This is a genomic window from Companilactobacillus kedongensis, assembly GCF_003946625.1.
Classification (GTDB): Bacteria; Bacillota; Bacilli; order Lactobacillales; family Lactobacillaceae; genus Companilactobacillus; species Companilactobacillus kedongensis.
The window spans coordinates 57,672-114,772 of the sequence record NZ_RHOR01000005.1; the positions used below are offsets into that span (position 1 = coordinate 57,672).

68 protein-coding genes and 1 other RNA gene (2 of these 69 cut by a window edge) are annotated in these 57,101 nt (G+C 35.7%); 20 read left to right on the plus strand and 49 right to left on the minus strand.

The window, feature by feature from the left end:
* Together EKM60_RS04640 and EKM60_RS04645 are read left to right on the plus strand one after the other, a co-directional pair.
* On the plus strand, positions 1-85 hold the end of the coding sequence (locus tag EKM60_RS04640) for a TetR/AcrR family transcriptional regulator (RefSeq protein ID WP_125712928.1). It extends 494 nt beyond the left edge of the window; 85 of the gene's 579 nt are visible here — the last part of the coding sequence; its start codon lies beyond the left edge, outside the window; its stop codon occupies positions 83-85.
* A 62-nt stretch (positions 86-147) separates the two neighbouring features.
* Complete coding sequence (locus tag EKM60_RS04645) at positions 148-504, plus strand: bacteriocin immunity protein (protein ID WP_125712930.1); 357 nt, start codon at positions 148-150, stop codon at positions 502-504.
* A 111-nt stretch (positions 505-615) separates the two neighbouring features.
* Here EKM60_RS04645 and EKM60_RS04650 read toward each other — a convergent pair whose 3' ends face one another.
* The 9 genes from EKM60_RS04650 to EKM60_RS04690 form a co-directional block, all read right to left on the minus strand.
* Positions 616-804 carry a PspC domain-containing protein gene (locus EKM60_RS04650; RefSeq protein ID WP_125712936.1) on the minus strand — a complete coding sequence of 63 codons (189 nt, stop codon included), beginning with the start codon at positions 802-804 and terminating at the stop codon, positions 616-618.
* Between the two features lie 9 nt (positions 805-813).
* Entirely contained in the window at positions 814-999 is a 186-nt protein-coding gene (locus tag EKM60_RS04655) for a PspC domain-containing protein (protein WP_125712938.1), read from the minus strand.
* Positions 1,000-1,402: 403 nt separating this feature from the next.
* Complete coding sequence (locus EKM60_RS04660; protein WP_125712940.1) at positions 1,403-2,092, minus strand: methionine ABC transporter permease; 690 nt, start codon at positions 2,090-2,092, stop codon at positions 1,403-1,405.
* Between the two features lie 2 nt (positions 2,093-2,094).
* Positions 2,095-3,156, minus strand: a complete 1,062-nt coding sequence (locus EKM60_RS04665; RefSeq protein ID WP_125712942.1) for a methionine ABC transporter ATP-binding protein — start codon at positions 3,154-3,156, stop codon at positions 2,095-2,097.
* 34 nt (positions 3,157-3,190) lie between these two features.
* Positions 3,191-4,024 carry a MetQ/NlpA family ABC transporter substrate-binding protein gene (locus tag EKM60_RS04670; protein ID WP_125712944.1) on the minus strand — a complete coding sequence of 278 codons (834 nt, stop codon included), beginning with the start codon at positions 4,022-4,024 and terminating at the stop codon, positions 3,191-3,193.
* 12 nt (positions 4,025-4,036) lie between these two features.
* Complete coding sequence (locus tag EKM60_RS04675; RefSeq protein WP_125712946.1) at positions 4,037-4,852, minus strand: MetQ/NlpA family ABC transporter substrate-binding protein; 816 nt, start codon at positions 4,850-4,852, stop codon at positions 4,037-4,039.
* Positions 4,853-5,415: 563 nt separating this feature from the next.
* A complete protein-coding gene (locus tag EKM60_RS04680) occupies positions 5,416-5,934 on the minus strand; it encodes a hypothetical protein (RefSeq protein WP_164508317.1) in 519 nt (172 codons plus the stop codon).
* A 15-nt stretch (positions 5,935-5,949) separates the two neighbouring features.
* Positions 5,950-6,420, minus strand: a complete 471-nt coding sequence (locus tag EKM60_RS04685; RefSeq protein WP_125712950.1) for a hypothetical protein — start codon at positions 6,418-6,420, stop codon at positions 5,950-5,952.
* Positions 6,421-6,489: 69 nt separating this feature from the next.
* Positions 6,490-7,269: a hypothetical protein gene (locus tag EKM60_RS04690; protein ID WP_125712952.1), complete on the minus strand. Its 780-nt coding sequence runs from the start codon at positions 7,267-7,269 to the stop codon at positions 6,490-6,492.
* Between the two features lie 161 nt (positions 7,270-7,430).
* Here EKM60_RS04690 and EKM60_RS04695 point away from each other — a divergent pair, with 161 nt between their 5' ends.
* Positions 7,431-7,772, plus strand: a complete 342-nt coding sequence (locus EKM60_RS04695; RefSeq protein ID WP_225426998.1) for a helix-turn-helix domain-containing protein — start codon at positions 7,431-7,433, stop codon at positions 7,770-7,772.
* 26 nt (positions 7,773-7,798) lie between these two features.
* On the opposite strand, the gene EKM60_RS04700 is transcribed toward EKM60_RS04695, so the two are convergent.
* Together EKM60_RS04700 and EKM60_RS04705 are read right to left on the minus strand one after the other, a co-directional pair.
* Entirely contained in the window at positions 7,799-8,722 is a 924-nt protein-coding gene (locus EKM60_RS04700; protein ID WP_125712954.1) for a hypothetical protein, read from the minus strand.
* Between the two features lie 165 nt (positions 8,723-8,887).
* Positions 8,888-9,547, minus strand: a complete 660-nt coding sequence (locus EKM60_RS04705) for a LysM peptidoglycan-binding domain-containing protein (RefSeq protein ID WP_125712956.1) — start codon at positions 9,545-9,547, stop codon at positions 8,888-8,890.
* Positions 9,548-9,806: 259 nt separating this feature from the next.
* Between EKM60_RS04705 and EKM60_RS04710 the strand changes: the two genes are divergently transcribed.
* The gene (locus EKM60_RS04710) at positions 9,807-10,367 is read left to right on the plus strand and encodes a YitT family protein (RefSeq protein ID WP_164508318.1); all 561 of its coding nucleotides are present in this window, start codon (positions 9,807-9,809) and stop codon (positions 10,365-10,367) included.
* A gap of 52 nt (positions 10,368-10,419) precedes the next feature.
* Here the strand turns inward: EKM60_RS04710 and EKM60_RS04715 are convergent, their stop codons facing one another.
* Positions 10,420-11,364, minus strand: a complete 945-nt coding sequence (locus EKM60_RS04715) for a zinc-binding dehydrogenase (RefSeq protein ID WP_125712960.1) — start codon at positions 11,362-11,364, stop codon at positions 10,420-10,422.
* Positions 11,365-11,459: 95 nt separating this feature from the next.
* On the opposite strand from EKM60_RS04715, the gene EKM60_RS04720 reads away from it, so the two are divergent.
* Complete coding sequence (locus tag EKM60_RS04720) at positions 11,460-12,269, plus strand: MerR family transcriptional regulator (RefSeq protein ID WP_125712962.1); 810 nt, start codon at positions 11,460-11,462, stop codon at positions 12,267-12,269.
* A gap of 128 nt (positions 12,270-12,397) precedes the next feature.
* Here the strand turns inward: EKM60_RS04720 and EKM60_RS04725 are convergent, their stop codons facing one another.
* The 16 genes from EKM60_RS04725 to EKM60_RS04800 all read right to left on the minus strand — a co-directional run bounded on the left by EKM60_RS04725 (position 12,398) and on the right by EKM60_RS04800 (position 24,966).
* On the minus strand, positions 12,398-12,709 hold the full coding sequence (locus EKM60_RS04725; RefSeq protein ID WP_125712964.1) for a rhodanese-like domain-containing protein: 312 nt from the start codon (positions 12,707-12,709) through the stop codon (positions 12,398-12,400).
* 1 nt (position 12,710) lies between these two features.
* Positions 12,711-13,130: a hypothetical protein gene (locus EKM60_RS04730; RefSeq protein ID WP_125712966.1), complete on the minus strand. Its 420-nt coding sequence runs from the start codon at positions 13,128-13,130 to the stop codon at positions 12,711-12,713.
* Positions 13,131-13,139: 9 nt separating this feature from the next.
* Complete coding sequence (locus EKM60_RS04735) at positions 13,140-14,003, minus strand: nucleoside hydrolase (RefSeq protein WP_125712968.1); 864 nt, start codon at positions 14,001-14,003, stop codon at positions 13,140-13,142.
* Positions 14,003-14,632 (minus strand): TIGR04282 family arsenosugar biosynthesis glycosyltransferase, encoded by a 630-nt coding sequence (locus tag EKM60_RS04740; RefSeq protein ID WP_164508319.1) that lies wholly within the window; start codon positions 14,630-14,632, stop codon positions 14,003-14,005. The genes EKM60_RS04735 and EKM60_RS04740 overlap by 1 nt, the downstream gene beginning before the upstream one ends.
* Positions 14,629-15,630, minus strand: coding sequence for an aminoglycoside phosphotransferase family protein (locus EKM60_RS04745; RefSeq protein WP_125712972.1), 1,002 nt, complete (start codon positions 15,628-15,630; stop codon positions 14,629-14,631). The genes EKM60_RS04740 and EKM60_RS04745 overlap by 4 nt, the downstream gene beginning before the upstream one ends.
* Before the next feature lies 1 nt (position 15,631).
* Entirely contained in the window at positions 15,632-16,303 is a 672-nt protein-coding gene (locus EKM60_RS04750; protein WP_125712974.1) for a TIGR04283 family arsenosugar biosynthesis glycosyltransferase, read from the minus strand.
* Positions 16,304-17,290, minus strand: a complete 987-nt coding sequence (locus EKM60_RS04755) for an ABC transporter ATP-binding protein (RefSeq protein ID WP_125712976.1) — start codon at positions 17,288-17,290, stop codon at positions 16,304-16,306.
* Positions 17,290-18,084, minus strand: coding sequence for an ABC transporter permease (locus EKM60_RS04760; protein WP_125712978.1), 795 nt, complete (start codon positions 18,082-18,084; stop codon positions 17,290-17,292). Before EKM60_RS04760 ends, EKM60_RS04755 begins: the two co-directional genes overlap by 1 nt.
* Positions 18,074-18,949 (minus strand): ABC transporter permease, encoded by an 876-nt coding sequence (locus EKM60_RS04765; RefSeq protein ID WP_164508320.1) that lies wholly within the window; start codon positions 18,947-18,949, stop codon positions 18,074-18,076. The genes EKM60_RS04760 and EKM60_RS04765 overlap by 11 nt, the downstream gene beginning before the upstream one ends.
* Positions 18,939-20,183, minus strand: coding sequence for an ABC transporter substrate-binding protein (locus tag EKM60_RS04770; RefSeq protein WP_125712980.1), 1,245 nt, complete (start codon positions 20,181-20,183; stop codon positions 18,939-18,941). The genes EKM60_RS04765 and EKM60_RS04770 overlap by 11 nt, the downstream gene beginning before the upstream one ends.
* A gap of 12 nt (positions 20,184-20,195) precedes the next feature.
* Complete coding sequence (locus EKM60_RS04775) at positions 20,196-20,849, minus strand: TVP38/TMEM64 family protein (protein WP_125712982.1); 654 nt, start codon at positions 20,847-20,849, stop codon at positions 20,196-20,198.
* A gap of 33 nt (positions 20,850-20,882) precedes the next feature.
* Positions 20,883-22,022 carry a TVP38/TMEM64 family protein gene (locus EKM60_RS04780; protein ID WP_225426999.1) on the minus strand — a complete coding sequence of 380 codons (1,140 nt, stop codon included), beginning with the start codon at positions 22,020-22,022 and terminating at the stop codon, positions 20,883-20,885.
* Positions 22,023-22,037: 15 nt separating this feature from the next.
* Entirely contained in the window at positions 22,038-22,670 is a 633-nt protein-coding gene (locus EKM60_RS04785; RefSeq protein ID WP_125712984.1) for a YdjY domain-containing protein, read from the minus strand.
* A 24-nt stretch (positions 22,671-22,694) separates the two neighbouring features.
* A complete protein-coding gene (locus EKM60_RS04790) occupies positions 22,695-23,735 on the minus strand; it encodes a sulfurtransferase (protein ID WP_125712986.1) in 1,041 nt (346 codons plus the stop codon).
* Positions 23,736-24,107: 372 nt separating this feature from the next.
* Positions 24,108-24,617: a hypothetical protein gene (locus EKM60_RS04795; RefSeq protein ID WP_125712988.1), complete on the minus strand. Its 510-nt coding sequence runs from the start codon at positions 24,615-24,617 to the stop codon at positions 24,108-24,110.
* Entirely contained in the window at positions 24,607-24,966 is a 360-nt protein-coding gene (locus tag EKM60_RS04800) for an ArsR/SmtB family transcription factor (RefSeq protein WP_125712990.1), read from the minus strand. Before EKM60_RS04800 ends, EKM60_RS04795 begins: the two co-directional genes overlap by 11 nt.
* A 44-nt stretch (positions 24,967-25,010) precedes the next feature.
* Between EKM60_RS04800 and EKM60_RS04805 the strand changes: the two genes are divergently transcribed.
* The 3 genes from EKM60_RS04805 to EKM60_RS11365 all read left to right on the plus strand — a co-directional run bounded on the left by EKM60_RS04805 (position 25,011) and on the right by EKM60_RS11365 (position 26,959).
* Positions 25,011-25,619: a cadmium resistance transporter gene (locus EKM60_RS04805; protein ID WP_125712992.1), complete on the plus strand. Its 609-nt coding sequence runs from the start codon at positions 25,011-25,013 to the stop codon at positions 25,617-25,619.
* Between the two features lie 59 nt (positions 25,620-25,678).
* Positions 25,679-26,046: a transfer-messenger RNA gene (gene ssrA / locus EKM60_RS04810) on the plus strand.
* A gap of 829 nt (positions 26,047-26,875) precedes the next feature.
* Complete coding sequence (locus EKM60_RS11365; RefSeq protein ID WP_225427002.1) at positions 26,876-26,959, plus strand: putative holin-like toxin; 84 nt, start codon at positions 26,876-26,878, stop codon at positions 26,957-26,959.
* Positions 26,960-27,121: 162 nt separating this feature from the next.
* On the opposite strand, the gene EKM60_RS04815 is transcribed toward EKM60_RS11365, so the two are convergent.
* The 11 genes from EKM60_RS04815 to EKM60_RS04865 all read right to left on the minus strand — a co-directional run bounded on the left by EKM60_RS04815 (position 27,122) and on the right by EKM60_RS04865 (position 31,895).
* Entirely contained in the window at positions 27,122-27,541 is a 420-nt protein-coding gene (locus EKM60_RS04815) for an ArpU family phage packaging/lysis transcriptional regulator (RefSeq protein ID WP_164508321.1), read from the minus strand.
* Between the two features lie 67 nt (positions 27,542-27,608).
* Positions 27,609-28,037 carry an ArpU family phage packaging/lysis transcriptional regulator gene (locus EKM60_RS04820; RefSeq protein ID WP_225427003.1) on the minus strand — a complete coding sequence of 143 codons (429 nt, stop codon included), beginning with the start codon at positions 28,035-28,037 and terminating at the stop codon, positions 27,609-27,611.
* 97 nt (positions 28,038-28,134) lie between these two features.
* A complete protein-coding gene (locus EKM60_RS04825; RefSeq protein ID WP_125712998.1) occupies positions 28,135-28,887 on the minus strand; it encodes an ATP-binding protein in 753 nt (250 codons plus the stop codon).
* A gap of 13 nt (positions 28,888-28,900) precedes the next feature.
* Positions 28,901-29,758, minus strand: a complete 858-nt coding sequence (locus EKM60_RS04830) for a DnaD domain-containing protein (RefSeq protein WP_125713000.1) — start codon at positions 29,756-29,758, stop codon at positions 28,901-28,903.
* Between the two features lie 11 nt (positions 29,759-29,769).
* Positions 29,770-30,090: a hypothetical protein gene (locus tag EKM60_RS04835; protein ID WP_125713002.1), complete on the minus strand. Its 321-nt coding sequence runs from the start codon at positions 30,088-30,090 to the stop codon at positions 29,770-29,772.
* On the minus strand, positions 30,090-30,338 hold the full coding sequence (locus tag EKM60_RS04840; protein ID WP_125713004.1) for a hypothetical protein: 249 nt from the start codon (positions 30,336-30,338) through the stop codon (positions 30,090-30,092). The genes EKM60_RS04835 and EKM60_RS04840 overlap by 1 nt, the downstream gene beginning before the upstream one ends.
* On the minus strand, positions 30,331-30,672 hold the full coding sequence (locus EKM60_RS04845) for a hypothetical protein (protein WP_125713006.1): 342 nt from the start codon (positions 30,670-30,672) through the stop codon (positions 30,331-30,333). Before EKM60_RS04845 ends, EKM60_RS04840 begins: the two co-directional genes overlap by 8 nt.
* Positions 30,673-30,680: 8 nt before the next feature.
* Positions 30,681-30,881, minus strand: coding sequence for a hypothetical protein (locus EKM60_RS04850; protein ID WP_125713008.1), 201 nt, complete (start codon positions 30,879-30,881; stop codon positions 30,681-30,683).
* A gap of 6 nt (positions 30,882-30,887) precedes the next feature.
* Positions 30,888-31,217 carry a hypothetical protein gene (locus EKM60_RS04855; protein WP_125713010.1) on the minus strand — a complete coding sequence of 110 codons (330 nt, stop codon included), beginning with the start codon at positions 31,215-31,217 and terminating at the stop codon, positions 30,888-30,890.
* A gap of 189 nt (positions 31,218-31,406) precedes the next feature.
* A complete protein-coding gene (locus EKM60_RS04860; protein WP_125713012.1) occupies positions 31,407-31,673 on the minus strand; it encodes a hypothetical protein in 267 nt (88 codons plus the stop codon).
* 18 nt (positions 31,674-31,691) lie between these two features.
* Positions 31,692-31,895 (minus strand): helix-turn-helix domain-containing protein, encoded by a 204-nt coding sequence (locus EKM60_RS04865; protein ID WP_125713014.1) that lies wholly within the window; start codon positions 31,893-31,895, stop codon positions 31,692-31,694.
* A gap of 148 nt (positions 31,896-32,043) precedes the next feature.
* Here EKM60_RS04865 and EKM60_RS04870 point away from each other — a divergent pair, with 148 nt between their 5' ends.
* Entirely contained in the window at positions 32,044-32,700 is a 657-nt protein-coding gene (locus EKM60_RS04870) for a helix-turn-helix domain-containing protein (protein ID WP_164508322.1), read from the plus strand.
* 38 nt (positions 32,701-32,738) lie between these two features.
* Positions 32,739-33,905, plus strand: a complete 1,167-nt coding sequence (locus EKM60_RS04875; RefSeq protein WP_125713018.1) for a site-specific integrase — start codon at positions 32,739-32,741, stop codon at positions 33,903-33,905.
* A gap of 270 nt (positions 33,906-34,175) precedes the next feature.
* Here the strand turns inward: EKM60_RS04875 and EKM60_RS04880 are convergent, their stop codons facing one another.
* Complete coding sequence (locus tag EKM60_RS04880; protein WP_125713020.1) at positions 34,176-34,532, minus strand: HIT family protein; 357 nt, start codon at positions 34,530-34,532, stop codon at positions 34,176-34,178.
* Between the two features lie 234 nt (positions 34,533-34,766).
* Here EKM60_RS04880 and EKM60_RS04885 point away from each other — a divergent pair, with 234 nt between their 5' ends.
* Positions 34,767-35,954 (plus strand): MFS transporter, encoded by a 1,188-nt coding sequence (locus tag EKM60_RS04885; protein ID WP_125713022.1) that lies wholly within the window; start codon positions 34,767-34,769, stop codon positions 35,952-35,954.
* Positions 35,955-36,047: 93 nt separating this feature from the next.
* Positions 36,048-37,028, plus strand: coding sequence for a cation diffusion facilitator family transporter (locus tag EKM60_RS04890; RefSeq protein WP_125713023.1), 981 nt, complete (start codon positions 36,048-36,050; stop codon positions 37,026-37,028).
* A gap of 215 nt (positions 37,029-37,243) precedes the next feature.
* Here EKM60_RS04890 and EKM60_RS04895 read toward each other — a convergent pair whose 3' ends face one another.
* Entirely contained in the window at positions 37,244-38,374 is a 1,131-nt protein-coding gene (locus EKM60_RS04895; RefSeq protein WP_125713025.1) for a glycerate kinase family protein, read from the minus strand.
* 113 nt (positions 38,375-38,487) lie between these two features.
* Here EKM60_RS04895 and EKM60_RS04900 point away from each other — a divergent pair, with 113 nt between their 5' ends.
* From EKM60_RS04900 to EKM60_RS04910, 3 genes are all read left to right on the plus strand, one after another.
* The gene (locus EKM60_RS04900) at positions 38,488-39,333 is read left to right on the plus strand and encodes an aldo/keto reductase (RefSeq protein WP_125713027.1); all 846 of its coding nucleotides are present in this window, start codon (positions 38,488-38,490) and stop codon (positions 39,331-39,333) included.
* 129 nt (positions 39,334-39,462) lie between these two features.
* Positions 39,463-39,783 (plus strand): DMT family transporter, encoded by a 321-nt coding sequence (locus EKM60_RS04905; protein ID WP_125713029.1) that lies wholly within the window; start codon positions 39,463-39,465, stop codon positions 39,781-39,783.
* A 43-nt stretch (positions 39,784-39,826) separates the two neighbouring features.
* A complete protein-coding gene (locus EKM60_RS04910; RefSeq protein ID WP_125713031.1) occupies positions 39,827-40,678 on the plus strand; it encodes a glycerophosphodiester phosphodiesterase in 852 nt (283 codons plus the stop codon).
* 67 nt (positions 40,679-40,745) lie between these two features.
* On the opposite strand, the gene EKM60_RS04915 is transcribed toward EKM60_RS04910, so the two are convergent.
* Positions 40,746-42,083: an NCS2 family permease gene (locus tag EKM60_RS04915; RefSeq protein ID WP_318530685.1), complete on the minus strand. Its 1,338-nt coding sequence runs from the start codon at positions 42,081-42,083 to the stop codon at positions 40,746-40,748.
* Positions 42,084-42,284: 201 nt separating this feature from the next.
* Here EKM60_RS04915 and add point away from each other — a divergent pair, with 201 nt between their 5' ends.
* Positions 42,285-43,313 carry an adenosine deaminase gene (gene add / locus EKM60_RS04920; protein ID WP_164508323.1) on the plus strand — a complete coding sequence of 343 codons (1,029 nt, stop codon included), beginning with the start codon at positions 42,285-42,287 and terminating at the stop codon, positions 43,311-43,313.
* Between the two features lie 44 nt (positions 43,314-43,357).
* Here the strand turns inward: add and mmuM are convergent, their stop codons facing one another.
* Entirely contained in the window at positions 43,358-44,269 is a 912-nt protein-coding gene (gene mmuM, locus EKM60_RS04925) for a homocysteine S-methyltransferase (protein ID WP_125713033.1), read from the minus strand.
* A gap of 154 nt (positions 44,270-44,423) precedes the next feature.
* Between mmuM and EKM60_RS04930 the strand changes: the two genes are divergently transcribed.
* The 3 genes from EKM60_RS04930 to EKM60_RS04940 all read left to right on the plus strand — a co-directional run bounded on the left by EKM60_RS04930 (position 44,424) and on the right by EKM60_RS04940 (position 47,077).
* Positions 44,424-45,776 (plus strand): amino acid permease, encoded by a 1,353-nt coding sequence (locus EKM60_RS04930; protein WP_125713078.1) that lies wholly within the window; start codon positions 44,424-44,426, stop codon positions 45,774-45,776.
* A gap of 153 nt (positions 45,777-45,929) precedes the next feature.
* Entirely contained in the window at positions 45,930-46,235 is a 306-nt protein-coding gene (locus EKM60_RS04935) for a transposase (RefSeq protein ID WP_164508324.1), read from the plus strand.
* Positions 46,236-46,252: 17 nt separating this feature from the next.
* Positions 46,253-47,077: an IS3 family transposase gene (locus EKM60_RS04940; protein ID WP_164508325.1), complete on the plus strand. Its 825-nt coding sequence runs from the start codon at positions 46,253-46,255 to the stop codon at positions 47,075-47,077.
* Positions 47,078-47,165: 88 nt separating this feature from the next.
* On the opposite strand, the gene EKM60_RS04945 is transcribed toward EKM60_RS04940, so the two are convergent.
* From EKM60_RS04945 to EKM60_RS04970, 6 genes are all read right to left on the minus strand, one after another.
* A complete protein-coding gene (locus tag EKM60_RS04945) occupies positions 47,166-49,100 on the minus strand; it encodes an elongation factor G (protein ID WP_125713039.1) in 1,935 nt (644 codons plus the stop codon).
* 11 nt (positions 49,101-49,111) lie between these two features.
* The gene (locus EKM60_RS04950) at positions 49,112-50,692 is read right to left on the minus strand and encodes a cation:proton antiporter (protein WP_125713041.1); all 1,581 of its coding nucleotides are present in this window, start codon (positions 50,690-50,692) and stop codon (positions 49,112-49,114) included.
* A 655-nt stretch (positions 50,693-51,347) separates the two neighbouring features.
* A complete protein-coding gene (locus EKM60_RS04955) occupies positions 51,348-52,499 on the minus strand; it encodes a mannitol-1-phosphate 5-dehydrogenase (protein ID WP_125713043.1) in 1,152 nt (383 codons plus the stop codon).
* Between the two features lies 1 nt (position 52,500).
* Positions 52,501-52,944 carry a PTS sugar transporter subunit IIA gene (locus EKM60_RS04960; RefSeq protein ID WP_125713045.1) on the minus strand — a complete coding sequence of 148 codons (444 nt, stop codon included), beginning with the start codon at positions 52,942-52,944 and terminating at the stop codon, positions 52,501-52,503.
* Between the two features lie 4 nt (positions 52,945-52,948).
* Positions 52,949-55,027 (minus strand): BglG family transcription antiterminator, encoded by a 2,079-nt coding sequence (locus EKM60_RS04965; RefSeq protein ID WP_125713047.1) that lies wholly within the window; start codon positions 55,025-55,027, stop codon positions 52,949-52,951.
* A gap of 20 nt (positions 55,028-55,047) precedes the next feature.
* Positions 55,048-56,883 carry a PTS mannitol transporter subunit IICB gene (locus EKM60_RS04970; RefSeq protein ID WP_125713049.1) on the minus strand — a complete coding sequence of 612 codons (1,836 nt, stop codon included), beginning with the start codon at positions 56,881-56,883 and terminating at the stop codon, positions 55,048-55,050.
* A 214-nt stretch (positions 56,884-57,097) separates the two neighbouring features.
* Between EKM60_RS04970 and EKM60_RS04975 the strand changes: the two genes are divergently transcribed.
* Positions 57,098-57,101: the 5' portion of a glucosamine-6-phosphate deaminase gene (locus EKM60_RS04975; protein ID WP_125713051.1), read on the plus strand. Its footprint extends 728 nt past the window's final position; the window shows 4 of its 732 coding nt (coding positions 1-4); the start codon lies at positions 57,098-57,100; the stop codon falls past the right edge of the window.

The window sequence follows — 57,101 nt, forward strand, 5'->3', positions numbered from 1 at the left end:
ATGGTCCTTGTTTGAACAACCTGATATTAATGTTAAGACCGCTGACAAATATCTCGCCTCGCTGTTAAATGGCGACTTTAAGTAAATTGATTGGTCACAAATTTTGTAATAAAATAAACTTGAGAATAATTATGGGGGAAAGTAATTATGTCAACATTATCAACAAACTCTGAAGTAAAAGCTGCAATTGGGGAGCTCATTAAGGAATTAACAAACTATGATAATCAATCACCAGAATTATTAGATATTATCGATGTTTTGGGACAAGTCGAAAAGAAGATAGATAAAAAAAAGCATCCTGAAACATTGGTTATTAGAATGGTAAATTACATTCGTAGCACGGCTATGAAGGGTCAAATTCATTTTCTAAAACCTGAAGAAAGTATCATTATTGATCTTGGTGTCTTTGGTCAAAAAGCTGGTCTTAATGGTCAGTATATGGCTGATTTTTCGGACAAGTCACAATTTTATAGCTTTACAGAACAAATGCCACGTCATAATTAGGTTTTAGGAGTTGTCTCCAGGGCTGAAAATATTAATGTACAGAAAAAAGAGTCGTATCACGTTTAAATTCAGCGTGACACGACTCTTTTTTATCAATTTTTAACTTTAATTTTAGTATGGCTTTTCCATCAACATCCATAGCAACAGGTAAACAATAACACCAGGGAAAACCGGAGTTAATGTCAATAACACATATAGGACACGTCCAATTGCTGGGTCCCAGTCATAATGTTCACACAGACCGGCGATGACGCCGCCAAAAATTTGATTAGTTCTCGATCTTTTGATTGGAATATGCATTATTATCTCCTATTCTGGACTTTCCATTAACATCCATAGAACTAGATACGCAATAATTCCTGGAAGTGGAGTTAAAGCAATGATGACCCATAGTACACGAGCAATTGCGGCATTCCAGCCATAATGTTCTGCGATACCACCGACTACCCCCGCAATAATTTTGTTATTTCTTGATCTCTTAATTGGAATATGCATAAATAATTCCCCCTTTTCTTTATTAATAATATAATAGATTTCGCGCCCTAAGTACATTCATGACGCTTACAAACACCTTACAATTTTGTAAGATGAATTTTTGTTTGCCGTCTCCAGGGATAAGAATATTCAACCATAATAAAAACCCCTTAATTTGAATTTAAAAATCAAATTAGGAGGCTTATTTTGTGTAATTATTTTAAATACCAATCAAGTCGTAAGGACTGAGGATATTTACCAGCTATGACAACGCCGTTATGGCTTTAGCCATTACGGCATCGGGTGAGTTTGGAGACTTGCGAATCTTGCAAGGCTTAAAACCAAGGTGCGAGACCGTGGCTCGGACCGTCCCGCATAGCAGGTGAATATCCTCAGTCCTGGAGACGGCAAACCTAAAACCAAGTTAATGTTCCAACTTACGAACTAGCAAATCACCAATTCCTTGAATAACGAAAACCAATATCAAAATGAAAATCATTGAGACAATAGTTACATCATTTTCAAATCGTTGATAACCAACAGCGATGGCCATATTACCTAAACCACCACCACCAACGGCACCAGCCATGGCAGTTAATCCGATCAAACTAATAGTCGTGAAAGTTCCTGAACGGATCAATTCTGGAAGTCCCTCTTTTAGATAAACTCTAAAGATGATCTTCATTGGTGATAATCCCATTGCTTCTGCAGCTTCGATCACACCATGATCAACTTCAACTAAAGCTAATTGAACTTGTCTAGCGAAGAATGGTGCTGTACCAATGATCAACGGTACTAATGCACCTTTTGGTCCAATCGTTTGACCAACGACTAACTTTGTAAAAGGTCCGATTACGGCTAACAAAATAACGAAAGGAATCGAACGGAACAGGTTAACTAACTTGTCCAAAATATTGTAGAAAGTCTTGTGCGGAGTAATTCCGTCATCAGTTGTTACTACTAGCAAAATACCTAGGATGATACCAAAGATACCAGCGAATATGGCACTGACAAAAGTCATATATAATGTTTGCCAAATGGCAACTACGAAACCATTGTCACCTTCCCAGTTTGCTACAACATTGGGGAGATATGTATTAATAAAATTGGTCACGGTTAAGCCTCCTTACTTTCTGTAATATCGATTTCTTTAACATTAACATTCAAACTGTTCAAATATTTGATTGCTTCACTAACTTTATCATCGTCTCCAGTTAAGGCAAACAACATGATACCAACGGTAGTTCCTTGCAATCTTTCAATATTACTGAAAAGTATATTAGCTTCAACGTCAAACTTCTTATACAAACCAACAACTAATGGTTCATTAGTTACATTACCAATATAGTTCAATTCAACTAAACGACCGGAAATAGAACCGGCAATACCGCTTTCCTTGATCTCATCAAGAACAGAACTGATTTGAGTTGACGTATCGACAAAGTCTTTAGTTAGTTTCTTCTTAGGACTACCAAAGATCGTCAACAAGTCGCCTTCCTCGATCAAAGCCCCATCTTCCATGACAGCTACTCGATTACAAATTTGTTTGATAGCGTCCATTTCGTGGGTAATGATAACGATCGTAATGCCTAATTCTTTATTCAAACGACCCAATAATTTTAGTATTTCAGTTGTTGTCTTAGGATCTAAGGCACTTGTAGCCTCATCAGAAATCAAAATTTCAGGATCACTTGCTAAGGCACGGGCGATCGCAACACGTTGTTTTTGACCACCAGATAATTGTGAAGGGTAATTGTTAGCACGATCATCCAAACCAACCAGCTTCAATAATTTATCCACTTTTTCCTTACGTTCTTGTTTCGATAACTTAGAATCACGCAATGGAAAATCTACATTACCAAAAACAGTCAGCGAACGCATCAAGTTGAAATGCTGGAAGATCATACCAATATTCTTACGTTCTTTACGTAAATCTTTGACACTGAGTTTAGTCAAACTTTTATCGTTAACAATAACTTCACCAGACGTGGGTTTTTGTAACAAGTTGATGACACGTACTAAAGTACTTTTTCCTGCGCCGGAATAACCAATAACACCAAAGATGTCGCCTTTATTTACGTTAATGGATACATTCTTAACAGCTTCGATCGTTTTTCCTTCATTATGGAAAGTAACGTCAATATTTTTAAGCTGTATTATTCCGCCTTTTTCTACCATTAAATTACTCCTCACTTAAATTCTAAGAATTGTGTTAGAACTTGTAGTTCCATGCAGCATACGTTGATCCATTATAAACTTCTTTGATCTTCTTAGCAGTAGCTTCTGTTTGGTAAGCCTTTACAACTTTCTTATATGTCTTGTTGTCTTTGTTTTTCTTTGTTGTAGCAACAATATTTACGTAAGGTTTTGATTCTTTAGTAATCTTTTCCTTATAGATAGCTGAACTTGGTTTCAACTTAGCATCTTGAGCCACATCGTTATTAACAACGGCAATTGCTACATCAGTCAATGAATGTGCTGTTTGTGCTGCGTCTAAAGGTGTGATATCCAAATGTTTAGGATTTTCAGTTACATCCTTAGTAGTAAGAAGTTTTGATGATGAATCCTTAAGTTTGATAAGTCCGGCTTGTTGAAGAACTCTTAATCCACGATCCTCATTAGTTGAATCACTTGGAATGGCAACTTTAGCACCGTCTTTTAATTCACTGATACTTTTCAATGACTTAGAATAAACTCTCAATGGTGCGATGTATGTATCACCGATTGAAACGATATCACCTTTATTAGCTTTGTTCCAATCATTCATGAAGTGATAGTTTTGGAAGGCATTGACGTCTAGTTCGCCTGATTCCAAAGCTTTGTTTGGAGTGTTGTAATCATTAAATTCAACAATCTTTAGTGTAATACCTTGTTTCTTTAGTTTGCTGACGATTGGTTTCCAAACGCGATCATCTGATCCGTAGATACCAATTTTGACTGTCTTGTTAGCTGAATCTTTTTGTTGTCCACAACCTACTAATGCAAAAATTGAGAAAAATGAAATGGCTAGTAATAAAACCTTAGTTAGTTTATTTAACTTCTTCATATTAAAATCCCCCTATTTAAGATCATTATTCCAAGCTGGAATTGCGCTTCCTCCATAAACCTTCTTGATCTCTTTAGCAACGGCTTTAGATTGGAATGCCTTTACAACTTTTTTATAATCTTTGTTATCTTTATCTTTTTTATTTGCGGCAATGATATTGATCCATGGTTTAGATTTAGCATTGACCTTTTCTGTATAAATTGCTTTATTAGGATCTAACTTAGCATCACTAGCAACGTTTCCGTTAACAATGGCTACGTCTACATCATCTAGTGAACGAGCTGTTTGTGCTGCATCTAACGGTGTAAATTTGAGATTCAACTTGTTTTCTTTAATGTTCTTAGTTGAAGGCATCTTTACACTGTCATCTAACTTGATAATACCGGCTGATTCTAGTAATTGTAGTGCACGACCTTCATTAGAAGCATCGTTTGGAATAGCAACTTTAGCGCCATTCTTTAATTGGTTCAAATTAGTTATCTTGTGTGAAAAGGCGGCCATTGGTTGAATAACGGTATCGCCAATTGGAACGATGTCTGTGTGATGTGACTTGTTCCAAGAATTTAGGAAATATCTGTGCTGATAAGCATTCATATCGATCTCGCCCTGGGCCAGTGCTGTATTTGGTTGATTGTAATCACTGAACTCAACGACTTTAAGATTGATTCCTTCCTTCTTAACTTTCTTTTTAACAACTTTCCAAATCTCTGTATCAGAGTTATTAATTCCCACTTTAACAGTTGTATCCTTATTCTGATTGCCACAACCTGCTAATACGAAAACAAATACTGCTGTGAAAACCAATAACAAAACTTTCTTAAACTTCATCTTCTTATCCCCACCCATACTGTCATTATTATTAATAAACCATTAACAGAAACAAAAAAGCCGCTCCTGTAAAACATCATTCGATGTTTTTAGAAGCGACTGATCGCGGTACCATTCTAATTCAAAATAAGCTTGCACCTATTTTCTCCACAACACACGGAAATAATCTATGTGCGTGTACTGTAAAGGGTACCAACCATTACGTCTTTATCCGTTAGGACTCAGAGTACCAATCACAGGTCATTTTCATTTAAGTTATTCGTCCTCTTCTCAACAGCTGAGGCTTTCTGTGCAAATAACTATAAATTACTTCCCCTGATCTCTTTGTTTGAAGTTATTGATTTATTAATCGTTGACAAGATAATACAATCTACGGATTAAAATGTCAACTCATTTATTAGAAATAATTATCCTAAAATAGATATGTTATATATGTTAACGATATATTTAATGAGTGATTGTATTGGTATATCAGCATTATCATCCCATGATCGTAAATTAGATTTTACACATTTTCAGATTGAGATAATCTTAGTTTATTAAAATAAAAATAAAAAATAGAACTACGCATATATTGTGAACTCTTTTGAATCGGACATATCGAAGTTGTCTTCGATATCACTTAAGCTGAATCCTCCTTGATCAAATCCATCACCGACTGACATAATCCACTGACTATTTTTTATAGTTCCATAAAATTGACCGTCTGCTTTTATAACTACGAAAGCATAAATATATGTTTTGGCATCTGGTATATTCACCCTAGCTAAATAAAATGTTGCGGCGGCTGGAACACTTTGATTAATTCGTAAGAAAAATTTATAAGACTTTTCAGATTCGTTATACATCAAGGTTGCCTTAGCCCTAGTAAAACCACCAACTCCTCTAATGGAAAAATCACCAGTCCTTGATGAACACTCCTTAAATTTATTTAACGCTTTTTTAGCTTCTTTATTTTTCTTAATTACTGCTGGATCAGGTCCGGTTGGAGTCGAAGATGTAGTTTCACTGCTTGAACAAGCAGTTGTCACTAACATCAACAACAAAACCATTACTATTCCCCAAACCTTTTTCTTCATCATTATCCCCTTTAAACATTATTTTTTCAGAGTTAACTTATCATCCTTTTCAGCCTTCTTATTGTCATAAGAATAAACAATCTGAGCTGTCTTGTTCTGATCAGATAATCTGACTTTGACACCTGTCACATAATTCTTATAGTTATCGTAAACATCATCTCGATCGATGACTAAATCATGTCCATCTTTTGAATAATAAACCGTTCTAAAATCAGGGTCATCATCATATGGATCTGCAAAGTTAACTGACATTTCATCCTTACTTAAAATTTCAACTTCATATCGAGGCTGATCTTTTGCGTAATACTCATTACCAACAATATTTGCACGATTCAAAATTATTTGAGTTTTTGCTCCTACAAATAATGCTAAGATAATCACCGAAGTTACAGTCTTTCTTTCATTCGGCTGTCCATCCATTGCCCCTATTACCATTAAAACTATGAATGCCAGTATTACCCACATCCCTATCGTATAAACCCAATACATACTTTGTTCTCCCGTTGATTTTAGTCAAAAAAAAATTATGTTAATTTTCATAACATAGTTTTTTTGGAATTAAGGCTGATAATACATTGATCCACCAATATTAGGATTGATACTATATAGTCTTCTATAAGTTCCCCCAATATCTTCACCGGCATAATTAGAAATAGTAAATTCTTCTCTAACCTTATCATCAGGGATTGATTCCAAAGCATCCCAATCACATCCAAACCAATTGTACATATCATCACGAATATCTTCTACAGTAGTATCATCGTAGTCTCCGATTGGTCTGAATCCATAGACTTGTTCAACATTTCCTAATTTACCTGATACATCAACTAAATCTCCGACCATCCAGCCGTGTGTTGAAACTTGATAATAAACTAGACCTGTATCTGATTGAACAATTCTACCAACTTTGTAAACCATACCTGGTGCTGCAATATCATCGACCTTTTGAGTTTGATCATCGAAAACTGGTGACCCCCATGGCAAAGTAACTTTTACTCGTACATCACTATTATTCTTCTGATTATTATCAGGTTGAGTTGGAGTAGTTGGTGTTGATGGTGCTTCATAACTAACGTCACTACCCTTAACAAACTCGTTAGTGGAAACCTGATACATTACTTCTCCATTTAAATTAATCGTTTCGCCAACTTGCCAAGGTGTATTTCTTTGCAAAGCTCTATTACGGACCATATCTCCATTTCTGGTGTACATAAGAGTTATGCCATATGTATGTACAACTCCACTGGCTGACACATTGGTCGTATTGTTAATGATCCCGAATGCAGTAGCAGCCATTGTTCCTGTAAAAATACTTAATAAAATACGCTTTTTATTCATTCTTGATTGCTCCCCTTGTTAAAATATTTAATTAAATACTATATCCACTGCCTAAAAGAGTATTATTTTACTTTTAAAGGTCAAAAAAAAGCTAGTATATTCTATTCAAAATACTCCCCCCCTCAATTATGCTTTGCTAAGAACTAAACTGAGGTGTTTATATGACCAATGAAGACAGTCCTATGATTCAAATAGGTATAATAATACGTGTAAAACGTAGAGCATTAAATTTAACTATCGAACAATTAGCAGAAAAGGCTGATGTCAGTGAAAGTCTTGTTTCCCAAATGGAACGTGGCGTTAACAAAAACATTTCGCTAAAGAAACTAGATCAAATACTAACTGCTCTCAATCTAAAGATGTCTACCATCTTTACTGAATCAGCCGATAATGGTATTCATTACTTAGAACTCATCAATTATCTAGCAACATTTCCCACTGATAAAAGAGATGAACTAGCAGAGAAAATCTTATCGTTGCTTAGTTTTATGGACAGAACATAGAAACTCTTCGGAGTTTCTTTTTTTGTTTAGTAATTAGACGGATTAAATGGTTTACCATCAGAAATATCTGTATTCAAAGGTTGCGAGATAGTTGAATATGAGTCCTGTTTTCCATCGGAGTATTCAACACTACCATCGTAGTGTATCGTAGCTGCTAAATATGAATCGGCCTCTTGACCGCTAGTACTTTGTACATAGAATCCACCACTAACTGGATTTGCGACAAAATCATCCCTTGCTTCCATGCCCCACATATGTTTAAATAACGCAACCGCCTGACTAGGAGTATTAATAATATTAGCTGAGGCACTACTATTCTGTGTATTACTCTGTTGGCTACTATTATCGGTCTCCGTAGAAGTATCAGTAGTAGTTGATTCGTCAGTAGTACTTGGTTCATCACTATCTACAGCTTGTTTCTTATTAAACTTTTTAGCTACACTACTATTTAGATTATTCGACTTAGCACCTTTATCACTGGTTGAATTATAGATATAAGCTAATCGATAACTCTTGTTCAAATAATAATAGGCTCCTTGACCATCAATAACATCTTTGGATACATTCTCAAAGATTTGTTTGACGGTCTTTTTTTGTCCAGCTTTAAGTGTAACCGTATCTTTCTTACTTGAAGTTACCTTGGCATTTTCATCATATGGATTCAACATGAAAAATTTCGATAAAATTAATTTAATATCTTTAGTGCTATTATTCTTCATTGTCATATCAATGATATAGCTCGTATCACTGCTACTTGTTGAGTCATCCTCTACTGCTTTAAAAGTAAAATCAAGATTTTCTCGATCTGACTTAGATAAATCTTGATAATAGGTTGTTTGTTCCTGTTCAGTATCAGACTTTGTCGCAGTTTTTTTAGTCTGATTTGAGCAAGCGGTCGCTAGTATCATAAGCATAATGGCCGTAATTATTCCCCAGAATTTTTTCTTCACGGTTGCTCTACCCCCTTGTTTTCAAATACTACTTTACTACTGAAAGCGGATTATTAATAGACTTTTTATGTAAAATAATACATATTTTGCAATTTAATAAGGATTATGGTACCTAACAAAACATAAAAAAAGAACCCCTTACGGAGTTCTCCTTAAATTTATCTATTAAACAATTTCAACAGAGGCTGTTGTAACACCATATGAAGGAATTGATGAACTTGGCATAGCAACGTCTAATTGTTGTGAGTTGCTATTAGCAAATGTACCTGTATCATTAACTGTTCTGTACATTACTGTACCGTCAGACAATGTGATCTTCAATTGTGTTCCCTTAGGGAATACTGAAAGGTTAGCAGCAACACCGCTATAACCCATATTTGAACCTAATACGGCTGGATCATAGAAACTGATCTTGAATGTTCCCTTTGAAGTACCAGTTGTTGCTGATGTTGAACTTGTGCTTGATTGTGTTGTTGCGGCTGTATTTGTTGTGTCAGTTGTTGCTTGTGTTGCAGTTGTAGTTGCTGCATTATTTGTTGTTTGTGCTGTTGTATCTGTTGATGTTGTATTTGATGTAGCTGATGGTAAAGTAATTGTTTCACCAGGGAAAATTAAATCAAATCCACCGACATCTTTATTGTTAGCTTGTTCTAGAGCTGAAACGGAAATACCATTTTCGGCGGCGATACTCTTGTATGAATCACCTGCTTCAACTTTAACATGTGAACCGTCAACAGTAGTTGCGGCGTCAACTGTATTTGATGTTGCTCCAATTGCTGTTAATGCTACTGAACTTAATAGTACGATAGATAATAATTTTTTCATAAATGTATTTACATCCTTATATTTAGAATTCGTTGCTTATCAACTTAACGATACCTATACTAACAGCCCAATGTTACATAGCCACCAACACAGGGTTACAATTTCAATCGTTTTTGTAACCTTAGTAATATTTCTGCAACAACAATTGCTGTAACCACTGGTATGAAAGCAATCGTATTTATTGTCTGGACTTATATACTATGGTATATTTTTAAGTATGACGAATAAAAAAATAAGAATTATCACGAAAATCTTCATCATGCTCATTGCTCTGGAGCTGATAGCCTTCAGTTTGAACATGTTTTTTGAACCAAATAAAGTTGCCGCAGGCGGTGCGACCGGAATTGCTATCTTGTTATACGAAGGTTGGTCGATTCCCACTGCAATATCTGTTTTCATTATCAACATCATCATGCTTATCTTCTCTTATTTCCATTTAGACAAAATGACAACTATTAAATTGATCTTCGGTAGTTTCATGTTGCCAGTCTTGTTATATCTCACTCCGGTTTACAATATCATCCCCGGGAATAGACTGATTGCTATAATAGTAGGAAGTGTAATTTTTGGAATCGGAGTGGCGATACTTTATACACTCGATATGTCCAGTGGTGGTACAACCGTTCCACCGATGATCATTCACAAGAACTTTGGAATTGATAAATATATCAGTCTGTTCGTGATCGACGGACTAGTCTGTTTTGGTAATATCGCCTTAACAGGATTTCCATCATTCTTCTTAGCTCTGATGTCGGTAGGGATTTCCAGTGCCGCAATCAAACTAGTTACTGTAATTGAAGACAAGTATGCTGATGCTTAATAATGAATAAAGGAGCTGATCAAATGATCGGCTCCTTTTTATTTCTACTATATTAATCGTTATCTATAATAACTTGACCAATGTCACGACTCTTCATTACATAATCGTGTGCTTCTCTAATTTCATCAAGTTTAAATACTTTTGCAATAGGGATCTTTAAGTCATGCTTTTGAATCAATTCAAACATCTCATCGATCCATGCTTGATTAACGTCAGTTGAATCAAAGCAAGTCAGATACTTACCAGCTAAGGTGAAGGGGTTAAAATTCTCAACGATCCATTCACCAGCCAGTAATCCGATCAGCGAAACAACTCCACCTTGATTGAGATGCATAATTGAATTAGTCAGCGTAACTGTTCCTACCATATCAATGATTCCATCAAATTTATCGTCAGTCTTTAACTTATTATCAGAATCAATAACAACATCATCAGCTCCACAGTCGAGTAACGCTTGGGTCATCTTTTCACGTCTGGTTGTAGCAGTCACTTTAAGACCCATTGTCTTAGCCAACTGAATCGTAGCCAAGCCAACAGCACTGGTACCTCCACGTACTAATAACGTCTGTCCTGACTTTAATGAAAGAGACTTTAGCGAACCAAAAGCTGTATAAAAGTTTTCAGGGTATTGAGCAAGTGTTATCCAATCACCCTTATAATCAACTGGATACAGGTTGTCATCAGACACCAACGCATATTCTTGGTAACTTCCATCTACTTCACGACCAAATCCACCCATCATTGTGATAACTTTTTGACCGACTTTTAATTTACTATTATCTGAAGCTTGAGATATTTCACCGACAGCTTCTACCCCAATGACACGCGGAAATTTAACTGAAGGTGATCCGCCCCCACGAGTCAATACTTCATATCTATGAGCACCAAATGCATGGATGCGCATTACTGAATGATTTGCATCGGCCTTAGGGATAGGTCTCTCCACAATATTCATCACACTAGAATCTCCTGGTTTATCAATTACAACTGCTCGCATAATATTTCTCCTTTAGTCTTTCATTTGCTTCATCAATAAACTTAGTATAATGTGTAACGTAACGTTACAGTCAAGTATTCAATTGGAGATATTTTATGTTAACTATAAAAAAATTTGCCGACTTATCCGGTACTACTCGCCGTACTTTAATATTCTACGACCAAAAAGATTTATTTAAACCTAAGAAGGTCTTGGATAACGGCTATCGATATTACGACTATGATCAACTCTATGAAGTCACTTTTATCTTAGAACTACGCCGATTAGGACTTTCTATATCTGAGATCAAGTCGTTAAATCAAAATTCAAATGGCGACTCTTTAAATGATAATCTGAAAAATATTTTAGATCAGATCAACCAGCGAATGGATAATCTAACTATCCTAAAAGAAACACTCAATACTAGGTTCGATCAGGACGACAACCAAGAGCCTATCAGTAAAAACCATCCCTTTATTGAATCATGTAAATCTGGTCTGTTCTGCCGTTCTAGGCAATCCGTAGCCTGTACTGAGGAAGAAATTGCCGAAATATACGCCGACTTTTACAGTCAACTGGGCAAATTGAAACTAGTGAACAAACAGGATTCTGGTTTTCTCACCCAATTACCTAAGAGTGATGCTAACCTCTATCCCACAGCTTCATTTTGCATCCTCAAGAAGGTTTCCGCTCGGACAGACACTGGAGACCTGCCCCTAATTAAGAAACCTGAAGGTAAGTTCGTTTCGGTCGACACAACTAACGATACTAAAAACATCTGTATTTCCTTACAAATATTAGATGAATATATTACTAAGAATAACATCAAGATCACTGATGATCTCTGGCAAATGAATCTGGATGAAAATTTTACTAGTAAAGCCGCTTCTAATTTAGTTCGCTTACAATATCAAATTCAAAAATAATCTGCGTAACCGTGGAACAAAACATAACTTTTTCCACTTAAAACAAATGGCCCAAGTAATCAAAAAAAGATTACTTGGGCCATTTGCCTTAATGCTCGAAAGTTGAACATGTTTCGTCCCACTCTTTTTTAAGCTTCTTTACCTGTATTAACTTCATAGTTCCATTTGACCATACCACCTACGATATTAACAACATCATAGCCTCTGGCTGTTAACTTCTTAGCAGATTTAACGCTGTTAACACCTGAATGGCACATGATATACGTTTTACCCTTAGGTTCAAAGTGCTTGATGGTCTTGTAAGGAACATTGATAGCCCCAGGAATGTGTCCAGCTTCGTATTCTTCAGGAAAACGAACGTCGATCACATTGGGATGTTCTGGTAATAATTTATGAAAGTCATCGATCGAGATATTATCTATTTTTGTAAAAATTGACATTTTAAAAACCCCTTTTGATTGATTTTCTTATCTTAAATACTAGTAACAAGTTAATTAAAGCTACAACACTAAAACACATTAAGTCGTAATAATAGAGTGGATCTGTTCTTCCGATGTGCAAAATACCGAAGGTAGATAATCCAGTTATCAAAACGATCCAGAGTTCCATAAGATATGGAAACACTTTTTTAGGTCGGTTATTTCTTGTAAGTTCAATAAAGCAAACTACCACAGCTATCATTAAAGCCCAAAAGATCCAACGAGTGATACTGACTGGGTAATTCTCATTCATGAACAATATTTGTCTCATAAAGCCCAGATGTGTATCGTAGAGCTCTTGAAATTCAGTTGGTAACCACAATAGTACGACTTGCAAAACCATAGCCAAACCATACAAAAATCCACTTACTATTTTTTTCATACAAACACCTTAATATTTATTTAATGTCGTAACCAACATTGAATTTAGTTTTGCTAAATCTTTGATCTCAGTTAACACTTTGGCTTGTCTCTTATCAGGGAGGTCAGTTTCTTCGATCAAACCTGTTTCCATATCAGCCGCACTAGTCCTTAGTCTTGTATTCTTGAAGACAAATTCTTCAGGATCAAGTAAAGAAAAGGCTGTGATACCGTCCCAATTAATAAAACCGTCGACATCCCAAATACCCTTGGTATAGTCGATCCAGTCTTTAACGACCTTCTTTAACCAAATAAACTTTTCTTCATCAGAATCCTTAATGGCAGCTAGGTCGTCATAACTGAATAAAGCTCCGGCAATATATTGGCCACTGGCAACAGTTAATTTAGCATTGCTGTTAACTACTGCGTGTGCAGCTTTATCAGAAATTGAAAAATTCAATTCAGTAACGGCTGTTTTGTTGATATACATTTGACCAAAGCGTCCGCCCATTACGACGATCTCTTTGACCAAATCAAAGAAGTCTGGTTCGATCTCTGCTGCTTCTAATAAATTATTCAAACTTCCGGTAGCAAGAATCGTGACTTCATTAGGATCATTCTTAACAGTTTGAGCTAAAAACTCAGCTGCTGATGAATGTGTCTCATTAGTGTCATATTTCTCTTTACCCTGATAGGTTTTCACATCGAGTGAAAAGAGCTCTTTAAGTTTATTAGTCTGTTGAACTACTTGTTCAACCGTTCCGTTACCAAAGGTCAACGTGACTCCCAGTAATTCCACATTAGCCTGTTGATAGAGATAGAGCAAGGTCAAACCGTCATCGACATCTTTGCCATGCAGTCCGATCGTATTGTCACAATCATAGATTAATTTCATTAATTTTCCTTTATAAACTCGATATTTTTATCTAAATCAGCTTTAAAGTCTACATCTAATAACTTAGGTAATAATTTGACTGTTTTACCGTCATCTTGCAAAAGTTTGATAGTAGTATCCAATACACTAGCTGTACTCCAAGAAATATCAGCGTCCAAAAATTCTTCGACTGACAATTGACCGGCACCAAACATGTAATAACCTCCATCATATGATGGCCCTAAGACAACATCATGATCAAGCAGTGCGTTCTTGGCATCAGCAATTGCACTCGGTGTAAGTTGTGGGATATCACTACCAGTCAGAATGACTCGTTTGTATCCTTGATTTTGCACAGCTTCGATAGCTTTACTCATTTTGAGACCCAAACTTCCATCTACTTGTGGAAAACAATGAATCCAATCTGGTACGTTATCCAAAAATTCAGCTATAACTGCATCATCATGCCCTTGATAAGCTAAAAAGATATCAGTTGAAGTCTTAACTTGTTGGCTAACTTGGAATAATTTATCCAGCATTAGGCTTTGGATATTTGAGGCCTCAATAGCTGAAAGATCAGGTTCCAATCTCGTCTTAACGTATCCGGCTTCTGGTATTTTAGAAAAAATGATGTATGCATCTTCGATCAAAGGATCACCCCGTATTTTTGTAGTAATGGTAAAGCAAAATCTGGTTTCAAGTACATTTGACAGCGATTATATATCTCTTCATTTTGAATCGGCTTGTCATCGTAAGTGCTAATAAGCATCCCACACCATGACAAGGCGCGCAACAACAAGAATGGCATATAAATCCTGATATTCTCTTCGATTTTATCCAGAGGTTGTTTCGTCAAAGCCGCATATTCCGTCAAAAATCCTGTTATCTGTTCCTCTGATAATTTTTCATCAGTCCGCCACAATGTTGTCGTATCAGACATAAATTGTGTTAAATCTTGGACGGCATTGCTGATAACTGGCTTTTCCCAGTCGATCAAATATCCATAATCAGATGTTATCAAAAAATTATTAGAATTGACTTCAGTATTGACTAAACATTCCTTTTGACCGATGAAATGGTCATCAGCATTATGACTCTGACACCAATCATAAAGGTCAGTCAAAATCTTGGCACTCTCTGGCGCAAGTTTTTGATTCTCCTTGATCGGTTTTAACAACTCCCAAGCTTCATGCAAACGATCGGAACAAATACTATTTTCAACTATTAGCTGATCGTAAGCAGAATCCTCCAATTTCAAATTGTGGATCGAAGCAAATATCTGTGCTGCTCGGCTCAGGTCACGATGATAAACAAGCGGCTCCCCCGGTAAAAATTTCTCCATCAAAATATCATGATCAAAAAAACTTTCGGAATCATCTAACCAAAGTGGCTCAGGTGTATGACGACTAGGCTCGAGGATCTTTAGTGCTTGATACTCGTAACGAGCCTGTTGTTTTACATTGATCTGTGAACCGTAATTGATCCTAAAGATAACTTTTTGATCATTTGTATCTACGATCAAAAAGTTACGATTATATTCACCTTGTGCTAAAAAAGAAATATCTTTTAAATCAGCTAAATCTAGTTTCTTTAAAATATCATTCTGATCGAGATAGGTTTGAATTTTTTGTAAAATTTCTTGTGCCACTTTATCCTCTCCTGTAATACATTCTCTTCAGAATTTCTGGATTGACACCCATTCTATAAAAGAATCTTATTTTTTGCATTCTAAAAAATGTTTTAAAATGTCCTTCATTTTGATACTTACGCGCACTAGTCATGATCGGTAAATTGAATTGCGTAAAATCAACATGTAATTTACTCAAACTGCGACTGAATTCATAATCTTCCATCAATGGCAACACGGGAAACCCGCCTGCCTTTTGATAGACTTTCTTATTCACGAACAGCCCCTGATCACCGAAAATGAGTTTTAAATATTTGGCCCTGATGTTTGAGCTAAAAGCTAAAACTTTAAAAAATAGTGCCGAATCGTCAAAATGAATTCTGAAAAATCCAATCTGAGCGGTTGTCTTCTTTAACAAGTTTAATGGAGACCCCTTGATGAAGTGAGAATCCGCATGTAAGAATAACAACTTGTCAGTTTGAGCATTCTTGGCTCCTAAACGTAACTGAAACCCTCGATTAGCTTTGCTATTTAGGTAAGTTACATTATCGGGTAACCAATTCGGACGAGCTCTATTTTCTCCGTCGGCGATTATTATTTCGACACCAACCGGTTGCCAGCTCTGTATTTCACTTAGAATTTTCTTTAGAGAATCATCATCATGAAAAGTTGGAATAATTATTGTTAACCACATTTAAAACACCACTGGTAATTTCGAAAAATAAAATTGATATATTTTATTTTCGCCAACACTTTCTGAAGCTAAGTCACAATAAACAGTTCTTTGATCAATTTCAATCGTGATACGCTCCAAATTATTGCCCATCCATTTCTTCTCGAGAATATTTCCCTTAAAAGCTGGATATTCGGTTTTATTCAATTGTAATTGTCCAGAAAAGGGTAAATATAACACTCCTTTATCTGTTACAGGTCTGACTTTTCCTGAATAAACAGGTGAAACAAAATCATCTTTTGACAAACTTCCCTCAATAAAATTAGCTTGCCCCAAAAATTTTGCTACTGCCAAATTCTGTGGATTACTTTCCAATTGTTTTGGAGCATCCACTTGCATGATCTGTCCGTCGATCAATATAGCTACCTTATTAGATAACATATATGCTTCAGTTTTGTAATGGGTCACAAAGACGATCGTCAATTGAAATTTACGCTGCAATTCTTTAACAAAATCGAGCATTTCAATTCTTAAAGCCTCATCTAAACTAGAAAAAGGTTCATCCATCAACAATAACTTTGGGTTTAAGATCAAGGCACGTGCCAAGGCCACCCGCTGTTGTTGTCCCCCAGACAATTCATCAGGATAACGATCGATCAATTCTGATATTCCCATTGTTTCCATAATATCTTTAGCTCGTTGTTTCAATTCTGAACTATTGGTTTTTTTGACTTTGAGTCCGAATGTTATATTTTTAAACACAGTCATATGTGGAAAAAGACGATAGTCTTGGAATACCATGATACCCTTTTCCACTTGACCAGCTTCATTCAAGAATTTACCGTCCGTTGGACGATCTATCCCTGCCAAAATATTTAACAAAGTTGTTTTTCCACTTCCAGAAGGACCCAGAATGGCAAAAATACTGTTTTCGTCAATTGTTAAATTGATTCCGTGCAGTATATGAGTATTTCCTTTTTGTTGGGAAATATTATCTAAATGATACATTAAGCCGGCTTCCTTCCTTTATGTGTGACCCAAATGTCGATCAAATATAGAGGTATCAGCGTTACCAACATGAATGTTATTCCATAAACTGCGGCAATTCGATACTTACCTTCAGTTGTAAAAGGAAACATTCGTACTGACAAGGTTATATAATTACCGTCACCGATCAAAAGTGTTCCTAAATATTGAGTCATCGAAACGATGTAACTCATCATGACTGCACCTTGCAGACCATTTTTATTCAGTGGAATCGTCACTTTGAAGAATGTTTGTAACGGCGTTGCACCTAAATTACGACTGGCCACCTCATATTTGTCTTTCCATAATATTAAATTATCATATAAAAGTTTAATTGCATACGGTAAACAGAACAAAGTATGCGCACTTACCACACCAAAGAAGCTGCCGTTCAAGCCGTATTTGATCATAATAAAATCCATATTTGTCAATACGGCAATACCAGGTATTATCATCGGTAGATAAACCAAGATATTCAGTAATTTCTTACCTCTAAAGTCATAGTATGATAACGCCATTGCGGTAGGATATGCGATCAGAATCGTCAACACGACTGTTCCAACTGCAAGTTCCATACTAGCTAACAATGACGATTGAATTTCTGTATTAGTTACTAGAAAACGGAAATAATATCCCCAATCGACCCACTTGGGCCACAATGATGGATAATTCCACGTTTTACTGATAGCCAACATAAAGATCACAAACAGCGGCATTAATACTAAAACAGCAAATAATAAATAGACTAATAACTTTAAAACTTTTTTATATGCCACCTGTATGACCTCCTGGTAAATGTTTACTCAACCACAATACCGATCCGGCAAAAATAATTGAGAAAACAGATAATATCAAGTTCAGACTCATGATCATAGGTAACTGCGTATAATCCCCCTGAACATAGAGGTCATAAATATATACTGGCAACATTTCTTTGGTTTGATTACCTAATAAATAAGGTACCTCATATGAACCAAAGTTGAATGAGAAATTAATAATAAAAGCATTAACGATTGCCGGCATCAATAGTGGTAAAGATACATTCCAAAACGCTTGCCATTTTGTTGCTCCCAGATTATCGGCAACGATTCGGTAACGATTGTCCATTTGTCGCAAAACCAAAACTAATGAAACGATAACAAAAGGAACCTCCTTCCATAAATACGTCAGGATAATTCCTATTTGCCACTGATCGTTCAATAGTAGTGGAAAACTATTATAAGAATGTATAATGCCAATTCTGGTCAACAAACTTGATACTAGACCCGTCTGACTGAGCAACTGAATCAAGGCCAACACGATAAAAATATGTGGCAACATAACTGGCAATTGAGCAAGTTTAAAGAAGGGCTTAGTAAATGGATTATCATTTCTTTTAAAAAGAAATGCCAATACCGTCCCCATAAAACATGCCATACCAGCGCTAAATAGAGCAAAGACGAATGTTCTAAAGAAAATTTTTAGAAATACTTTGTCATTTAATGCATCAGTATAGTAATGCAAACTTAACTTTTCCATACCCATCAGTGGATAATATCCAAAACTGGTTATTAAAGACTTTAATATGGCGCTGAAAAAGAAGAATAACATAAACAGACAAAACGGACTTAGTAACAAAATAAGTTTTCTTTTAGTCAGCATTCAAAACATGTTCTTTCCACAAATCTTCGATAATAGGAATTTTCTTAGCAGAAACTTCTGGAACACGTTTCTTAGATAATTCATCCATTGTCAAAGTATTGTTATCTTTAGCTTGACCATTCATCTTGTTAGTTATACTTGCTGGAACTTTGCTTCCAGAGTATGGAGGAATAGCTGAACCATATTTGGCTTCCATACGATCTGTTTGAGCTTTCTTACTCAACATTGTGTTAATAAGAACAGCTGCTGCTGCTTTATTATCAGATGTTTTTGGAACAGCAAGATAACTGTAGTTACCTACGGTACCTTCATCAAATACAAACGTTTGGGCGTCGTCAGTAAATTTACCATCAGCTCTTTGCGTTGCAGCATACATTTGATTGTACGAGAAAGTCATCGCAATTTGGTGATCAGCAAACATCTTATCCATTTGAGCACTTGTCTTAGGATAAGTCTTACCTTCTTGCCATAAATATGGTTTCAATTCGTTTAGATAATCCAAACTTGGTTTGATAGCCTTGTAAACGCCAGCTTTAGTTGCTGGTGCTTTATTGATAGCATCAAAACCAACTGTTTCATAAATAATATTTCTAATGAAGGCACTACCAGTAAAGTCTGGTGGGGCAACATATGTTAATTTACCAGGATTCTCTTTAGCCCATGAGAGTAATTTATCTGAACTAGTTGGATAGTCCCCGTTAAACATTTGCTTACTACCGATCATAACCAATTGGGCATTTCCAAAAGGAACTTCCATATTGTTGATCTTAGTACCCATATCAGTCTTAGCATCAGGATCATTACCTGAAATATAAGTCTTCATATTTGGGATCAAAGAATTATCTAAGTTACCAGATAGTAATGATAGTTTTTTGGCTGTTAAGAAGTTTTCACCATTGATCCAAACAACATCAATGTTTCCAGACTTCTTATTAGCTTCTTTTTCATTAGTCAATTTCTTAAGAATATCTTCGATATTCATTGGAACACGTTTAACCTTGATACCTTTTTCCTTCATCATTGGAGTAACAACGTCATCAACCCAACGATTCTGTGTATCAGAGCCACCATAACCATAGAAAGTTACAGTTTTACCTTTAGCTTCTTTCAAAGCTGTTTTATAACTAGTTGGCATTTCCGATCCCTTAGAATCGTTACTCTTATTAGAGCAGCCACCTAATACAAACAAAGGAAGTAAAAACGCTAATAATACAATTAGCTTTTTGCCTCGCATAATATCCCCTCACTATATCATCTTTTTGTGTTGTCCAATTTTCTTTGGTATGTATGTTAATAAGAAGAGAATTACGCCAAAAATAGCGAATTTGATCGACAACGACGTCGACAATCCTTCAGTTAGAATATCTGATGCCATATAAGCATAGATAAAACAAGCTGGAAGCATCGTTAAACCCGAAATCGTTGAGAATTTCCAAAATCCCATTGGTGTCAGCGCATAAGCATAGCTTTGCAAAGCATATGGGAAAATTGGAACCAATCTTGTCAAAATTAAGAATGAAAGACCATTCTCATTTACACCATTCATAATCTTATTAAAGGTGGGTTTATCACCATATTTTTTTATTACAGCATCCCTAAGCAAGGTTCTACCCAAAACAAATGAGATACTTGCCCCTACTGTGCTGCCAATAACGGTTAACAGTCCGCCCAAGAATCCACCATAGGCGATTCCGGCAACGATAGCCAATAATCCTCCTGGTAACATAAAGACGGCCGTAATAATACACAATAGAATGAAAGCAAAGTATCCAATAAAACCTTGCTCTTGAAACCAAGTCTGCATCGCCGAAACATTTTGCAGTTCATTGATCAAACCAGTCTCATAAAAGAAGATAATTCCTACGATCATCAAACCGATAAAAATTACTACTTTCTTCATTCCTACACCTCATAATCACAGTCACACTATTAATTATTTGGACATATTTAGTTTTTTGTTTTGTTGTTTATTCATCATTACTTTACGTACGACCAATGAAACTACGATCAAGATAATGAAGGCAATTAAGCCGATAAACATCATCATCTTGCTACCGCCTAAGCTTCCACCAACGAATGAATAAACAATAGTAGCAGGCAACTGACCAATTCCGGTAGCGATCAAGAACTTACCAACCTTCATATCAGTAAAACCAGCACCATAACTAACTTCGTCAAAGGAGACAAATGGTAGTAAACGTAAAATTATGATCGTATAATCACCATACTCATCGAAAAATCCATCCATTTTTGCTAGAGCACGTTTAGTGATTATTTTTTCAGCAAGCGGACGTCCGATACCTCTGGCAATGTAGAAGCACAATAAAGCACCCAACATAGCACTACCCCAGGATAATGCAGCACCAAAGTACCATCCGTATAGATATGCATTAGCGAATGTTAAGACAAACGCTGGAAGTGGAGCTAAAACAGATTGGAAAACCATCAATAGTGTTGAAATTAAAGGTCCCCACATACCAAAGCTGTCAATATAATCTCTGACACCTTTAATATCTAATTTAGCCAATAATGAACTCATTGTATCAATGAAATCCTTATAAGCTGGAATCCAGTAGTAGAAGCCAATCAAAAGTCCTAAGAATACGATCGTCAAAACTAAACTGATCTTGCTTTGAGTAGTTAGTTTATTGATTTTATCCCCAGATTCGATTTTAGCAATTGGATGTCTTCTGCTATCCACGTATAAAGCAATTAACCAAATAATCAATATGGCAAAAATTATTCCAGAAGTAGCCCCAAACGACCACTGTGCGTGGAATAACTCACGAACCGTTGCTCCCAGAACAACAATTAATGGTTGCCATCTATATGTCATTAATAGTAATAGAAATGTGACGACTGTAATACCCAGTGTTTCCGGGAATCTAAAGATTGCCCAGTTTTGTTGCAGATGTTTACCATAATACATGTAACAAAGATAAACAATTATCGCCACGATAGGTATTATCCACCCTAAAGGAATACGCATTTGTAACCAAGTGGATTTCCAAGCCATTAAAGAACAAAGAATACCTATGACGACTCCGTTATAGAGAATCCGTAACCTTGTCATCTAATTATCCCCTCTTTATTTAACTTGCATAATAACTTTAACTTGTTTGCCATCCTTTGGTAGAACACTTGATTTACCAGTGAAATGTTCACCATATGAGAATCCATATTTAGCACCTGAAACAGTACCTACAGGACAACTATCGAAACATAGAACACAACCAGTCTTCATCTTGTTGTTTGTTGCCATATTTCCACCAAATCTAAAGTTTAAATTCTTAACATTCTTACCATTTACTTGAACAGCTTTTTCAGCTCTCATTTTCTTACCATTAATTACGAAATAAACGTTGATCTTTGAACCCTTAACTTTAGTTCCAGCCTTTGATTGTTTTGTTAAGTTGTCACCAGGTTTTGCGCCAACCTTCTTTAAATCTTTATAAACAGTCTTTGGTTGAACATCAGTCTTCAAAAGTGATTTGTTACCATTTGTTCCATCAACATTAACGATAACGTGACGTGTATTTTGTGTGAAGTAAGTTCCATTAACTGTTGTTAGCATAGTAACAGTCTTATTCTTTTTACTATATTGAACAGGATTGTCCTTTGTTAACTTAGCTGCTTGAGTAGTAACACTTGTTGCGGCAAAAATTCCGAATACTAATAATAAACTAGCAAAGAAACTAATTAAAAGACTTTTTTTCTTCATTTGAATGCGCCCCTAATCAAAATTTTATTTTAGAATTTTAACATCTTTTGAACGTGGATCTCCTACTTGAACTTGATACTTAGATGGGTTCTTCTTGTGAGCTTTGTCCCATGCGAACCAGCCACCATCGTATACATGAACGTTCTTCCAGCCAGCTTGGTATGTAATAAAGAAGGCTGTAGTTGCACGCCAACCAGTACCACAATAGAAATCAATGTTACTGTCGGACTTGATGCCCCATTTTTCCCATGTTGGGGCTAGATCTGAAGCTGATTTAACAGTACCATCTTTGTTAACTAAGTAAGCTACATCGGCACTTGTCTTACTTGACTTAGCGTAAACCGCACCTTTTGGTTCACCCTTGTCTTTGATGTATGAGTAACCACTAGTCTTACCAGTGAATTCTTTCCATGAACGAGTACTTGCTAAAATAACATTAGGATCTTCTTTTTGTTGTTTCTTGAAATCAGCAGGTGTCTTGATTTCATATTTGGCGTTTGCAGGATTCTTGTCGCCAAAGTCTTTAGCTGCAGTAACTTTCTTAGCTGCACCTTTTTGTACTTTATAATTGCTCTTAGTCCAACCTTTGTATCCACCGTCAACGATCTTGATATTATCAACACCGGCAGTGAATGCTGCAAAGGCAACTCTTGAAGCAGCATTGACGTCTGTTGAGTAGACGATCAATGTTGTTTTACTTGTAACACCGTTCTTTAATAGAAGCTTTTGGATCTTACTTGTTGATAGAAGATTCCATTGGTTTGCTTCTGATTCAACAGAGTTAGTATTAATATGACGAGCACCAGGAACGTGGCCCTTCTTAAAAGTCTTGTCATTACCATATGATGCTTCAAAGACTTTATAATCCTTAACATCTGTCTTTCCGTTAATTACTTTGTTTGTCCATTTAGGACTAACGAATACTCTTGGACCGTCAGTTTGTTCTGTGTCATCATGTGATGCAATTGCATCAGCACTAACATTAGTTGTGTGCAATGCAGCAGCCAAACCAACACCAGCCAAGAGCACTGTTGCTGTTACGAAAAGTTTTTTGAACTTTTTCATAGCCATTCCCCCAATTTTTTTAAGTACATTACAAATAGAAAAAATTCACAAAAATTGCATTAATGTCAAAAATTTGTTCTAAAATTTACCCAGATTCAAACTAAAAAACGTGTTCTTGATTCGCGAACAACCTTTGTTAATTTCTTCATTTGTAGCGCTTCCATTATATCATCTCTAAAAAAATATTAATACACTGTAAGCAAATTAGTTGACAATTTGTCACTTTTGAACACTCTAAGTGAACAGGTTTCCAGCTTCTTTTAACAAATCCGACATTCCGATAAACATGGGTAATTAGAAAAAGATTTTACAATTCACATTCTGTATTAAACGACTGAACAAAAAAACGATACCGAAGTATCGTTTATAAATTTACTCATTATAGTTGCTAGTATAGTTATCTCTTGGTGACATTTGTTTAATGGTCTCAGCTTGATAAAGATCCTCACCTAAATGATTCTCTGCGGTCTCGTCATATAGGTAAACTGAAGTGATTCCAATTTCAGTATTATCGACTCTGATATAAGTCGTCTCGCCATTTTTCCAAAGATAAGTCATTCCCAAACCGTCCACATAGTTGGATGTGACCATAGCACCCTCGTTTCTTTGAAGTGTCTGCACGTCAATTTGACCAAAGGCAACAGCACTACGTTTTATGTAAGTTTGCTTTTCCTTTTCAGTCATATCATCAGTTGGATCTATTGATTTCTTTTTAGTTTTTTTATGAGATTTTGTTTTTTTCTTTGCCGTCTTAGTTGTTTTTTCAGTATGAGTTTTAGATGTGGCTTCGTTATTATTTGAATTGCATCCCCCAATGACTACTAAAACGAACACAGTTATTAGTATCGTTAACCATTGCAATAGGCTCTTCTTATTCCCCATGCTTCTTACCTCTCATAACATGGTCAGCGTGCTCCAAAGTTTCATTAATGACATCCAGAATATGCGGATCACTTAATTGGTAATAATTTGATTTACCTTTTTTTTGAGCACTAACCAGTTGGTATTTTCTCAAAAGTGCCAATTGATGTGAAATTGCCGATTGTTCTATCCCAAGCAAATCAACAATTTCACTAACATTCATTTCTTTTTGTTCCAGAATATTCAGCATTTGCAGCCTAACTGGATTATTTAATATCTTCATAATTTTTTGTGATTCTTCCAATAACCTTGGTTCGATCAATTTAATATCGTCCAAAATGGTCTCTCCTATATATGTTGAACTTTTCATATGATAATGTTATCATATGAATCGATTTGAAATGGGGTAATAATATGATGAAATCAATTTTAACCGGAATAACGGCCTACACATCTACTAGTATAGACTATTTGATAATTCTAATGATCATCTTTGGGACGACTAAGCCGAATCAAAAATGGCTAGTATACTTTGGCGATATTTTGGGAACCGCGATCCTAGTAATTAGCAGTCTTATCATGGCTTTAATACTTGGGTTCATTCCTCAACAGTGGATATTGGGATTGCTTGGTTTCATTCCTTTATTCATGGGAGTGAAACTATTAGTATATGGAGAAAATGATAATGATGACGCTGTGGAAATCGGAATGAAGAGAAGATCCAGTACAATTATGAATGTTGCTTTAATAACCGTTGCCACCTGTGGTGCCGATAATATTGGTATCTATGTACCAATATTTACACAAGCTGATTTCAAAAGTCTAATAATAATACTAATTACATTCTTCTTCATGATGTCTTTATTCTGTTTTATTGGATTTCTATTAGTAAGAATACCAAAGGTAGCAAACATTTTAGAGAAATGGGGAAAGTATATTACTTCTATTGTATATATCGGTATTGGATTCTTTATATTAATTGAAAGTGGGACTTTTATAGAAATTTTTAAGTTTCTTGGTTAATGAAGAACTATTAATTTGCCAAATCTTCCCAAATTCGTTATTATTATATGGGACGTCTTGGGGGCGTTCTGGATTCGACATGTGTAGTAGCGTGTGGGTCGCACTTCGGTTTTCGTGTCCCGTAAAAACACACAGTTTATTATAACTGCAAAAAATAATAATTCTTACGCATTAGCTGCCTAAAAACAGTCTAAGCGTGATCCGTCTGATTTTGCTCAAGGGTCAGAGCCGGGTCTCAAATTAATTGAGCTACGTTTGATTTGTCCAGCCTGAACAAGTTAAAAAGAGATTAATCGGGGTTAGCGGTTATGGCTAGCCAGGTTGTGCGGCGTTCATAACGGCGAAATTTCAAATAGTACAACTATGAGTGTAGAAGCTCGCATTGCATTATGCTTGGACAGGGGTTCGATTCCCCTCGCCTCCATTAAATGAAAAAAGATCAGTTATATTGAGTGCTCAAAGCACTGGTATGACTGGTCTTTTTGTTTTCCTTAGTAATTTTAAGAATCAACTTATATCATGTTTATGGTAGTCAAATGGTAGTCAATTAAAATAATAAATAAATTACTGGGCGGGCGTTAGTCATCACATTTAGTGTGGTGGCTTTTTATTATGACATTTATTCTATGGCGTAACGTTTCGTTACCCCTTCCATACAAAGTAGTTAGATCAAACTTAGCTAAAAATATATGCCGACATTTTCCGACATCCTTATAGTTAATTGTCATGGCTGGTACGCTCAAAATAGGTATACTGATTAAGTACCATATAAAACAATGTCAGGTTTTGTAAGGCTATCATAATTCTATTGGATCCATCTAAATAAATACTACAAAATACTACATTAAAAGATTACCTATTCGTATGATAAAAGTTCCGTCGTGATTTCAGACGGAACCTCTGGAAGTCCTAACAAAGCAGTAATCAATGAATGAGGTTTTTATGTTAGCAATTGTTATCATTCATACAACACACAATATTGAGTGTCACGTAATATAAACAGTGATACATCATTTTAATAGAACAAAGGGATGCACCCTTTTTATTTTAGATGCATCCCTTTTATGGTGTCAGAAATGTAAGATATACACACGTCATTAGTTAATCTTAAGAATTATATAAATGACTATTAATTGATGATTGATTAGTAGATAATTATTTACAATAGCAAGTTAATGGCGGTGGCTAATTTCATGATAGTGTGAGGTGATGCCTATGATTAATAAATGTATGTGTTACCCCTCGAAAGGATAACCATGAGTGTTTTTGAAGCTCTCTCGTTGATGATATCTTTTGCAACGTTAGTAGTTATAATACTCAAATTTAATCAAAAAAAATAACCGTCTAACTTTGGCGAGTTACGGTTATTATTAATATAATAATTTTTTAAGTATTAGCCACCGTCTTAAACGGGCTATCCGGGGGATGTTCATAGCATCCCTCTTTTTTAATACACCCATAATATAACATAAATCTGAAATAGATTGTATATTATAGATTATCTATTTTAGACATTCATATACTCTTAAATCTTTAATATTGCTGAATGCATCAGCAAAACATATAAACGCTTTACCCTTCAATCTATTATATTGAGCATGACTATATCCTAGTAATGCTTGAACGTTGTTATTAGATGCCTCGTTGATATAAACATTTAAAAGTATCTTTCTGTAAGGATCATGACATAAATTTATGGCTCTTAACGTACCTTTAACGATTTCTTGAGCTTCCATGCTATTTAGTATTATATCTTCCGACCTATCGTTTAGATTGATACCAAAAGATGGCGCTAAACTTAAATGTGATGATCTGATCTCATTTTGACTATACCCCGACTGTAATATTAATCTGGGTAGTTCCTTATCAAAGTAATGTCTAACATTGGCTTTGGTCTGCTTTTCATTAAACGATGCTTGCAAAATCATGATCGTACACCATAGTTATTCAAGGGGGTAGCAATCTGCGACACCCTTTTAACAGGAGTCATTATTGTACCTCGTTATTTATGTTACGTTTATAAACGTGTAGGTCATCAAATGTAAATGCATCAGCAAAGTATAACAATGATTCATTCTTTAGTTCGTTTAATCTTGCATGACGATATCCCACTAGTTCGCAAACATAAGTATTGGCCATTCCATTAATAAAGCTAGATTTAATAATTACTTTGTATGTATCAGGAAAATTATTAATAATTTGCATAGTACCTATAACAATATCTTTAGCATTCAAATCGTTAATAGTCCTATTCTCTTGATCGTTGCTAAAACCGTCATGACTACCAATGTTATCAAACCTAGGGGATCGAATATAATTTAAGTTTATATGTGACTGTGCCACTAGACGTGGAAAGTCTTCTTTAAAATAATTTTTAGTATTCTTTATAGTTGCTGCTTTATCTATTTCAGGTAACATGTTCAATGCTCTACATCCCCCGTATGATATAATTAAATTGAATAGTCATACAAAGTCTGTCAGTCGTTCAAGTCCTCTTGAATGGCTTTTTTTGTGCCTAATTCGTATATTTGCGGTAATCCTCACTGTTGAACCTAACCACGTTCTTACTTCCATCGGTCATGATCAACCTACTAACCAACTTATCATCATATATCTGCTTTAGTTCCTGTGATGTGTGGTTAGTAGTAATGATTGCTGTTTTAAGATCTCGGTATTGAGCTATCTCAAATAACTTTGATTGAGTAAAATTACTAGACTCTTTAACATTTCGTTGCATAGAACTTTCTGAACCTAAATCATCAATCACAACTATATCTGCTAATTTTATAGCTCTCATAACTCTATTAACATCAGCCATTGCCCTATCATCTTTAAATTGACGTGTTAGAGATATTAGCATGGCAAAATCAACAAAAAAGCAAGTATGACTTGCCTTTAATTGATTTAATAATGCTATTGCTAACATACTTTTGCCACTTCCGGGAGTTCCAGTAAATGTATAGTGATGATGTTCTCCGTTCGCTATTCTTTCAGCAATACTTTTAGCCTCCGAAAGCTCCCTAGCCTGATTTTGACTAGTTATATTAAAGTCATCAAACGTTTGTTTAAGAGCCTCTTTTTGACCAATCAGCGAGCTATTAAACATAGCTATACGGTCATGCTGATAATATTTCATAGTCGCATCCAGATCAGCTCTTTGCATACGTTTTTCACGATCGGCCATTGATTCATTAGGGAACTTGGTAACACCTCGCTCCTTTAACCGATTGACTATGTCAGACCCTAGAATATCTTTAAAATTATCCATGCATCAAGCCTCCTTAAAATCCTATTCCAGTTTCTTTTGCACTACGGTTAGATCGTTCCATGAAGTCATCACTGCTATTAGCTATATTGTTATGCTGGTTCCTAGATCTATTACTAGCCTTGATATTGTCCAACGTGTAAAGATTGCTATTAAGCCAGTTCATCAGTATCTTGCTAGTATAATTCCAGCTATGTGCATCATTCTCAACAGTCAATTTTATGGCGTATTTAATAATTTCAATGGACTCATCTAGGGATGTACCTTGTTCAACAAAGTCATCTAGGCTATGCCTCAAGTTCTCAATGACAATCGAACCAGTGACACCAATGTTTTGCTGATAAAAAGTTAATAGATCACGAAATAAAGCATCGTTATCGGGGTTTGTGTCGTTGTTTGCTGAATTGGGTACAGCATCCCCATCATGATGATCTTGTTTTGTTTCGTTTATGTCTTGTTTATGTTTATGTTTAAGTAATGTGCTACTGTTATGTGCACTCTTATGTTCACTCTTATGTGTACTGTTATGTTCACTGTTATGTGTACTCTTATGTGTACTGTTATGTTCACTGTTATGTGTACTATCTAACGTATAAAGTACACATATCTTGTAAGACGTGGCTTTTCTATTACCATTGCTTTTGAAATCGACTAACCCAAGTTGTTTAAGAATATTTCTATTCTTATTAATACCTGATCGGCTCAATCCCGAAAGTGTTTCAAGCATTTGATTAGCAGCAGTAAACCACTCAACCCATGAACATTTATTGTTTATCTGTAATAGTGCATAGTATAAAGATATTTGTCCGCTAGATAATTCGGTTTTAAAAAGTTGGTAATCCCTAAATGCTTGTAACTGTTTAAGATAGTTCATAGTTCCACCACCTACTTGGTTAACGTGGTTATTGGTAAACCATCATTATAGATTTTTACAATTTTGTATAAAGTATTATCGTCACTCCTTTTGTGCTTTCTAAATTCAATTAATCCAATTTGTTTTAATTGGTTACGTGCTTTTAGTAGTTGATCCATGGTTAAACACGATAGTTCTGCTAATGCCTCATTGTTGAGCTTAACCGCATCATTTACACCCTTGTCACTCATATAGTCCAGTAATTCATGGTATAAGCTATTTTGTTCAACTGACATTTTAATCTCATATATTTTAAAGTCACGATACGCAACATGCTGCTTTAATTGATCCATTAACTTTTACCCCCTGATTTAGTTACTAGGCCATTGTCTTCTAGTTCTTTTGACAACCGTTGCTTTACAATTGGATTGCTAGACAACGTTCTAAATTGCACTTCTGTCATATCAGGTTTAATAAAGCTAATATTGAATTGATTCTTAACCTCAAACAAATACATTTCTTTAGCTAATACCGTTAAGTGACCAATACGCTTTTGAATTGATGTTAAGTTTTGAATATCTTGAGGTATTAAATTAACCATTAACTACACCTCTATTTATAGGGGATGTATTTCTATCAAAGAAAATATATTTATCTGGAGTTAAATTTAATTGAGATTCTTCTGAATTACATTCAATCAAGCCTGCTTGTAGTAGCTCATTCAATATCAGATTAAGCAGTTTACCAGTTCCAACCTTTCTATTTACCGAGTCAACTCGCTTTTTGCTGAAAATATTCAATTTGTAGTATTCATTAACTGAAATAAAATAGAACTCTAATGTTAGTGGTTTAAGTTTATTAACGATACTTAGACTGTGGTCGTTAGCAATATCCAATAATGGTTGCTTTAAAAAGGTGACATTTAATATTTTCATACAACCACCTACTTAATTCCCGTATTAAACACGGGGATCCTTTCACCATTTAGTATGGCCAACGCTTGATTAATACATTCGAGGTCACTGGTGGCCACGTCTAATAGTTCTGTATTAGACTTACTTGCTTTCTGTTTATTAAGTTGCTCGATCATGTATTCTAGTCCAGTCTTAACTGGTGAAATATATTTGTTAATATCCTCATTCATGATGTGTTACCCCTCTTTTATCGTTGAACGCCAGCCATTTAAATCAGCATTTTGTATTGCTCGTTTACGTCTGGCCATATCGTTAAGTTGGTTGTTGAACTGACTCATACCCGCACGTCTTTCGTCCTCTGTGGTAGCAATATAAAAACCTCTATCACTACTAGTACGATCTGACACAATGGGGATGCCTTTCAACACTAGCCCTCTAATAACATCCCTAATATTTCTAATTGAGATACCCGTTACTTTTTTGATCTGTTTAGTAGTAATCTTTCGGCCACTACCTGCGGGTATTAATCTTAAAATTATTAGTTCTGTTGTGCTTAATTCATGCATTTCTGCTCCAATCCAGCAACATCATGATAAAATAGGAAATGTATACAGCTTATATATACATTTCAGTAGCCTTGCGCACTTTGGTCGGTAGCAAGGCTATTTTTTTGTGCTCTTTTATCATTTTGTAACTCCTAATTTTGATATTCCTTAAAATTCATTGAATCGTTCCGCCCGTCCAGACTTACAGTTTTAATGTGATTCAATAAATTCAAGAATATCTTTTTTTGCATACAGTGTTATACCATCAGAAATAACATGACTGGGGATGTTCCAACTGTCGAACGTTGAAGCACTCACACCAGCGAAAACAGTTGCATCCTTGCGCTTCAAATATTGCTTGTCTATTCCTGCATCCCTGCGAACCTTCTCAATCTGATCCATAACCATCGTATAAACCTCATGTTTTAGTTCGTTGGACTGATCCTCTGATAGCATTACCGATATACCTTGAGCCATATTGTTCACCTCCCTTCATTATTTTTTATCAGGTACGTACTCAATTAGTTCACTTAATGGAACTTGTAAATAATCACAAATGGCCACTAAAGTTTTTAAATTTATATTTGTTGCTTTTCTATGATATATAGAAGAAATTGTATTTCTATTTAGTCCCGTTCCTTCAGCAACATCACCAATAGACAATAATCTTTTACCCAAGATAATAGATAAGTTATTCATTTTTGCCTCCTAAAATAATTATTTGCACATTAGTATTATATATTGCATATCAATAATACCATCACCGAATAATTATATCAACATTCATATGCACATTGTAATGTTCATATGGTGAATGTATAATCATAACTAAAAGGGGTGTATAAAATTGCTTGCTAACAAATTGAATGTTTTATTGGCGGAAAGACAACTCACAATAAAAGAAGTTGTAGAAGACACCGGACTATCCAGAAATTCCATATCTAATATTAGTAATAACGTAAAGGCCAACATTTCAACTGAAACCATTGATATTCTTTGTAATTACCTAGGTATAAGTCCTAATGAATTTTTTGATTACGCACCTTTAATGCTCAATTTAGCTTTTTCAAAGAATGAATATGATTGTTTTATAGAAGTTAAAACTAAACAAAAGAGGAAAGAATACAACTATGCGTATAAATTCATTTCTAAAAACAAAGATGATCCAGAAATAAATGAACAAAGAAATAAAAACTACGATATTTATATCGATGTTTATACTGATGAAAATCCAGACAGTTTTCTAAATATTTATCGCACATTACCGGTAGGCTTCCAAACAGATATAAATAAAGCATTCATTGAAACAATAGAAAAAGCATTAAATAGCGATATTAGAGACAATTTGAAAGTATTAACATTTGATTATAATAGTAAAAATACATCTTTTATGGACTTGGTAAAGTCCATAAATAAGGCAAAAATGTCACTTTCAATTACATTGCCGTGGATTGATATTACTAAAGAACTAAACTTTAAAAACAACATTTTTATCATTAAATAATTAATTTCTCCCCGCCCGTCCAGCGTTAGGAGATAACAATGGCAACAGTAAAAAAGTACACAAAAAAAGACGGTACAACCGCCTATATGTTTCGTGCTTACCTTGGTATTGATCCACAGACTGGTAAAGCTAAAAGAACAACCCGCCGTGGTTTCAATACTGAACGATCTGCAAAGATTGAATTAAAAAGAGTTGAGTTTGAAGCAACTCAAGGTATAACCCAAAAGCAAGAATGTAATAAAACTTTTGAACAGGTTTACCACGAATGGTATGAAAGCTATATAAATACAGTACGTGAAAGCACTTGGGCTAGAACTGATGGAATGTTTGAAAATCACGTATTACCTGCGTTAGGACGTTATCGAATTAGAACCATTACAACCGCACAATGTCAGAAGGCACTAAATAAGTGGTTTAAGATAACTACACATAATTACAAGGGATGGTTTAACTATACTAAATCAGTATTTGAGTATGCTATCCGACAAGGCTACATAACTGATAACCCTGCTAAACGTACAATTATGCCTAAAAAACATGCTAATCCGGGTAAAGAAGTACCGAACTTCTGGGATAAATACCAATTGCAAACATTCTTTAGTTATATAGATCCTGATAAAGAGTTGGAACGCTATACGTTGTTTCGTTTACTAGCATTTACAGGTATAAGACGCGGTGAGTGTTTAGCATTAACGTGGGATGACGTAAGTATAAAAAATAGCACCCTGAACGTTAACAAAACGTTAACTCAAGGCGCTAGAGGTAAACAAATTATACAGGCAACTAAGACTAAAAAAGGTAACCGTATAATTTCACTAGATTCGACAACTATATTTTATCTTAAAAAATGGCAATTTGAACAAAAACGCAATCTATTTATGCTTGGTTTTAATAATAGTAAAAAGGATCAATTACTTTTTGCTACAACTAAGAACACACTTAAATCACTCAACACACCAAAAAAGTGGCTTGATATAATAACTAATCGTATGAAGCTAGATAATGTTACCCTACCGCATATTACAATACACGGCTTTAGACATAGCCATGCCAGTGCATTATTCGCCGCTGGTGCAACAATAAAAGAAGTACAAGAGCGACTAGGTCATGAAGATGCTCAAACTACTTTGAATATCTATACTCACGTAACCGAAAAACAGGATCAAGAGGCGGTCCAAAAACTGGTAAACTTCTTAGATTTTTAGTTTATGGTAGTCAGTATGGTAGTCAACAAAAAATCAGCGAGGCTTTTACGTCTTGCTACGCTTGATATAACAGCATTCTTGAATTTAATGGGCACAATTCCCCTCGCCTCCATTAAATTCAAAAAAACTACAACGGATGTAATATTCCGTTGTAGTTTTTTTATTGCATTACGCCCAGTAAAATACTCAAACTATGATAGATAATGTATGAGTTACCCCTCGAAAGGATAATCATGAGTATTTATCAAGCACTATCGTTGACGATTTCTTCTATTGACCAAGGTCATCAGGAAACTTAGTAAACACAGTCTTTCCATCATGATACCGAGGAATCAAATGAATATGGCAGTGCATGATTGCCTGACCACCAGCAGGATTAACATTAACATCAATGTTGTAGCCATCTGGATGAAATTCATCGTCTAAATACTTTTTCGCTTCATTTAACAAACTATACATAGCTGCCATTTCATTTTCAGGCACATCGAAAAATGTTGGATGATGTTTTTTGGAAATTATTAAAGCATGTCCTTTAGTTACAGGATGAATATCGAATAACATGCCCGCATATTCATTCTCAATCACATAATTTCTATTCTTTGGATCACAAAATATACAGTCCTTCATTGTCTAGTTCACCTTCCCTACTTCTAGTGGTAGTTTAACATTCTTTATTTAATGTACTTACTTTTTTCTTCTATTATATATACTTATAATCTACGAAATATATTAATGGACATCATGGATATTTAAGTGTATTGTTTATCTTAATGTTTTTAATAAAAAAGCCGATAACCGAGTGTTGAACTCGAATTATCGGTTTTTATTCTGAATTTTAATAAATTATGGGGGAGGTAAAATATGGGGAAAAATAAACGATCCATTTATATCTTAGTATTCAGTAACTTTTTAATCTGTTTGGGAATTGGTCTGGTAATACCCGTCACACCGTTCATTAAGAATGAATTTCATTACACAACGTCTGATATGGGGCTTATGACTTCACTATTTGCTTTTGCACAGTTCATTGCTTCACCGATCGTCGGAAAACTATCCGATAGAGTTGGACGTAAGCCAGTAATCGCCATAGGATTATTCATTTACATGATTTCAGAATTCATTTTTGCTGTGGCAACATCGCTGCCAATCTTTAATCTATCAAGAATTATCGGTGGTATTTCTGCCGCCATGGTTATTCCCACTTCAATGGCACTTGGTGCTGATTTAACTGACTTAAAAAATCGTGCTAAAGTTATCGGTTGGTTATCGGCTGCCTTTAGTGGTGGTCTGATCCTTGGTCCTGGTCTTGGTGGTATGTTAGCCAATATTGACTACAAAACACCATTCTGGGTTGCCGGTGTTATGGGATTAATCAGTGCTATCTTTACTCAAGTATTTCTTAAAGAAGATAGTAAAACACGTGAACTTGAAAAAAAGGAACAACTTCGAGAACAGAAAAAGGGTATCTCTTCAATTAGAGCCATTCTAACTGCTCCGATGGTAATGCTCTTCGCCATGATCTTAGTTGCATCGTTTGGACTACAAGGATTCGAGAGTATTTACAGTATCTATGTTAACCAAGTTTTCAACTTCGGATTAGGAACAATTGCCTTAGTTTTGACATTAAACGGGATCATTTCCCTTATTTTACAGGTGACGGCCTTCAACTGGATCATTGTTAAAATCGGTGAAATGAACTTGATCAGTTGGTGCTTCTTACTCAGTGCTGTCTGCGTTTTCTGGATCACGCAAGCTCATACAAAAGTTGAAGTTATCGTTGCTACATTGATCATTTTCTCTGCCTTTGACCTATTGAGACCTGCCATTACTACACTTCTAACTAAATCTAGTGAGAGCAATCAAGGTTTGATCAACGGTATGAACATGTCACTAACAAGTGTCGGTAACATTATCGGACCTCTAATGTCTGGTGCATTGATGGACTGGAATACACATTATCCATATATCGTTGCTGCTATTATTTTAGCAATTTCTTACATATTCACACTAGTTGTCAAAAGATTCCCGATCATACCTAAGAAAGCCTAACAAAGACGTTTCCAAAAAATGGAAACGCCTTTTTATTTTCCAGAAATAACCCTATAATTAGGTACTTGAGAACAAGCAAAGGAATCTGATTTTATGAACACACTTACTAAACATTTTTTAAAAGAAACTCGTCAAAAAAATCTTATTCGTCAAAATGAAATAAAAAATTTAACTACTGCCAAAAACTCACTCTGGGTCAATGTTGGTATTTACGTTGTAATAACTGCAATTGAATACTGGCTGTCAATTATTGGTAATTCGCAAGCTTTACGAGCCGATGCTTTTAATAATTTATCTGGTGTCATTTCGACTGTTATTTTAATCATTGGATTGTTTGAAGCCACTAATATCAATGATGATGATTTTGTTGGAAAACCTATATCAGAAAAATATGGACGCAGTAAAAATACATTACAACTATCTAGATTCAGACTGGAAACTGTTTTCACCCTGATAACTAGTTTTGTTATTATCTTAATTGCTTTACAGATCATTGTTCAAGGTGGAGTTGGTTTATTTCATCTAAAAGGAAAATCTAGTCCCAATCTGATATCAGCTGCTGGTGCTGGAATAGCCACTTTATTAATGATCATCGTCTGGTATCTGAACCACCACAATGGTAAAAAGTTGCATAGTACTTCTCTTTTGGCAGCAGCTAAAGACAGCTTTGGTGACGTTATTACCAGTTTGGGAACTATGGCTACTGTTCTATTGTCTTATTATTTGGGATTACCTTGGTTAGATAGTGTTGTCAGTATCGCAATCGGAATATTTATTCTCTGGTCTGGATTGCTAATCTTTCAAGAATGTACATTAAACCTTACCGACTACGTTGACCCTACTCTGGAACATACTATTAAAGAAGCAGTTTTAAAGATACCTGATGTTCATGATGTCTTGGAGTTTCGCAGCCGTTATAATGGAAATATTTTTATTGTCGACATGTTTATCTTGATCGACCCTAATAAGACGACGGTTGATATTTATGATCTTGATGAAAGAATCGAAAATAAGCTGCGAAAAGATTTTAATGTTTTTGATACTACTATTACTGTTGTTCCTGATATTAAATAGTGTTCTGCATCCGCATCCGCTTTTGAGTAATTCCACCTGTTCTACGCCACTGGTTACATTACTCAAAAGCTCCGGCTAAATAACAATATATTTCTCTCTATGAGTTGTTAACTATCTTATAGAGAGTTTTTTTGTGTAAAAAATGATTATATCCAATAAAAAAATTAGATATAATCATTCGAAATACTATAAAAAACGGAGGCTAGTAGAAAGTCTTATCTATTTAACATAAAAGCCTTATAGGCGGTATACCCAGCCTGTTCCAACAAGAATTGTGTTTGTGATATAGCTTTATCCAATGACATTGGGCCGGTCGTTGACGACAAAACTAGATCAATTCCATTTTGATATACTTTTTCGATTCCTGAACCGATACTACCTGCCACAGCAATTACTGGTAAATCAAATTTCTTGGCCAATTTTGCCACTCCGATCGGTACTTTTCCCATAACGGATTGACCGTCGATTTGTCCTTCACCAGTTATTACTAAATCGACTTCAGTCATTCTCCGTTCAAGCTGGATCAGTTTCATTATTTCTGTAATACCAGATTTCATCGTTGCATTACAAAATGCCATTAATCCAAAGCCAACTCCACCAGCAGCCCCTGCACCTGGATTTTTTGAAACATCTGTCTTTATAATTTCAGATGTTTTATTTGCTAAGTTACTTAATCCCTTGTCTAAAGATATAACCTGTTCTTTTGTAGCTCCCTTTTGAGGTCCAAAAATTGCAGTGGCTCCTATTTTCCCAGTTAAAGGATTTTTAACATCCGACAAAGCTATGATATCAGCGTTCTTCAATCTGGGATCTATTTCAGAAACATTAATTTTATTTAGATTTATCAAACTGCCTCCGCCAAACGGCAACTCATTTCCCATGTTATCTAAGAAATGAGCTCCTAACGCTTGAGCCATCCCGACACCACCATCATTAGTTGCACTTCCACCTAGGCCAACATAAATTTTCTTCGCACCTTGATCCAAAGCTTCTTTGACCAGCTCACCTACTCCATAGGTAGTAGCTTTTTCAGGGTTAAGCCGATCCTTAATCAAGGTTATTCCACTAGGTTCAGCTACTTCGATCACAGCCGTATGATTTTCAACCATTCCCAATTTAGCTGAAACTGATTCTCCCAAGGGACCAGTTACGGTGGTCTTAATGATTTGACCACTTAAAGCATTAACAACGCTTTCCACAGTTCCTTCGCCACCATCAGCAATTCCATATTTATACACTTGTGCATTACTATCGGCTCTTTTGATACCAGTTTCTAAATAATTACTTACTTCAATTGAGCTTGCACTGCCTTTAAACGAATCTGATGCTATCAATACTTTTGTCATGATACGCCTTCAATGTTTTAGTACCAATCTAGCACAGTCAAAAATTTAAGTAAAACTTGCTTTGTGATAAGCTATACAAAGATATATTTATTACATTTTAAAGGAGGAACATCGTGAGACAAATTACGTTTAATCGACAAAATGCTTCGGCTATTGGATTAGGGACTTGGCGCATGGGTGAAGGAAACGCGGCCAAAAATGAAGAAGAATTGAAAACGATCCAATATGGTCTTGATCATGGTATAACAGTTCTTGATACTGCCGAAATGTATGGTGACGGAAAATCTGAAACATTAATTGGAAAAGCTATTCAAGGTTATAATCGTGATGATTTTCAATTAATTTCTAAATTCTACCCTAATCACGCTACTCCAGAACTCATTAAAAGCAGTCTGAAAAATAGTCTCAAACGTCTTCAAACGGACTACTTAGATTTATACCTATTACATTGGCGCGGTGCAACTCCTTTAGCCGAAACTATTGCAGGACTACAAGCCATGCAAAAAGCCGGCTATATTAAAAATTGGGGTGTCTCAAACTTTGATATTGCTGACCTAAAGGAACTTGATAGTCTGGCTGGCGGTAATGAATGCCGTGTTAATGAAGACCTATATAATGTCGCTAGTCGCGGTATCGAATATTCGATTTTACCATGGCAAAAGGAACACAAAATGTCATTTATCGGCTACTCACCTTTTGGCTCAGATGGTGGAGACTTTCTAACTATCAAACCAGTACTGACTGAAATGGCTAAACAAAAACACGTCACAGTCTACCAATTACTATTAGCATGGGTCTTGAGAAATCATGATATTCTCAGTATCCCTAAATCCAGCACCATTGAACATTTGAAAGATAACATGGCAGCTGTTGATATTAAATTTACTTCCGATGAATTAGAATTAATTGATTCCGAGTATCCAAAACCAAACAAAAACACCCAGCTTGAAATCATTTAGGTAATTTGCTACACTTGTTTGAAATAAAAAAATCACCGCCGGGTGTATAAAAAAGAGTACTCTTAACAATTCCGTTAGGCCAAAGAAGGAATTGCTAGGGGTACTCTATTTTTTTTGGAGGAAAATATTATGAATTGGATCTATTTGATTGCTGCAGGTTTATTTGAAGTCGTTTGGGCAGCAACCATGAAACTCAGCCATGGCTTCACTAAACTGAATTACACTGCTTTAACTATTTTAGGGATGATTGCCAGTTTTATGCTACTAGCTAAAGCTACCAAAACACTACCTTTGAGTATCGCCTATCCTATTTGGACAGGAATCGGTGCTTTAGGAGCAATAATCGTTGGCTTTATTTTCTTTGGCGACAAAATATCCCCTTTGACTTGGATTTTCATTGTTCTACTTTTGGTCAGTATTATTGGAATCAAACTTACTACTAGTAATTAAGTGGTAAAATTGAATTTATCAATTAATAATAAGGGAACAAGTTATGAAACGGATTAAATATTTAATTATTGCATTAATAAGTATCGTTGGATTTTCATTTACGACTACTACAGCCTTTGCTAAGACTAGTTTGAGTTCAGTTGAACACGATGTGAACCATGCTTCAGCCAGTGAACCGCTAGTCTTTTCACATCGAGGCAGTCCATACAATGATCCTGATCACTCTTTCAAGGGATACGATCAAGCTATCAAAGATGGTGGACAATATATTGAGCAAGATGTCTGGTTAAGCAAAGATAATGTTCTTTATGTTTCTCACGATAATAATTTAAAGGATTCCACTGGTAAAAATATCAACATCTCTGACTCAACAGCAGATCAACTTTCAAAAGTTAAATTACGTAACGGCGAAAGTCTTCATAAGTTAAGCGATGTTTTCGATAAATATAAAAAGAAGACTCACTACATTATTGAAACGAAGAAAAGCGCTGGCGATAATACTGATACTGAAAAAGCTCTAGTTAAAGAATTGAACAAATATCAGATGAATAAAAATGTCATCATGCAAGATTCCAGTATCCCTGGTATTAAAGAGTTTCACAGTAATAAAGCTCAAAAAAGCATCCCCATTCTGTGGCTCATGGATTCCATAACCCAACGTCAATACTTAGAGAAAATTAAGAATGCACCTAAATACATTACGTTCGTCTCGATTCCACTTGAACAGTTAACACCTAAGATAATCAAGACGGCTCACAAAAATGGCTTCAAGGTTAACACTTGGATCATCAATACTTATAATGATAATTACAATGCATTGAATACTTATAAAGTAGACAGTTTATTTACCAATAATACTAAGGAAACTTTGAAATTAATTGGTAGATGGAAGTAATAAGCACTACAAAAGGCAGATATACTGAGAAATTTCAGTATACCTGCCTTTTTGTTTACAAATAATTTTAACTTGGAAGAATATTAATAATATAGAGTAATCCGATAAAGACGAAGAAGAGAATATACATTATTGGATTGATTTCTTTTCTTCTACCAGCCGCGATCATTGTTAGTGGATATGCTAGAAACCCGAAGGCAATACCATATGAAATGTTGTATGTCAGTGGCATCCCAACGATCGTTAAGAATGCTGGCATAGCTATTTCAAATTTTTCCCAATGAATTTGTTTCATTGATTGAGCCATGAGAATACCTACAATAATCAAAACGGGTGCTGTTACGTTAGTAGTAACAACTGTTAAAAGTGGTGAGAAGAACATCGATAAAGCAAACATTACACCAACTACTAGCGAAGTTAATCCAGTTCTACCACCAACAGCGATACCAGCACTTGATTCAACATAGGCTGCGGTTGGGGTTGTCCCCATTACTGAACCACCTAACATTGAAATTGAGTCGGCCATCAATGCTTGTCCAATTCTTGGCATTTTGTTGTCTTTCATAAAACCAGCTTGTTCAGCTAGTCCAATCAAAGTACCGGCCGTATCAAAGAACGCTACTAATAGAAAAATCAAAACAACTGCCCAAAGTTGCGGTTGACTAATATCGCCTAAATGCGCAATTCCGACTCCAAAAGTTGGCTTCAAACTAGGAATTGTTGAAATAATGTGAGTTGGTAACTTAATAAGTCCAGTAATGAGTCCCAAGATAGTCGTCATAACCATCCCGATAAAGATTGAACCTGGAACTTTTCTGGCCATTAAAATACCTGTAACAATTAGTCCAAAAATAGTTAGCCATGTTGTTGGAACGGTGAATGAACCCATTGCTACAAGTGTGGACTTACTACCGACGATCAATCCACCACCTTTTAACCCAACAAAGGCAATAAAGATACCAATACCGGCAGCAATTGCTAATTTCAAGTCGTGCGGTATTGAATTAATTACGATTTCACGTAATTTTACTACTGATAATATCAAGAAAAGAATACTGGAAATGAAAACTCCTGCCATTGCTGTTTGCCAAGGAATACCCATCGCCAAAACAACTGAATAAGTAAAGAAAGCATTATCTCCAAGCCCCGGTGCAATTGCAATTGGATAGTTGGCTAAAATTGCCATTAAAATTGATCCTAAGATTGCCGAAAGAGCTGTAGCTGTAAAGACAGCTCCTTTATCCATCCCCGCATCACCCAAAACTTGTGGATTAACAAACAAAATATAAGCCATAGAAACAAAAGTTGTCAGACCTGCTAACACTTCACGTCTAACAGTAGTATTTGCTTCTTTCAAATGAAATAATCGTTCAATAAAGCTTAAATCCTTTGCTGTAGATTCCAATATTAATCTCCTTTTGAAAACATATTTCTATACCCGAAGTATCGCAAATATGAAGACAAAGGTCAAGCAAAATACGATTATTTTTATTCAATAACTAATTTATTGTTCGCCTTTTATAACAATTTAGTTAGTCAAATCCGTTGATTATCTACATAGCACGTATTATTCTTAACTATAAACAGTACAAAAGGAGTTATTCATTTGCTTTCAAAAACTATCGATCCAAAATTTATCTACGGGCTTCCTAAAGCAGAATTACATGTTCATTTAGAAGGTACCCTGGAACCCGAATTAAAACTTGCTTTAGCTCAGAAAAATCATATTGATATTGGTCAGACGACCGTCGAAGATATCCGTAAAACATATGAATTCAATTCATCATTATCTGCATTTTTAGCTGTCTATTATTCAGGTATGATTGTGCTTCAAACAGAAGATGATTTTTATCAACTAGCTATGGAGTACCTGAAACGCGCCAAAGAAAACAACGTTCGCCATGTTGAAATGTTCTTTGACCCCCAAGCGCATTTAGCTAGAGGAATTAGTTTTGATACGGTTATCAATGGTTACTACCAAGCTTGCCAAGATGCCAAGGCTTTAAATATCGATGCCCAATTGATCATGTGTTTTTTACGTGACATGCCAGCGCAATCTGCTAACGAGATTTTATTAATGCCTCAACATCATCGCAATAAGATTCTCGGTATTGGACTTGATTCTGATGAACATCACAATCCACCTTTAAAATTTGCTTATCAGTTTGCCAACGCTACAGCTCAAGGTTATCACACAACCATGCACGCTGATATTGATCAAATTGATTCGATTGAGCATATTAAACAGGCCTTAGAAATTATCAATGTTAATCGTTTGGATCACGGAACAAATATCGTTGAGAATCAAGATCTGGTTAAATGGGCCGCACATACACAAATTGGTTTGACCGCTTGCCCACTATCTAATAAATTTATTGCCAATGATTCTAAAGGTAAAGAAATTCTAGACTTATTAGATCAAGGTGTAAAAGTTTCAATCAATTCAGATGATCCAGCTTACTTTGGAGGCTATATTAGTGACAATTATCTTGCCTTAGATTCAGAATTTGAAATATCAAAAGAAGACATCATCAAATTAGCCAAGAATTCATTTGAAACTTCTTGGATCAGTCCTATCCAGAAACAAATATATCTAAATGAAATTGATACTTACGTTAACAATTACGAAGAGTAAACAAAAACCGATACTTAAGTGAAAGTATCGGTTTTCTCGTTTAACTAAGTAAATTCGGCTATTTCCTTAATGTCTGCTGGAGTGGTTCTACAACAGCCACCTATCAAACTTGCACCTGCATCGATCCACTTAGGTACTAATTCTTTAAAAGAACTAGTTTTAGGATTTGCTTGCCAAGTTTTTGTTTTAGGATCATAGATATCGCCATTATTAGGGTAAACGACGATCGGTTTGTTCGTTACTTTTTTAATATTAACAATAGTATCTTCAATATTTTCTAATTTAGTACAGTTAACTCCAATTGCAGCAATCTGTTGATCATCATTAAAATACTTCACTGCTTCATTTAACGGAGTTCCATCACAAAGTGTCTGACTATCCTTGATACTGAATGACATCCAAGCAGTTTTTTGAGGAAATTCGGTCTTTAATAACTTAGCTAAAGCCTTAGTTTCTTCAAAATTTGGCTGTGTTTCAAAGGCAAATAAGTCAACGTTAGCTTGATTTAACAATTGCATTCTTTGACGGTGAAAATCCATAAACTCAGTAATTGTTAAATCATAATCTCCTCGATATTCACTACCATCAGCTAAATATGCACCGTATGGTCCAATACTTCCAGCAACCAATAAGTCATCAGCTTTAAATTCCGCTTTGGCAGCTTGGGCTAGTTGCACTGCTTTAATAATTAATTTCTTTGCTTCAGCCTCATTCAAACCAAACTGCTGAAATTTTTCCACATTAGCTTGATATGTATTAGTAGTAGCCACTTTAGCACCAGCTTTGAAGTAACTTTCATGTACTTCTTTAATAGCTTCAGGATTATTGATCAGTGCTATAGCCGACCACAACTCACTATCAGTATCAATATCGTGCTTTTCTAATTCAGTCGCCATCGCCCCATCAAGTACCAATAGAGGATTATTTTTTAGATGATCGGAAATATAATTAATCATTTTGCACCTTCAATTCTATTTTTTAATTGTTATTTAAAATCAAAAAGTTTAGAGTGTCTTTATTAGACTTTTCTCATCTTATTCTAATAATAACTAATATGCAAGGGGGATTATCTTGGATGATAAAGACGTACACATTAAATTAAAACGAAATATGGAATCAAGACATCTTCTGATGATCTCATTGGGAGGAGTCATTGGAACCGGTCTGTTTTTAAGTTCTGGATATACAATTCACGAAGCTGGTCCGATAGGTACGATTTTAGCCTACGGAATTGGAGCAATCGTTGTCTATTTAGTCATGTTGTGTCTAGGTGAATTGTCAGTCGCAATGCCTGAAACTGGTTCCTTCCACGTTTATGCTGACAAATATATCGGTCCAGGCACTGGTTTTACTGTCGCCATTTTATACTGGCTTACTTGGACGGTAGCCTTAGGATCAGAATTTACTGCGGCAGGATTGATCATGCAAACCTGGTTTCCAAAATCTCCGACTTGGATCTGGAGTGCATTATTCATGATAGTTATTTTCGTATCTAATGCCCTTTCAGTTAAATTCTTTGCGGAAACCGAGTTTTGGTTTTCGAGTATTAAAGTTATCGCAATCGTACTTTTCATTATTCTTGGCGGTTTGGCAATCTTTGGAGTTATTCATATCAAAGGTTCCACTCATGCTCCTATGTTCAATAATCTTTTTAAGGATGGTATTTTTCCCAATGGATTTAAAGCCGTCTTTACAACCATGCTGACTGTTAACTTTGCCTTTTCAGGAACAGAACTGATCGGAGTTACTGCTGGTGAAACTAAAAATCCTGGTAAAAATATTCCTCGTGCAATTCATACTACATTATTAAGATTAGTGATCTTCTTTATTGGTAGTATTGTCGTTATGGCAGCATTGATCCCCTGGCAGAAAGCAGGCGTCAATCAAAGTCCATTCGTACTGGTTTTTAAAAGTATTGGCCTACCATTTGCTGGAGATTTAATGAACTTCGTTGTTTTAACAGCTATTTTATCAGCCGCAAACTCAGGACTATATGCTTCAACTAGAATGTTGTGGTCATTGGCACATGAAGGTATGATCCCTATGAGCTATGCCAAAACAAATTCTCGTGGTGTTCCTTTAATCGCTTTAACACTAAGTATGTTAGGCGGAATTTTAGCATTGATTTCTAGTGTTGTTGCTGCTTCAACAGTCTATCTGATTTTAGTTTCCATTTCGGGATTAGCGGTGGTTATCGTCTGGATGGCGATTGCTTTATCTGAAATCAATTTTAGAAAAAGTTGGCTGAAGTCTGGGCATACTGCGGATGAACTGAAGTTTAAAACACTTTGGTATCCGGTGATTCCTTGGGCAGCATTCATTATGAGTTTATTATCATGTGTCTTGATTGTCTTTGATCCTAATCAGAGATCGGCTTTGTTCTATATGATTCCATTCGTTCTATTATGTTATGGCGTTTATTATGGAAAAGAGTATTTGAAAAGTCGCCGTCTAGAGAACTGAAAATATTTTCAGTTCTTCAGACTAATTTTGGTTCTTAATATTTAGATACACTAAAAGAGATGTTATATCACACTTAAATGGTACTGAGTATATAATTTGATACAGATAAATAAGAGCACTTCTGAGAAAATAATTCTTGGAGGTGCTTTTGCTTTGACTAATAACAAATATTCATATGAAACTAAATTAGAAGCCATTAGACTCTTGAATGCCGGTGTTTCCGGCAGACAGATTGTTAAACAGCTTGGTTTGAAGAGTGATGGCCTTATTTATACTTGGAGGAAACATCTTCGTAATGGAGATTATTATCGTCTTTCACAACCTCAAGGAAAACAATACAAATACAATAAAGGCATTGCGGAACTGCCGGAGGCAGAACGTCACGCCAGAGAAATTGATGAAATGAAGCAAGAACTGGAAGTTGTAAAAAAATATTTAATCAAGGAAGGGTTGTGGTAGACAAAACTACAATATCAATGATAACCGAACTAAGTGATCACATTTCTATCTCAAAAATATGTAAAATATTAGGAATCTCTAGATCAACATATTATCGTCATTTGAACGATGTTGATTCATTTGAATTATCCGATTTAGAATCACTAATAAAATCTGAATGCATAAAAACAAAATTCAGATATGGCTATCGAAAAATTTATCATCAAATTAAAAATGAAATACATTGTTCGATAAATCAAGTTAGAAGAATCATGTGCACTCGTGGATGGGGATGTAAAGTAAAGCCCAAAAGATTAAATCGACCTGGAAATCCTTATAAGACTTTTGGCAATATTATTAATGGAGACTGGTCAACTCACCAACCGATGACTAAGCTAACTACTGACATCACTTATTTGCCATTTGGAACAGATATGCTTTATTTGTCTTCAATATTAGACGGCTTTAACAATGAAATAATTGCATATAAAATATCAGATCATCCAGATGAAAACTTAGCTATGGATACCCTGAAACAATTACATGAATTACCAGAGGATGTAATACTTCACAGTGATCAAGGATCAACATATACGTCAATCAATTTTTGTGATTTATGCAGAGAAAAAGGCATTACCAGAAGTATGTCCCGTAAAGGGACTCCTTCCGATAACGCCTTGATAGAATCGTTTCACTCTTCCCTAAAGTCTGAAACATTCTACACATTAAATGAACCTATAAGTTCAAATACTATTGTAATTGAAATGGTAGAGGAATACATCAAATTTTGGAATGAAGAAAGAATATTAAAAAAACTGGGTTATCAGTCGCCGGTAGAATACCGGCACTTGATAACCCAATAGAAGTGCTTTTATTTTATTGTCTCAAAAAATAGTTGCAGTACCAATTAAGTGCGATATAACATCTCTTTTTCTTCAGATAAGTGAAATCCTAAATATTATTCAAATATGGATAATGTGCCATCTGTGGTACGTCATCCCAATGAACTGGATAACCGGCACCATGTGCACAAAAGACTGATCCTGGTGTATTTTCTAAATCTGAAACTGGATCATAATCGTATTTTTCAATTATTTCTTCGGCATTATGGCAAGGGCGATAACCGTCAACGAAACATTCAATCTGACCTTGTCCATGTGTATAGGCATTAACTTCTTGAGGATAGTCGCGCATTTCGGAAACAGGTGCACTGCCCGTCAACATCGACATGCCATTGCCTGCATCTTCTGGGGTATTAAATTCTCCGCTCATCTTCTGGATATCACTCATAGCATGGCCTACTTGTTCTTGAGCAACTATCAACCTAAATTGGTACCACGGTTCCAGCAATCGACAGTCATTATTTTGTTTAGCCATCATCAGACCTTGTCTTACGGCACGCCACGTTGCTTCTTTGAAATCTCCACCGACTGAATGAACGATACTTGCTTTACCGCCGACCAAGGTTATGCGCATATCAGTTAATGGTGATCCAATCAGTACACCAAGATGTTCTTTGGAATTAAGGTTAGTCAATACTTGATGTTGCCAGTTTTTGCCCAATACTTCTAAACTACAATCTGAATCAAAGACTAGCCCACTATTCCTTTCAGCCGGCCGTAATAACAGATGCACTTCAGCGTAATGGCGCAAAGGTTCAAAGTGTCCCACACCTTCAATAGCTTTCGTAACGGTTTCCTTGTAGAGAACTCCACCTTTGCCAAAGGCTATATCTAAACTAAATCGATCCAGCATCAACTGTTGTAAGATTTCCAACTGAACTTCACCCATTATTTGGACGCTGATTTCTTCCAAATGACTGGACCATGAAACATGCAACTGTGGGTCTTCATCTTCCAATTGTCGCAAAGCCGTCAAACATGTATGGATATCATTTTCCTTAGGATCAAGAGAATAATTTAAAACCGGCTGTATTTCTGGTGCACTGGCATCTTCAGCTTTTCCCAGTCCCTGACCCGGTTTTGTATCAGTCAAACCAGTTATAGCACATACTCCACCTGCAGGTAATTCTTGTGACAGAGTATACTTTTCACCATTGTAAACTCGTAATTGATTAGCTTTTTGTTCACCGAGAACAACCGCTTTATTGTGCAAAATTCCGCCAGTCACTCGCACCCAAGTTAAACGTTCACCTTTTTCGTCGTGAGAAATTTTGAAAACACGTGCACCAAAATCATCTGTGTATTTATTTTCAATAGTCCATTTTTCAAATCCATTCAAAAACTCTTCAATGCCCGTTAATTTCAAGGCAGAGCCAAAATAACATGGAAACACTTTTCTTTGCTTTATCAAACGTGAAACATCTGTTTCTAAAAGTTCTCCAGAGTCTAAGAAACTTTCCAAGACGTCATCATCTTGCATGGCAATCTCTTCAGATGTATCTTCTGTTAATTCATCAGAAAATTCAATACATCCTGGTGATAATTCAGCCTGTAGTTGTTCTAATACCTGGGATTTATCAGCACCAACGGCATCCATTTTATTAACAAAAATAAAGGTTGGAACGTCATAATGCTCTAATAATCTCCACAAAGTTCTAGTATGTCCTTGAATCCCATCAGTACCTGAAATAACCAATATTGCATAATCTAAGACACTCAAAACTTGTTCCGTTTGTGACGCAAAATCCACGTGTCCGGGGGTATCAAGTAATGTTAAATCTAAATTATTAAACTTCAAATTAGCCTGATGTGAAAAAATCGTAATACCACGTTTCTTCTCTAATTTGTCAGTATCAAGAAAAGCATCCCCATTATCCACTCGACCTAATTGTCTAAGGTTACCAGTGCTATAAAGTAATCCCTCTGAAAGGGTAGTTTTACCAGCATCAACGTGGGCTACGATCCCTGCTACGATTTGTTTCATTTTAAATACCCCTATTCCTCATAAGAATCTAAAACTAACGATTCTGAAATCAATAATTCACTGTATACATCATAAATATATTTGGCTTTGTCCAAAGCAGCACCATCGATCAATTCATATAAATACTTACGTTCTTCTTCAAAAGCATTCATCAAAATTTGTCGTTCCTCAACTGCTTGAAATCCAGTAAAAATATACCGTTTACTATTAACGCCCGACCATTGTTTCAAAAATTGTCTCAGAGTAGTATTTCTATTTTGATCCAGTAAATCAAACGTAACACTCTCTTTAACAGCCGGTGATATTTGTAAGCTCGAGACGTATGCGATCCCAACCTTAACCATTTTTTCACGAACAGCTTTTTTATTCATCCACAGATCGTCTTCATTTTGAACTGGATTCAAGATTAATTTGAAAGCAATTGTTGGTGTCAGCATACTCAAAATAATTACGACTGTCTCAGTCAATAGGATCAAATTGAATAAATGCATTGAGATCCCTTGTCCGACCAATGAAAAGACTAGGGCCAGCGTGACTGCACCATGTACTCCGCCTAATGAAAAACTAATAGCCTCCATTTGACCATATCTCGTTACAAATTTTGCATAAAGATATCGTATCACTAATGATACTAGATAGATGACAATACCGATCCACAACCACTCTAAAGTATTGGTCAATTCAGCCTTTCCTTCAATTATGATCCTCATTAAGGATAATCCTAAGATGACAAAAACAAATCCATTCATCGTGTCACCGATAAAATCCACTGTCTGATTAAAGAAATTTAAGTATCTCGGACTGGAGAAGCGACTTCGACTCATTTCACCATTAAAAATCAGTCCCGCACTGACTACAGCAATGATTCCTGAAAGATTTAATTTTTCAGCGGCTAAATAAATCAAAATTGGTGTGGCAAAGTAGACGATCAAATGTGATGACGTAACGTTAAAACGTGTCCGAATGATCATTTGTCGACAGATCATGATGACAAAAGCAACTAATAAACCGAGTAAGGCGCCACCAATAGCCGTCAAAATAAAGACTCCAAAGTTTTTAGCATACGAAAGATGACCAGTCTTAAACCAGATAACCCCAGCTTGCAGCAGAATAATACCAGAGGCATCATTGAACAATGATTCCATTTTCAAAACAGTTTCAGTTCGTTTCGGCATCTTGCGCCCTTCACTGACTGAATCCATTGCAGTTGCATCGGTCGGCGTACTGATAGCAATCAAGATCAGAGTAAATGGCAAAGTTAAACTGAATACCTGACTGATCGTAAATAAACTGACAATCGCCGATATCAGTGCCAAAACTACCGCTGTTCCAATAATAGATCTAAATTTTTTCCTGACTAGAATACTTCTAGTTTTCTGACCTTCCAAAAATAATAATGGAGCAATAATAAAGGCCATGAAAAACTCATAATCGAACTTCAATATATATCCATTAATAAGCGGAATAGCAGCAAAAATAATTCCGATGATCAAACTGATATAAGTTTTTGAAATCGAACTAACAAATTTTGCCAAAAAATTGCTCAAAGCTACGGCAATCAAAATAATGATCGTCGATATATACATTTCCATAAACTATTCCCCCACTCAAAAACAAAGCGTGAAAAAACATGGTTTTTTCACGCATACTAATCATTTTTGAGATTATATTAACTATTTAATTTTGTCAATTAATAAGTGGTCTTGGACCGTCTCCAGGGATAAAAATACTCACCTGCTATGCGGAACGGTCCTCTGGTACCTCGGTTTGAAGCCTTACAAGGTTCGGTAAGTCTCCAAACTCGACCGATGGTGTAACGGCTAAAGCCGTAACTCCATTACCACAGCTGGTGAATATTTTAATCCCCTCCGACTTAATATAACCAATATATTAAATAAACAATTAAAGTCAAACAATTGATATATTACATTACTATAAATCTTTTGAAAAAAATCCAATTATATCCTTAACAAAAAAGAAGCCATATCACACTAAATCATCTAAAGTGTAATATAACTTCTTATTAAAGTTAAAGAATTATTTTCAAATACCAAATGAGTCGTAAGGACTGAGAATGTTTACCAGCTATGAAATTGTTGTTACGGCGTAAGCCGTTTACAACACCGGGCGTGTTTGGAGACTTGCGAGCAAGGCTTCAAACCGAGAGCGGAGACCTTGGCTCCGGTCGGTCCGCATAGCAGGTGAATATTCTCAGTCCTGGAGACGGCCAGAAGGCACAATTAAACTCTATTTGTTAATTTTTGCTTCGTATGATGCAAGAATTTCATTAACCAAGTCTTCATCTTTAAGACCAGTTACCTTCTTGATAACATCGATAGCCTTATCTTCTTTAAGCATCTTTTGTAATTCGACACTCTCTGAATCTTTAGCTTCGTCAAATGTTAAGATCATACCCACTGTATCTAACAATACACTGTAGTCTAATGAACGTTCTTTCAATTCACGGATTGGGCGAATAAATCTTTCATCAAAGCCTAACTTACGGATTGGTGTACGACCAACTCTTAAGATATCATCTGAAATATATTTATTTTCGAAACGACTTAGGATCTTATCTTGATAAGCTTTGTGTTCTGCAGGGTCGAAGTTCCATTTGTGAATTAATAGGTCACCAGTTTCTTTAAGGGCACCCTTAACTTGTTTTAGAACCTTTTCGTCAGCAATAGCATCGCCGATTGTCTTGTATCCAAGATATTCACCAGTATAAGCTACTGTGGCGTGACCTGTATTAACTGAGAACAACTTACGTTCGATGTATGGTTCCAAATCCTTAACATAAACAACTGTATCCAATTTGATTGATGGATTCTTCATTTGTGATTCATCAACGACCCATTCCTTGAATGGTTCAACTGAAACAGCCAAAGGATCTTCATGATGTTGGATAGGAACGATACGGTCAACAGCAGCATTAGGGAAGCCGATGTATTCGTCAGCAAACTTCTTGTCATCATCTGACAAGTGCTTGTAAACTTCACCCTTTAGAAATTGGCTACCACCGATCATGTTTTCACATGCGATAACGTCCAATGTCTTCTTGTTACCATTAGCTTTACGTGCACTGATACCATCAGCAATCAAACCAGCGATAAATGGTAAGATCTTAGGTCCGATAGCTGTTGTAACCATGTCAGTATTTTCAATAGCAGTAACAACCTTTTCAGGATTGTCTTTATTGTTAATACCGTCTACGTTAGAAACATGAATCTTTTTCTTGCCTTCTGCGGCTAGTTCAATATCATATTCTTTTCTGTCATTTAAGGCATCAATGATTGTTGAGTTAACATCAACAAAGTGAATGTCGAATCCGTTAGATGCTAAAGTTTCTCCAATGAATCCTCTACCAATATTACCTGCTCCAAAATGTACTGCGTTCATCCTAATCAACTTCCTTTAATAGATTAATTACTTCTTCTGGTGATTGTGCATCAGCTAATTTTTCGACATTAGCAATATCGCTACAAAATAGTGCGATCGATGACAACAATTGCAAGTGCTCACCGTTTAATCCTGCAATACCAAATACGACTGTGACAAGTTTTTCATCAGCTGGATCTTCGCTGAAATCAACACCCATTGGATATTGAACGATTGAAATTCCAGTTTTTTTGATGAATTGCTTACCATCTTCGGTACCGTGCGGAATAGCTATAAAGTTACCCATGTAAACTGATACATCTTTGTTACGGTCGATCATTGAACTAATGTATCCAGGTTCAACGTAACCATTATCAACTAATAATTGACCAGCTTGTTTGATGGCATCTTCTTTTGTTTTTGCTTCTTGATTAAGTTTGATGAGATTTTTATCTAAAGCCTTCATCGTTTCACTTCCAATCCTTTTGTTTAATAGCGTCCAAAAATAATTTAGATACCAATTCTTTTAATTCATTAGTATTACCATGTTGATAAACTTTCAGATTACTTTCACTATCAATGATTGAACTGGAGATACCTCCCATCAAATCTGCACTGAAATCAGTCATTTCTCTAGGTGCTAACATGAAAAAGCATCGTTTCAAATTCATTGCCTTATGATCCATTCCCTTAATAACAATTGAATTGGACAACTCATAGATTGAGAAAAATGGTTCAATAACAGCTTCATTAGTTGTATGGACCAGACCCACACCTGTATTAGGAAGCCCCACTGGAGCTCGTTCCATTCTCTGAAAAAGTGCCGTTGCTACTTTATCAGCATCTGAAACGAATTCTGGTCGTAATCTTCTTGATAGTAATAACAGCGTTTGCTGTAAATTGTAATCACGGTTATCAATTTTTTTAACTTCAATATGTTTTAGTAACTTTTTAGCTACTGTTAATTCATCATAAAGATTATTCAATTTAGTTATGGGATCGTTTGAATTACCGGAGATAGAGAGTCCTCTTTTCACCTCTATGGCACCAAACTGATCACTTAAATAATCTTTTATTTCTCTAATTTCATTTTGCAAAAGCAATGGTGAGATAACTTTGTACGGGTATTTGAAACCAGGTAAGAAAATTGTTGAGAGGATCAGATCATATTGCTTCAAATCTAACTTACTCAACTCAGCAACTCGAGATACTCGATAATTACTGATTTCCGGTACGGTTTTCTTTAATCTGCTTTCCAACACTCTGGCTGTCCCAATACCATTTGCACAGACGACCAAGGCACTAATGATCTTGTCTTGTCGCTGCTGTTCAAAAGCTGATGCAAAATGAATTAGCACATACGCTGCTTCACTACTGGGTAATCTATCATCAAATACATCTTTGAGACTATCTTTCAGTTTTTCATAAAGCTGTGGATAATTACTAATGACGTTTTTTAGAACTGGATTGTTTATCTCCGGTAACTGGGAGATCTGTCGTTTTAAGGCGGACCCAATGTGCGCCATTAAATCGTTGAACAACGTATCATCAGTTTTAAAGTCATATCCAAAACTATCTGAAACTTGTTTGATCAAACTTCTTACTTGATAAGAAAGTTGTAGATCATAGTCATCAAGTAAAACATTATTAGAAATAGAAAAGCTCATTCCCTGAATCTGTTGCGCCATGAATTCTAATTCCATCAATGAAATACGATCTCGAATCGTCTCGCTAAACTGATTAAAAAGCTCAATTGCAACATGTTGATATTTGAACAAGTTGCTCTGATCAATGTGGTTTAGATGAGAGATAACTTTTTTATCTTCAATTCTCTTGGCCGAAACAGCCAATATGATAATTAACTGCTTGAGCTGGCTATCGGAGAAATTGGAGAAATCAGTCTTAATACGGCTTTGAATCGCTTCATTTGCTTGTTTGACCAAGTCGATATCCAACAAATTGATAAAATATTGCGATGTCGTGATCGATCCAATTGCTGTATCACTAGTGAGAAATTCGAAGAATTCATATTCGTTGATTTCACTAGATAGAATGCCGCTGATAACTCGGCGAACATTACTTTCTTTTCCGATTATTTCTATACCTTTGGCCTTAATTCGGGATATTTCAAGCTGATAATCATTGAAAATACCTTCTATTACTTTCAGATCCTGGGTAATAGTGGATACACTGACCTCAAACTCCTCAGCTAAAGCACCAATGGTAGTTATTTCATTAACGGTCAACAACTTACAAGCTAAAGCACTTTGACGTGTTTCAACTGAAGATATAGTTGCCTGTTTATTAGGCTGGACCAGCATAGAATTTAATTCATCTAAATTCTCTTTACTGCCGACCAAGCGATAACTGCCATCCTCTTTGGTTAAACTAATAGCTAAATGAGCTAGGCTTGTTTCCAAACTTGATAATTCACGGTAAATCGTTCGACGACTTACATGAATATTTTTCATCAAATCAGCGATTCCTAAACCACTAGGGTTCTTTAATAAAAGTAACGATATTTCCGACTCTCGGCTTGATAGATTCATCCTTTTTCGTCCTTGCAGAATTATTTAAGTTCTGCAATAAGTTTATCATACTCGGGAGCATCCATTAGATTGTCGACCACGAGCACTTGAACATTCTTGAATGATAACTTGATACGTTTTGCGGTATCACGACTAGCAATTACAAGAACTTCTGACTCATCATCAACTTCTCCAACTGAGAGATGTTGTACTTTAATATTTGTTACTCCGGACTTCTTCATATTATCTTTGAACAATGAACGTCCCATAGTTGCGGAACCTACATTTTGATCATGATGAATGAAGTCGATTACTTTGATCTTTGAAACATCGATATCTTGAAGATTGCTTGATTCAGCAGTTTCTTTCTTAGTATCATCGTCAGCTTTAGGAGCACTGTCAACGGTACCGGAAACCTCTTTAGTCTTCAAACCTGTAACAATTTCATCGTACTTAGGTGAATTCAAGAAGTTCTCAACTGCAACGTGAACAGCTGAAGGTGTCTTTTGAAGGGCACGACTTGCTAATTCATCTTGTGTAACAACTAATAATCCTGGTTCATCTTTCAAACTATTGATAGCTGTGTTTGTAACTGATAAGTCCAAACCAGCTTTTTTAACTTTATCTCTAAGAATTGAAGCACCCATAGCTGATGATCCCATTCCGGCATCACAAGCAAAGATAATGTGGTTAACTTCGTTAGCTGTTGAAAGGATTGCACGGGCATCTTCTGTTGATGCAGCTGATGCATCTGAAGTACCTTTAGCTGAACCTTTCATGTTTGCCAATTTAGCTTGGCTTGATGCAAGATCTGTATCTTCTGATTTATCACGTTTCAAAATAACCATTGAAACTAAGAATGAAACTGCTGTAGCAACAGCGACACCACTTAGAACCGCAATATAATTTCCTAATCCCTTAGGAGTCATAAGAAGAATTGAAATAATTGAACCTGGTGAAGGTGAAGCTTTCAAACCTGCTCCCAATAGATTGAACATGAATGTACCTGAAACACCACCAGCGATAACTGATAGGAACAATGCAGGTTTCATCAATACATATGGGAAGTAAATTTCGTGAATACCACCAAAGAAGTGGATAATTGCAGCACCAGAAGCACTACTCTTAGCACTACCTTTACCAAAGAACATAAAGGCTAACAATACTCCAAGACCTGGACCTGGATCTGGTTCAAGCAAGAATAGAATTGATTTACCAGCTTCTGCTGATGCTTGAATACCTAATGGTGTTAAGATACCTTGATTAATAGCATTGTTTAAGAATAAAATTTTTGCTGGTTCAATGAAGACATTTGCTAGTGGGATAAGATTACGTTTGATGATCCAATCAACACCCACTGCTAATGCTGCGGAAAGTCCTGAAACAACTGGACCGATTCCGAAGAATCCGATGATAGCTAACAACATACCTAAGATACCGGCTGAGAAGTTATTAACAAGCATTTCGAATCCTTGTTTAGTTCTTGGCTGTGCCCATGCATCAAATTTCTTGATACACCAGCCACCTAAAGGTCCCATAATCATGGCACCAATAAACATTGGAATATTTGTACCAACAATGACACCCATTGTTGCAATAGCACCAACGACACCTCCACGATGTTCGTCAACCATGCTACCACCTGTAAAAGCAATTAATAATGGCAATAAATATGTAACCATTGGCGTGATCATTTTTGCCAATTGGGCATTAGGAAGCCAACCTGAATCCATAAATAAGGCTGTAATAAGTCCCCAAGCAATGAATGCCCCGATATTTGGCATAACCATTCCTGAAAGCTTACTACCTAGACGTTGAACCTTCGTTTTAATCGAAGTTTTTTCTTTTTTTGCGTCAGTTTTTGAAACTGCCTCCATATTTGTAACACTCCTTCCAAGCACTTAAAACGCTTACAAGAAATAGTGTATGCGTTTCCCAAATTTTCATCAACGATAGCTTTGGCACAAAAATCTATGACAAAACTTGGTATATACAATTTTTACTGTAAATTCTTGACAGCAACCCTAATAGACAACTATAATTGGACTATACCAAACAAGAGGTATAATTCTGAAGGGAGTAACATATATAATGA

Excerpts from the sequence above, each read along its gene's own strand:
- EKM60_RS04645 (WP_125712930.1), top strand. The coding sequence starts at position 148 with ATGTCAACATTATCAACAAACTCTGAAGTAAAAGCTGCAATTGGGGAG.
- EKM60_RS04650 (WP_125712936.1), bottom strand. The coding sequence starts at position 804 with ATGCATATTCCAATCAAAAGATCGAGAACTAATCAAATTTTTGGCGGC.
- EKM60_RS04655 (WP_125712938.1), bottom strand. The coding sequence starts at position 999 with ATGCATATTCCAATTAAGAGATCAAGAAATAACAAAATTATTGCGGGG.
- EKM60_RS04665 (WP_125712942.1), bottom strand. The coding sequence starts at position 3,156 with ATGGTAGAAAAAGGCGGAATAATACAGCTTAAAAATATTGACGTTACT.
- EKM60_RS04670 (WP_125712944.1), bottom strand. The coding sequence starts at position 4,024 with ATGAAGAAGTTAAATAAACTAACTAAGGTTTTATTACTAGCCATTTCA.
- EKM60_RS04675 (WP_125712946.1), bottom strand. The coding sequence starts at position 4,852 with ATGAAGTTTAAGAAAGTTTTGTTATTGGTTTTCACAGCAGTATTTGTT.
- EKM60_RS04680 (WP_164508317.1), bottom strand. The coding sequence starts at position 5,934 with ATGATGAAGAAAAAGGTTTGGGGAATAGTAATGGTTTTGTTGTTGATG.
- EKM60_RS04685 (WP_125712950.1), bottom strand. The coding sequence starts at position 6,420 with ATGTATTGGGTTTATACGATAGGGATGTGGGTAATACTGGCATTCATA.
- EKM60_RS04690 (WP_125712952.1), bottom strand. The coding sequence starts at position 7,269 with ATGAATAAAAAGCGTATTTTATTAAGTATTTTTACAGGAACAATGGCT.
- EKM60_RS04695 (WP_225426998.1), top strand. The coding sequence starts at position 7,431 with ATGACCAATGAAGACAGTCCTATGATTCAAATAGGTATAATAATACGT.
- EKM60_RS04705 (WP_125712956.1), bottom strand. The coding sequence starts at position 9,547 with ATGAAAAAATTATTATCTATCGTACTATTAAGTTCAGTAGCATTAACA.
- EKM60_RS04710 (WP_164508318.1), top strand. The coding sequence starts at position 9,807 with ATGCTCATTGCTCTGGAGCTGATAGCCTTCAGTTTGAACATGTTTTTT.
- EKM60_RS04715 (WP_125712960.1), bottom strand. The coding sequence starts at position 11,364 with ATGCGAGCAGTTGTAATTGATAAACCAGGAGATTCTAGTGTGATGAAT.
- EKM60_RS04720 (WP_125712962.1), top strand. The coding sequence starts at position 11,460 with ATGTTAACTATAAAAAAATTTGCCGACTTATCCGGTACTACTCGCCGT.
- EKM60_RS04725 (WP_125712964.1), bottom strand. The coding sequence starts at position 12,709 with ATGTCAATTTTTACAAAAATAGATAATATCTCGATCGATGACTTTCAT.
- EKM60_RS04730 (WP_125712966.1), bottom strand. The coding sequence starts at position 13,130 with ATGAAAAAAATAGTAAGTGGATTTTTGTATGGTTTGGCTATGGTTTTG.
- EKM60_RS04735 (WP_125712968.1), bottom strand. The coding sequence starts at position 14,003 with ATGAAATTAATCTATGATTGTGACAATACGATCGGACTGCATGGCAAA.
- EKM60_RS04750 (WP_125712974.1), bottom strand. The coding sequence starts at position 16,303 with ATGTGGTTAACAATAATTATTCCAACTTTTCATGATGATGATTCTCTA.
- EKM60_RS04755 (WP_125712976.1), bottom strand. The coding sequence starts at position 17,290 with ATGTATCATTTAGATAATATTTCCCAACAAAAAGGAAATACTCATATA.
- EKM60_RS04765 (WP_164508320.1), bottom strand. The coding sequence starts at position 18,949 with ATGCTGACTAAAAGAAAACTTATTTTGTTACTAAGTCCGTTTTGTCTG.
- EKM60_RS04770 (WP_125712980.1), bottom strand. The coding sequence starts at position 20,183 with ATGCGAGGCAAAAAGCTAATTGTATTATTAGCGTTTTTACTTCCTTTG.
- EKM60_RS04775 (WP_125712982.1), bottom strand. The coding sequence starts at position 20,849 with ATGAAGAAAGTAGTAATTTTTATCGGTTTGATGATCGTAGGAATTATC.
- EKM60_RS04780 (WP_225426999.1), bottom strand. The coding sequence starts at position 22,022 with ATGACAAGGTTACGGATTCTCTATAACGGAGTCGTCATAGGTATTCTT.
- EKM60_RS04785 (WP_125712984.1), bottom strand. The coding sequence starts at position 22,670 with ATGAAGAAAAAAAGTCTTTTAATTAGTTTCTTTGCTAGTTTATTATTA.
- EKM60_RS04790 (WP_125712986.1), bottom strand. The coding sequence starts at position 23,735 with ATGAAAAAGTTCAAAAAACTTTTCGTAACAGCAACAGTGCTCTTGGCT.
- EKM60_RS04795 (WP_125712988.1), bottom strand. The coding sequence starts at position 24,617 with ATGGGGAATAAGAAGAGCCTATTGCAATGGTTAACGATACTAATAACT.
- EKM60_RS04800 (WP_125712990.1), bottom strand. The coding sequence starts at position 24,966 with ATGAAAAGTTCAACATATATAGGAGAGACCATTTTGGACGATATTAAA.
- EKM60_RS04805 (WP_125712992.1), top strand. The coding sequence starts at position 25,011 with ATGATGAAATCAATTTTAACCGGAATAACGGCCTACACATCTACTAGT.
- EKM60_RS11365 (WP_225427002.1), top strand. The coding sequence starts at position 26,876 with ATGAGTGTTTTTGAAGCTCTCTCGTTGATGATATCTTTTGCAACGTTA.
- EKM60_RS04820 (WP_225427003.1), bottom strand. The coding sequence starts at position 28,037 with ATGTTACCTGAAATAGATAAAGCAGCAACTATAAAGAATACTAAAAAT.
- EKM60_RS04825 (WP_125712998.1), bottom strand. The coding sequence starts at position 28,887 with ATGGATAATTTTAAAGATATTCTAGGGTCTGACATAGTCAATCGGTTA.
- EKM60_RS04830 (WP_125713000.1), bottom strand. The coding sequence starts at position 29,758 with ATGAACTATCTTAAACAGTTACAAGCATTTAGGGATTACCAACTTTTT.
- EKM60_RS04835 (WP_125713002.1), bottom strand. The coding sequence starts at position 30,090 with ATGGATCAATTAAAGCAGCATGTTGCGTATCGTGACTTTAAAATATAT.
- EKM60_RS04840 (WP_125713004.1), bottom strand. The coding sequence starts at position 30,338 with ATGGTTAATTTAATACCTCAAGATATTCAAAACTTAACATCAATTCAA.
- EKM60_RS04845 (WP_125713006.1), bottom strand. The coding sequence starts at position 30,672 with ATGAAAATATTAAATGTCACCTTTTTAAAGCAACCATTATTGGATATT.
- EKM60_RS04850 (WP_125713008.1), bottom strand. The coding sequence starts at position 30,881 with ATGAATGAGGATATTAACAAATATATTTCACCAGTTAAGACTGGACTA.
- EKM60_RS04855 (WP_125713010.1), bottom strand. The coding sequence starts at position 31,217 with ATGCATGAATTAAGCACAACAGAACTAATAATTTTAAGATTAATACCC.
- EKM60_RS04860 (WP_125713012.1), bottom strand. The coding sequence starts at position 31,673 with ATGGCTCAAGGTATATCGGTAATGCTATCAGAGGATCAGTCCAACGAA.
- EKM60_RS04865 (WP_125713014.1), bottom strand. The coding sequence starts at position 31,895 with ATGAATAACTTATCTATTATCTTGGGTAAAAGATTATTGTCTATTGGT.
- EKM60_RS04875 (WP_125713018.1), top strand. The coding sequence starts at position 32,739 with ATGGCAACAGTAAAAAAGTACACAAAAAAAGACGGTACAACCGCCTAT.
- EKM60_RS04880 (WP_125713020.1), bottom strand. The coding sequence starts at position 34,532 with ATGAAGGACTGTATATTTTGTGATCCAAAGAATAGAAATTATGTGATT.
- EKM60_RS04885 (WP_125713022.1), top strand. The coding sequence starts at position 34,767 with ATGGGGAAAAATAAACGATCCATTTATATCTTAGTATTCAGTAACTTT.
- EKM60_RS04890 (WP_125713023.1), top strand. The coding sequence starts at position 36,048 with ATGAACACACTTACTAAACATTTTTTAAAAGAAACTCGTCAAAAAAAT.
- EKM60_RS04895 (WP_125713025.1), bottom strand. The coding sequence starts at position 38,374 with ATGACAAAAGTATTGATAGCATCAGATTCGTTTAAAGGCAGTGCAAGC.
- EKM60_RS04905 (WP_125713029.1), top strand. The coding sequence starts at position 39,463 with ATGAATTGGATCTATTTGATTGCTGCAGGTTTATTTGAAGTCGTTTGG.
- EKM60_RS04910 (WP_125713031.1), top strand. The coding sequence starts at position 39,827 with ATGAAACGGATTAAATATTTAATTATTGCATTAATAAGTATCGTTGGA.
- mmuM (WP_125713033.1), bottom strand. The coding sequence starts at position 44,269 with ATGATTAATTATATTTCCGATCATCTAAAAAATAATCCTCTATTGGTA.
- EKM60_RS04930 (WP_125713078.1), top strand. The coding sequence starts at position 44,424 with ATGGAATCAAGACATCTTCTGATGATCTCATTGGGAGGAGTCATTGGA.
- EKM60_RS04940 (WP_164508325.1), top strand. The coding sequence starts at position 46,253 with ATGATAACCGAACTAAGTGATCACATTTCTATCTCAAAAATATGTAAA.
- EKM60_RS04945 (WP_125713039.1), bottom strand. The coding sequence starts at position 49,100 with ATGAAACAAATCGTAGCAGGGATCGTAGCCCACGTTGATGCTGGTAAA.
- EKM60_RS04950 (WP_125713041.1), bottom strand. The coding sequence starts at position 50,692 with ATGGAAATGTATATATCGACGATCATTATTTTGATTGCCGTAGCTTTG.
- EKM60_RS04955 (WP_125713043.1), bottom strand. The coding sequence starts at position 52,499 with ATGAACGCAGTACATTTTGGAGCAGGTAATATTGGTAGAGGATTCATT.
- EKM60_RS04960 (WP_125713045.1), bottom strand. The coding sequence starts at position 52,944 with ATGAAGGCTTTAGATAAAAATCTCATCAAACTTAATCAAGAAGCAAAA.
- EKM60_RS04965 (WP_125713047.1), bottom strand. The coding sequence starts at position 55,027 with ATGAATCTATCAAGCCGAGAGTCGGAAATATCGTTACTTTTATTAAAG.
- EKM60_RS04970 (WP_125713049.1), bottom strand. The coding sequence starts at position 56,883 with ATGGAGGCAGTTTCAAAAACTGACGCAAAAAAAGAAAAAACTTCGATT.